This window comes from Acidobacteriota bacterium, from assembly GCA_033549365.1.
Lineage (GTDB): Bacteria > Acidobacteriota > Aminicenantia > Aminicenantales > Saccharicenantaceae > JAWSUF01.
In genome coordinates this window covers 1-57671 of record JAWSUF010000004.1, presented here as the reverse complement: position 1 = coordinate 57671, position 57671 = coordinate 1, and the positions used below count along the sequence as shown (strand labels likewise).

The window sequence follows — 57671 nt, the reverse complement described above, 5'->3', positions numbered from 1 at the left end:
GCGGACATCCAGCACCTGGCGGACCCTGGGCCGGCCGTCCACTTTGGTGATCACGGTCAACGTCTGAAAGTATGACGTGCTGCCCAGCGGAATGATCAGCCGCCCTCCTTCCTTGAGTTGCCGGAGGAGGGGCGGCGGAACATGATTCGCCGCACAAGTCACCATGATTCCGTCGAACGGCGCATATTCCTCCCAGCCGTAATAGCCGTCGGCATGTTTGACACGGACAAAATCGTATCCCAGCTCCTTCAGCGTTTTCTCCGACCGCCGGGCCAGCGTCTCCCGGATTTCCACCGAATAAACCTCGGGGGTGAGTTCGGCCAGGACAGCCGCCTGGTATCCCGAACCCGTGCCGATTTCCAGAATGCGGTCGCCCTCCCGAGCCTCGAGATGCTCGGTCATCAGGGCGACGATGAAGGGCTGGGAAATGGTCTGGCCTTCCTCGATCGGCAGGGGATGGTCGGCATAAGCCTGGCTCTGATAGGCCGAAGGAACAAAGAGATGCCGGGGAATCCGCCCCATGGCATCCAGAATGCGGGGGTCGGAAATCCCCCGGGCCTTGATCTGCATGGCGACCATGGCCCGGCGCGGACGCTCGAACATGTCTTCGTCCGTCTTCGTCAAAACGACGCCGGCCATCGCCAAGGCCAGGGCGAGAATAACGAGCTTTCTCATTGGATTCAGTATATATAAAGACTTGAAACCTGTCCAATCGCCGGTCACCTTCCGCGATGAGATGGGGGACCTTGAAATCACCTCACCTTTCCTCGGCAGGGGTGATTGACGCCGGGGGGCGCCGGAGACATGCTGTTAGACAATGCAGGCCATAACAGGGTGTTTAGGAGAGACGGTTTGAAGATGAAGACATCAGCCATTTACCCCGGATCATTCGATCCCGTCACCAACGGGCACATCGACATCATCGAGCGGGGCTTGAAGGTCTTCGACCGCATTCTGGTGGCTGTTTTGGAAAATCCCAAAAAAAACCCTCTTCTTCCGACTCAAGAGAGAGTGGACATCATCAAGACGGTTTTCGCCGGGCGGGACAACGTGGAGGTCCGTTCCTTTGACGGACTTCTGGTGGATTTCGCCCGCCGGAACGAAATTCCCGTCCTCATCCGCGGACTTCGGGCGATTTCCGATTTCGAATACGAATTCCAAATGGCCCTGATGAACAGAAAACTCGCTCCGGAGATCGAAACGTTCTTCATGACGCCCAGCCTCCGTTATTCCTTCCTGAGTTCGAATCTGGTCAAGGAAGTCCATGCCCTGAACGGCTGCATTTCCGATCTTGTGCCCGAAATCGTGGCCGAGCGGCTCAACGCCCGGCTTCAAAATCCTCTCCGGGAAACCGGCGATTCCCGCGAAAAGGCAGGTTGACATGTTCGGATTGACCCGAAGTAAAAAGCTGGTCGGCCTGGATATCGGAACGTATGCCGTCAAGGCGGTCGAGCTCAACGCCCGGAAGCAAAAAAGCGGCGCCCGTTACGAACTGGTCCGAATCGGCTTCAAGCCGCTGCCCCCCGACTCCATCGTCGAAGGCACGGTGATCGACGCGGCGGCCGTCGCGGACGCCATCCGCCAGCTTTTCGACGAAAACAAGATTTCGACCCGCGACGTCGTCATTTCCATTTCCGGGAATTCCGTCATCATCAAGAAAATCAGTCTTCCAACCATGGACCGCCTGGAACTGGCCGAATCCATCACCTGGGAAGCCAAACACAATATTCCTTATCCTTATGAGGAAACCAACGTCGATTACGTCATCCTGCCTCCGTCCCAGGGTTCGGGCGACGGGAACCTGGACATTCTGCTGGTGGCGGCGAAGAAAGACAAGATTTCCAACTACTACAATGTCATCAACCAGGCACGGAAAAATCTCGAGGCCATCGAGGTCGACGTTTTCGCCCTTCACAACGCGCTGGAAATCAACTATCCCGAAATATTCGAGGCCAAAACCGCGGCGCTTGTCAACATCGGCGCGAATATCACCAACGTGATCATCACCGAGCGGGGCCGGCCCCAGCTTTTCCGCGATCTGGCCATCGGCGGCTACTTCTTCACGGAAAACATCCGCAAGGAACTCAACGTGAGTTTCGATGAGTCCGAACGGCTGCTCAAAGGCCTCCCGGGAACGAGTGTCACCCCGGACCAGTTCGCTTCGGCCCTGGCCCTGAACATCCGCGACCTGCTGGATGAAATGGAAAAAACCATGGCCTTTTTCGAGGCCACTGAAAAAACGGCTGATCAGGTCGAGCAGATTCTCCTCAGCGGCGGATTGGCCAACATCCCGGATATCGCCGAAGCTTTTGAAAACAAGTTCCAGATCAAAACCGAACTCTTCAATCCCTTCCGCATGATCCATTACGACGAAAAAAAATTCGATCCCATCTTTTTCAGCGAGATGGCTCCCATCTTCGGGGTGGCCGTCGGACTTTCCACCCGTCAAGCGGAGAAATAGGCCATGATCCGAATCAATCTCCTCAAACCGGAAGCCAAGGACGCCCGGGACATTCGTCCCGCCGGGCCGCCCGAACGGGCCGCCAAGAAGCCGCCGGCGATCGGCAACCTTCTGCTTCTCCTGGTCATCGTCGGGCTGGCAGGCTGGTTCTATTTCCAGAAAAAAGCCATCGATGAGGAAAGGGAGCTCTTGGAAGCCGCTCAGGCGGAAAAAGCCAAGCTTCAGTACGTCATCACCCGATTGAACGAGTTGGAGGCCCGGAAGCAGACACTCCAAAGGCAGATCGGGCTGATCAACGATCTCAAGTCCACTCAGGATCTCGTCGTCAGGATCGTGGATGAAATCAGCCGCCACCTTCCGGAGTGGGTCTGGCTGACGGAAGCCGGTTATGACACCCGCACCCTTCAGCTCAAAGGCAAGGCGCTGTCCAACAACCTCATCGCCGATTACGCCGCCAATTTGGAAAGCAGCGAACAGCTGTCCAACGTCGAGATTGTCTCGACGGCCCAGAGGAAATCCGGAAACGACGTGATTCTCGAGTTCTCCATGAACGCCCAGATCGTCCGGCCCCAGGAGGAATCGCCGCCGGCGGCCAAGCCTGAGGCCAAAACCGGGAAAAGGGGGACGCCATGAAGAACTTGCCCTGGTACGGATACATCATCCTGGCCGGATTTATCGTCGCTCTGGCCTTTTTCGCCTACTTCAAGCCCAAAAATCAGGAGCTTGAGAATTTGAGGGAGAACCGGACCAAGGTGGAACGCGAAGTCCGGGATCTGCGTGAAAAAAAGAAAGAACTCGATCTCATCGAAATGGAAATCGCCGAATTGAACAAGAGCCTGGAAGAGCTCGAAGCCTTCATCCCCCGGAAAAAGGAAGTCGCGGACATTCTCCGAAGAATCGAACAATTGGCCACGGATGCCCGCTTGACCATGGTCCGCTACACGCCGCGGCCGGAAATCCCGAGGGAGTTTTACAACGAATGGCCGATCCCGATCGAAATCACGGGCAATTATCACAGCCTGGGAGTCTTTTTCGACCGGCTCAGCCGTTTCCCCAGGATTTTCACCGTCGAGAACTTTTCCATCAAGACCCTGTCGAAACAGGTCGGCGACGCCACCATCACGGCCAATTGGACCGCCAAAACCTACATTTTCCGCGATGACGAGCCGGTGCCGGCGAAACCCGCCGCCAAGACGACAAGGAAGTAGTGATGAGAAAAACAGCCTGGATCTTAGCCGCCGTCATGCTGGCCGGCCTGGCGGGCTTCTCCTTTCAGGAGACCGAAGCCGGCGAAGTCCGTGAGGAAACCCTTCCCGTCCTCAAGACCCGCGAAGACGGATTCGTCTATGTCCCGGGAAATCGCCGGGATCCCTTCCGCGATCTTCTGGCCGGCCGCGATATTCCCGACAAATCCGCCGGGACCGGCATCGGCCAGATATCCGTCGCCGAGGTGTCCTTGATCGGCATCGTCAAACACGGCAATCGCCTGACGGCCATCATCACGGTGCCCCACGGTTTCCCCTATTTCATCAAGGGCGGGGACAAGTTTGCCGACGGCCACGTCCTCTCCATCAACATCGACCGGGTTGTTTTCCGGCAGACCCGCGAACGCGGCATCCCTTTGCTGCGGCCGAAGGACATCGTCAAAGAAATCAATCCGGAGGAGCGTTAACATGAAACGGAAAATCCCTTTGTCCTGTCTGATTCTTTCGTGTTTCCTTGTCGCGCTCGCCGCATCCGGGACAACCGAAACATCCGAAGAGACGGCACGGGCCCGCGTCCAACCCGGCGTCCTGTCGGCCCGGCTTCTGATTGAATCCGCCGAGCCGATATCGATTGCCGGGGCCTATTATGCCCCCGAGTCACCCCGGACGCTGGTCATCGATGTCCCCGAAGTCCGGGCCGTCGATCTTCAACCGGTGCCGGCTTCGGAATCCGGATTCATCAAATCCGTCCGGGTCGAAGAAAACGGCGGGCCGGGCTTGCAGTTCCGGATCGATCTCAGCGAAAAGGTTCCCTATCGGATCATCACCGACGGAAAGACCAACGCCGTCGAGCTGAACAAGATTCTGAGAACCGGCGAGAGATACGTGGTCACTCCGGAAACACGGAATCTTCTTGAAGGAAAAAGCCCCGTCCCGGGCCGGCTGACCGGAATCCGCGTCGATAAATCCGGCGGAGAAACGACCGTCCACGCCGATCTGACGGGACAATGGGTCGCCCAGGTTTTCGCCCTCGAGGCTCCCCAGCGCCTTGTCGTCGATCTTTTCGACACCGAATACAAGGGCCGTCCGGCGGTTCACCGCATCTCGGACGACGGGGTCAGCCAGCTGCGCGTGAACCAATTCGCACTCAATGACCCGCACACGATCACCCGTCTGGTCTTCGACCTCGACGAGACGGTGGCCTACACCATGGATTCCCATCCGAGCGGCATGGCCATCGGTTTTAACCGGGCAAAGCCGGCCGACATTCCGATCGCCGCACCGACCCTTCCCGCAACGGCCTTCGAAATCCGCCCGGAACCGACCAAAACGATCGATACGTCGACGGCTCCGCCGGCCCCGGTTCCCGCCAGGACCCTTGAAGCCGATACCCCGCCTCCTGCAGAAGCCCGGACGGTCGTTCATCCGATCCAGGAAACGCAGTTTCAACCCCGGATCATCGCCGCCGAGGAAGAAAAATACTCGGGTGAAGTTCTCAGCCTCAAGTTCAAGGATGCGGATCTCCGCGACGTCGTTCTTTACCTCGCCGAATTCGCCGGATTGAATGTCGTCTTCGATCCCGACGTCCGCGGCACCGTGACGACGAGTCTCGAAGCCGTGCCCTGGGATCAGGCGCTCGACGTCGTTCTCCGGTTCAACAAGATGGGCAAAACCATCGAGGGCAATGTTCTGCGCATCGCCCCGATCAGCGTTCTCACCCGCGAGGATGAAGAGCAGAGACGGCTCAAGGAAAGCAAGGAACTGGCGGGTCCCCTCCATGTCAAGACCGTCACCCTTTCCTATTCCAAGGCCCGCGATGTGGCCGGACTTCTCCGATCAAGAATTTCCAACCGCGGAGAACTCGTCATCGACGAGCGAACCAACACCATCATCATCTCCGAGGTCCGGGACCGGATGGATCTCCTGACCACGCTCATCGACGTCCTGGATACGCCCACGCCCCAGGTCTCGATCGAAGCCCGGATCGTCGAGGCGACTTCGACATTCGTCCGCAACCTCGGCATTCAGTGGGGCTATCGGGGAATCGCCGACCCGTTTTACGGGAACCAGACGGCCATCCAGTTTCCGAACAAGGCCTTTGCGGACGGAGCCCTGATTCCCCAGGGCATCGTCACCAAGGGCATCGGCGGCCCTCTCGGCGGTTATGCCGTCAACCTGCCGGCCCCGGCCTTCAACACGGCCGTCGGCTTTTCGTTCGCCAACGTGCTCGACACCTTCCGGCTGGATATCGCCCTCTCCGCCCTGGAGACCTCGGGCAACGGCCGGATTATCTCCTCGCCCAAGGTCACCACGCAGAACAATCAGGCCGCGGAAATCGTCCAGGGCCGCCAGATTCCCGTCCAGACCGTGGCCAACTTCACGGTGACGACCCGTTATGTCAACGCCGCCCTGGAGCTCAAGGCGACACCGCAGATCACGGCCGAGGGAACGGTCATCATGTTCATCGAAATCCAGAACAACGCGGCCGATTTCGCCAACCTGGTCAACGGCATCCCTCCCATCACCACGCAGAGCGCCAAGACCACCGTCATGATCCCGGACGGCGGGACGACGGTCATCGGCGGGATTTACCGGACCGAGGATTCGGTCACCCGGGAACGCGTCCCGGTACTGCATTCCATTCCTCTCCTGGGCAACCTCTTCCGCAATTTCGCCCGGACCAAGCAGAACCGGGAACTGCTGATTTTCATCACGCCCAGGATCATCAAGTGAGGAGAGAAGGATGAAGACCATGAGAAAAAACAAACACCTCGCCATCGGGCTGGCCGCCGGCCTGCTGGTTCTGGCCTTCACGTCCTGCAATCCCCTGGAAAACGAATCCCGATCGAACACCTTCATCATCGTGGAAAACATCCTGGGGCAGGATCTGGGAGGGCAAGCCGCAAATTTCACGCAATCCGACGTCGTCAGGCAGGGCATCGTCTATGCCGACATCGCCCAGGCGACGCTGCGGGCCAGTCTTCTCGACCCGGCACCCCTTCTTCCCCCGTCCCAGTACAACGACATCACTCTGACCCGCTATGTCGTCTCCTACTCACGGACCGACGGCATGAATCGTCCCGGCGTGGACGTTCCCTATTCTTTCGAGGCCTCGCTGTCCCTCCTTCTCCGGGTTGGAGCCAGCACGACCTTTTCCTTCGTCATTGTCCGCGAAGCGGCCAAGGTCGAGCCGCCGCTGTCCAACCTCTGGAACCGGGGCTGGGAGGACGTTCTCCAGGTCACGGCCCGGATCGATTTCTACGGGCAGGACATCACCCGGCGCGAAGTCAAGGCGACGGGTTACCTGCCGATCTTTTTCGCCAATTATGCGGATAACGGGAGTGGCGGCGGTGGCGGAGATGAGGACTAAAGGTGGGGGGAATACAATGAAAATCATTAAACATATCGCCATTTCGGGGCTGGTCCTCGCCCTGGTTCTGGGAACGCTGCCGGCCTGCAAACGCAAGATTTCCGGACAGCCCGATCCCCTGGGCCCATCGTCCGTGGGCGTCGTTCTGAACATCACCTCGACTCTCAACGCCATTTTTGCGGGAAACCAGCGGCAGAGCACGACCATATCGGCCGTCCTGAAAAAATTCGACGGCACTCCCATCGCAGGCAAGACCGTCTATTTTCAGGTCGGAGACGAACTGGGGAACCGGCTTTCCGTCGGTTTTTTTGACAGCAATGTCGCCGTCGCCTCGAAAGTCACGGACGGTGGGGGCAATGTTTCCGTCACCTATTATGGCCCACTTTCACAGGAAATCGCAGATAATGTTTCCGTAAAAGAAGATATCTACATCTGGGCTTCGGTCTCGTGGGAAGGGGCTCAGTCCATTCTGGCCTCGACTCCCATTCAGATCGTCCGAGACTTCACACAACTCAACCTTATGGTATCGGCAAATCCGAATGTCATTTTCGCCGGTCGCAACCGGGAAATGAGCACAATCACGGCCGTCCTCCTGTCTCCCCATCATACCCCCATGGGAAGAAAAACCATCTACTTCGAGATCGTGGACGCCGAGGGGGCAAGACAAGACATCGGATTTTTTGAGAATAATAAAGCCGTGGCCGAGAAAGTGACCGGAAATGACGGGACCGTGAGAATTCATTATTACGGACCGTTGGCCGCAGAGCTTATGGGGGTCAATCAAACAATTAACATTTTGGCAACCGTCGCCTGGGAGGGCAAGGTTATTGCTCAAGAGACCACCACGATTCACATCATCGCCGATGCCACAAATTTGAGCATCTCGATCGGAGCCTATCCCCAAGTCCTCTACGCCACGAATACACGTCCTCAGTCCGAAATCAAAGTGACCGCAAGATACGAAGGGGCGCCTATCGCCAATCGGCGAGTCTACTTCACGATTCTTTCCGGGCCGGGATTCTTTGCGGGTAATAAACAAGTGGCCTATGTCCAAACCGGACCGGACGGTGTCGCCTCCATCGTTTACTATGGACCCACAAAAGACGAAATTGCCTTTGATCAGATGGTCACGATCCGAGGCCATCTCGAAACATCCTATCCCGATCCCTATGAAAGTGGACAGACTTACGCCGAAATCGATCTCCGGATTATCAGGGAACAATAAGATTTGAAACGAAAAAGCCCCCGGCTTCGGCCGGGGGCTTTTTTTTATGTCATCGCAATGTGGATCTTGACTCCGCGGAGAGAGGCTAGAATGTCCTCGGCGGCTTCATGGAGAGGCGTCTCGGTGGGAGCCTTCAGCACGATCTGGACGCGGTGCATGCCCCGGACCTTGGCCGCGGCGGCCATGGCGGGGCCGTAGATTTCCATGGTGTCACATCGCCCCTGAAGGCGAGCCGCGGCGGTCCGGGATTGCCCGGCCAGAGTCCTCAGGTTTTCGGCCTGAAGAGTGATTTCCATCAGGCGTGAAAACGGCGGATCGCCGAGTCTCCGCCGGATCGCAATCTCCGTTTCAAAAAAGCTTTCATAGGTTCCTTCGACCGCTTCCCGAACCGCCGGATGCCCGGGAAGGGATGTCTGGACAACGAACTCGGCCCCCTTCCCGTCAAGAACGAATCCCGCGGCCTTCCGGATAAACCGATAGGCCTTCCATGAGGCCCTGAAATCGGGAGCATAGAGAAGAGACTCGGGATGTAGAACGGCGACGAGGGAGGCCCGGGGAAGAGGCTCATTTCGGGTCAGGAGGGCGGTTCCAACCAGGATGGGTTTTTTTTCCGAGGCGAAGGCTTCGAGAATCCGTCCGGCGGCGGCCCGGCCGCGCACGGTCTCGGCATCGAACGCGGCAGTTCCCGCACCTGGAAAAGTCCTTTCCAGTTCCTCGACGACGGCCTGGAGTCCAGCCGCCTTGCCCTGGATGAGTTTGCCTCCGCAAACCGAACAGGTTCCATCGAAGGGATAATCCCGGCGGCAGGTCCGGCAGATGAGGCGGCCGTCCTTTTTCGAATAAAACAGCGGAATGTCGCACCGGCTGCAAAGCGGACGTTTTCCGCAGGACGCACAGACCAGAAAGGAGGCGTATCCCCTCTGGGTGGCACAGACGACGATGCGCTCCGATCGCTTCAGTCGTTCGGAAATTTTTTCGACAAGGCGGGAATCCAGAAGACGTCCGCGGGGACGGGTTTCGATGAGCGAAGCACGAAACGGTTTCGAATCTTCTTTGAGGGCAATCAGAGTCCCCTCTTCCCGGGCACTGTGATAGGTTTCCACCGACGGCGTCGACGAGCCGTAAACCGCAACGGCGCCGGCCGTCCGGCAACGAATCCGGACCCCGGCACGGGCCTCATAAGCCGGGCTTTCCGCCTGGACATAGGCCTCATCCTCCTCGTCGTCCATAACGGCCAGGCGCAGGTTTTCAAGCGGCGCGAAAAGTGCGGAGCGGGCCCCGATGACGGCCGATGCAGTACCCGACCGGATTCTCTTCCAATGATCTTCGCGCTGTCTTTCGGTCAGACGGCCGTGGAACACGGCTGTCCGGCCGGCCGGAAGGACGGGTTCGAGACTCTCCGCCATTCTCTCGATCCGGGCGACTTCCGGAACGAGGACAAGCAGCGTTCCGCCGCTTCTCAAAGCCGCGCCGGCCAGATCCCGATAGACCGATTCCCTGGACTCCCGGCTTCCAAAGAGACAGAAGGAGGCAAAGGCCCGCCGTCCCACCGCACGGATGACGGAAGATGCAGGATGGTCCGTGCGAACCTCGGAAAAGCCGAGTTCCATCTGAAGAGAGGAGCTTTCGACGGCCGGCCGCCGCCGGCGCACGGGCCGGGGCCGGTCGACCTCAAAGGCGACAAGGCCCCGTTTCTCCATTCGCGACAGAAGGTCGGCGATGTTTCGGAATTCGAGTTTCCGGCCCAGGTGTGCCGGCGCATGAGAACCGGAGGCCAGAAGAACGGCGGCTTGGTAAGGACGGCCCCGGAGTTTTCCATCTTCAAGAAGCCTGAGGCCTTCCGGCGTCAGAACGACACGGCGGTGGGGCCGGTCCGGCAAGGCGGCAAAAACCAGCTCGCCACGGGGCGAATGAAAATGCCGGCTCAGCAGGCGCGTGAACTCCAGGAACTCCCGGGACAGAGGCGGATCATCGTCCCGGATTTCCAGGATGTCCTTGAGTTCGGGAATTCCCGCGGGGATGTCCGTCGTCAACCCGACCAGACACCCCGTCAGAATTCGACGGCCGAAAGGCGCCCGAACCCGTTTTCCGGCCCCGGCCTGAGTTTCCAGGTGCTCCGGAATCCGGTACAGGAACGAACGGCGCAGCGGCAGGGGAAACACGACCTCCGCCGCCGGTTTCATTTTTTCCCCAGAAGAGCCATCACCTTTTGCATATCCTCCCAGACCATGCGCTTGAGTTCCCGGTTCCTCTCATTGCGAACAAGGTAGGCGGGATGGAAGGTCGGCATGACGGGAATGCCGCGGTATTCGCCGAACCGCCCCCGGAGGGCCGTCATGCCCAGGCGGCTGGGAATGAAAAAATCGGTCGGTGTTTTTCCGAGCGTGACGATGACCCGGGGGCGGATCACGTCGATCTGGCGGAGGAGATAAGGCGAGCAGGCTTCGATTTCCTCCCTGTGCGGAACACGGTTTTCAGGCGGCCGGCATTTGACCACGTTCGCGATATAGACGTCTTCGCGCCGGAAGCTCATGGCCACGATGATCTTCGTCAGCAACTGTCCGGCCCGGCCGACGAACGGACGTCCCTGAAGGTCTTCGTCTCGTCCCGGCCCCTCACCGATGAACATGAGTTCGGCCGACCAGTTGCCCTCTCCCGGAACGGCGTTCGTTCTCAGCCGGGAAAGCGGACAGAGACCGCAGCCGAGAACAGCCTGTTCGAGGGCCTTGATATCCTCCGGGGAAGGCGGCCGGCGCGGCTCGGGTTGAGAAGCCGTATTCCCAACCGATGACGGTTCGGGCGCTTGGACCGCCCGGCGGGTGGCGGACCGCATCGTCTTTTTTCGGCCGGGGTCGATCATGAACTGGGCTCCGATGTCATCAAAAAACCGGGCCCTTTCCTTGAGGGCCTCGGCCAGGCGATCCATTTTATTTTTCAAGGATGTCCTCGACGGCATCGAGAATGACACGGCTGATATCGCGTTTGCTCATGCGTCCGGTTTCCCGGATTTCTCCCGAAGGCCACATCATCCGGACGGAGTTTTCGTCCGCTCCGAAACCGATTCCCTCGGCGCCGACATCATTGGCGACAATGAGATCGAGGGCCTTGACTTTCATCTTGCGGACCGCTCGGGCCTCGATATCATCCGTCTCGGCCGCAAATCCAACCAGAACGGCTCGGCCTTTCCGTCGGCCCAATTCCTGAAGGATATCCGGGGTCGGTCGAACGGCCAGGCTGGACGAAAGCGATTTCTTGCCCGCCTTCTGAGACCGAATCTCCTCGAAAGCGAAATCGGCCGGAGCGGCCGCCATGATCACGACATCCGTCCGGGGAAAGGCTTCGTCGACGGCGTTTTTCATGTCTTCCGTGTTTTCGACCCTCAGGACCTCGGCGCCGGCGGGGGGAACAAGATGCGTCGGCCCCGAAACAAGAATAACGCAGGCACCCCGGTCTAACGCTTCTTCGGCCAGGGCATAGCCCATTTTTCCGGTCGAGGGATTGGAGACGAAGCGCACGGGATCCAGAAATTCCCGCGTCGGTCCGGCCGTGATCAGAACGGTTTTTCCCCTCAAGCTTTCCGTACGGCCCATGAGACGCAACCCTTCGCGGACGATTTTATCCGGTTCGGCCAGCCGGCCCCAACCCTCGGTCCCGCAGGCCAAACTCCCCTTCTCCGGCTCGATGAAAGCCACGCCGCGGGCGGCCAGGGTTTTGAGGTTGGCTTGGGTCGCCGGATGGAGATACATGGCCTCGTTCATGGCCGGGGCCACCAGGACGGGACAGCGGACGGCCAGGAAAAAGGTCGACAGGAAATCGTCGGCCAGTCCGGAGGCGAATTTGGCGATCACATTGGCCGTCGCCGGCGCGACGACGAGGAGGGAGATTTCGCGAGCCAGGGAAATATGTCCGATCGAACGGGTCACGCCGGGATCAAACGTCTCCACCACGGCATCCTGACCGCTGAGGGCGCTGAAAAGAAGAGGCGAGACGAGGCGGGTTGCGTTCGGCGTCATGACCACGCGCACGGCGCAGCCTTCCTTTTGCAAACCCCTCAGGACTTCGCAGGCCTTGTAGATGCCGATCGAGGATGACACGCCCAAGGCGACCGTTTTCATGATTTCCTCCCGCGGGGCGATGCGGTCCGGGATCCGCCCGTTTTCGCGGAAAACCCGCGAAGGATGCGGCGGGCCGCATCTTCCCGGACGGCGAGACGGCAGCGCGCCGCAAGGACGACGGATTCGAGTTCACGGGCCGCCCTTTCGATCTCGTCGTTGACGATCAGATAATCGAACTCGGCGAAAGCCGCGATTTCCTCGCCCGCTTTCCGGAGACGCCGGACCACGGCGGCCTCGTCGTCTTGCCCTCTCTGTCGCAGCCTGCGGGCCAGTTCGGCGCGCGAGGGGGGGAGAATAAAAACCAGAACGGCTTCGGGCACGGCTTGACGGATTTGGCGGGCGCCCTGAACATCGATATCGAGAAGAACATCGCTCTTTCCCGATCCGGCGGCCAGCTCTTTTAGGGACGTGCCGTAGAAATGGCCGTGTACTTCGGCCCACTCCGCAAACCGGCCGTCCCGACGCATCCGCTCGAACCGTTTCGGCGCGATGAAGTGATAATCGCGCCCGTCGATTTCCGACGGACGCGGAGACCGGGTTGTATGGGAAACGGAGAAGCGGAGGCCCGGGACACCCCCGAGAGCCCGGCTGATCAGGGTTGTCTTGCCGGCGCCCGACGGTCCGGTCACGACAAAAACCATGGCTCTCCCCTCCTAAACAAGGTTTTGGATTTGCTGGCGGATGCCTTCGATCCGGGCCTTCATATCGAGGCTGTCCTTGATGACGTCGATATCCTGGGCTTTGGCGTTCAAGGTGTTGGCCTCCCGGGATAATTCCTGGGTCAGGAAATCGAGTTTTTTTCCGGCCGGTTCGGAATTTCGATCCCCGAGAATCGTGCGGATCTCGCAGAGATGGCTCTTCAGGCGGGCCAGCTCTTCGGATGAATCCGCGCGTTGGACGAGAAACGCGGTTTCTTCGGCCAGACGTTCCGGCGTCGGGGCGGAATGATTGAGTTCCTGGAGTTTCAGCCGGATCTTTCTCTGCAAAACCACCGGCTGTTTCCGCACCCGGATTTCGATACGGCGGACCAAACGCTCAAGGACGAGGACATGACCCCGGATATCGGCAGCCAAGGCCCGTCCTTCCCGGGTCCGGCCCCGGACGACGTCATCCAGGGTTTTTCTGAATGCCCCCTCAATGAATGATTTCTCCCGGGTATCCAGGTCCTTGCGTGTCAATTCGAAGAGTTGGGGAATCCGCAGAACCTGATCCAAAGACAATGAGAGGGGGACTCCGATCTTTCTCGAGGCACGCTCAAAGGACGACAGGATTCGGGCCAGAAGCGCTTCGTGAATCCGGAATTCCCAGGCCTGAGGATCCCGGGAGTCGATGTCGACGGCGACGTCCATCCGGCCGCGGTGCAGGACCGCCTGGGCGACCTCCCGCAGACGATTTTCCAATTCTCCCAGCGGGGCGCCTTTGTATTGCCAGTCGAAAAATCTGTGATTCAGGGTTTTGATCACAATTTTCAGGCTCAAGGGTCCCCGCGTGAATTTCTTTTCCGCAAAACCCGTCATGCTTCGGATCACGAATGATCCTCCACGTCTCTCAGCAATTGAAGTTCATAGAGTTTTCGATAAAGGCCGTCTTGGGAACTGAGTTCCTCATGAGATCCGGTTTCGACGATTCGTCCGCTTTCGATGACCAGGATGCGGTCGGCACTGCGGACGGTGGACAGCCGATGAGCGATGATCAAGGTGGTGCGGCCTTGTCTCAAGTGGGCAAGCGCCTCCTGGATGAGATGTTCGGACTGGGCGTCCAGTGACGACGTCGCTTCGTCAAGAAGAAGGATGGGGGGATCCTTGAGAAGGGCCCGGGCGATGGACAATCGCTGGCGCTGTCCGGCCGAGAGAAGTCCGCCCTTTTCACCGACAACCGTGTCGTACTGCCGTGGCAGCTCGATGATGAACTCATGCGCCCGGGCGGCGTGGGCCGCGGCCAGGATGCGGTCTTCGGGAATGCCGTCCAGGCCGTAGGCGATATTGTTTTTGACGGTGTCGTTGAACAGAATGACATCCTGGCCGACCAGACCGATCCTGAGGCGGAGAGAAAACAGGGTCACATTCCGGATATCCATGCCGTCCACGAGAATTCTTCCCTGCGTGGGATCGTAAAGCCGGGAGAGAAGACTGATGATCGTCGTTTTTCCCGCTCCGCTCAGCCCGACGAGAGCCACGGTCTCGGCCGGTTTGATCTCAAAATTGAGGTCGGTCAGCACGGGGTGTCCGGTTTGATAAGCGAAAGACACGTTTTCGAACCGGACATGCCCCTGAATGCAGGTCAGCGGAACCGCACCCGGACGATCGCCGATCTCCGGAACGGCCTCCAAAACCTCGCGGATGCGGCCGTGGGAAGCCACGGCCTGCTGGATGATATTGTTGGCCTTGCTCAACCGTTTGATCGGCATGTACATCATGAACACGGCCATGACGAACGCACCGAAATCCCCGGGGCTGATGTGTCCTTCGGCCACCCGGCGCGATCCGACATAAAGAATGAAGGCGCCGACGGCGCCGCCGATGAATTCCATAAACGGCGAAGACAAACTCCCGACGAAAGCCATCCGGACGCTCATCCGGAAATGATCGGCCGTCGCCCGGATGAAGCGTTTGATTTCAAAGCCCTCCGTGGAAAAGGCTTTGACTACGCGGTGTCCGGTGAGGGTCTCATGGAGTTGACTGTAAATGGCGGACATGCGGATCTGGGTGGCCAGACCTTTTTTCTTGAGCTGCCGGCTGAAGACGGCCAGCGGAACGGCCGCCAGCGGTGCAACGACCAGAGACACCAGGGCCAGGCGAAAGTCCCGGATGAAAATGCCGACGAGAAGGGCGGTCAGGATGAACGCTTCCTCCATGAGATCCCCGACGGCTCCGGACAGGGCTTCCCGGACTTTTTCGACATCGTCGGTCATCCGTGACATCATGTCGCCGGTCGATCGGCTGTCGAAGTAGCCTGCCGACTGGTGGATTAGTGAGGTATAGGCGTCGTTCCTCATGGTTTGAACGACGCGAAGGCCGACGTTTTTCATGAAATACGCCGACAGAAACGTGAACAATCCCTTGCCGAAGATCACCACGAGAACGAGAAGCGGGAGAACCCGGATCAAATCGTCCTCCGTCACCCGGAGCAACGCGAAAACCGAATCGATCAGCCGCGGTTTCTCGGGCACGGCGGAAGCCGGCGTGCGCAGGAACATCCGATCCAGGACCGGCTGGACGAGATCGACGAAAAGATAGGTGAACAGGGCAACGAAGATCGAGGAACCGAAGGATAAAAAGAGAAACTTCTTCTGCTGGAAAGCCAGCTTCAGAAGCCGGAAGAGATCGCGCATGGGCCGACTCGGGATATGCCGTTCTTCGCCGTCAGAGCGATTTGCGGCGCTCGGCGATCATGACATACATCCGGTCCTTGAGGGCCAGTTTGGTTTTCTTGATCTCCTTCTCCGCAAGCCTCTCCGTTTCGGTCAGGAAGCCTTTCGCCTTGAACTGCTCCAGCTCCTTCTCGCATGCCTGATGGTCTTCAAAAGCCTTCCGGAAAGCATCGCTCTCATTCAGAAGGAGCTCCTTGATGTCATGTTCTTCCATTCGATAAGAACCTCCCGGGAAAGGATAGCACATCCGCCGATCAATGAACAGCCCGCGCACAGCCCCGGAGCCGAGGCTGTGCGTCCCCAAAATCCCGGAGCTGAGGTTGACTTGATAAAGGGAAAATGACTATAATTCCCGCTCGAACGATGGCGAGGTAGCTCAGTCGGTAGAGCGAGAGACTGAAAATCTCTGCGTCGGCGGTTCGATTCCGTCCCTCGCCATTTCCGAACTCCCCCCAAAGCCGAAACTCACATCTTTCGGTTCCGCGCCGTCAACTCAAAGCCCGGCGGAAAAATCCGTGTGTTCAGAACCGGTATCCGATAGAGACGTTCGGCACCCAGATCCTCATGGTGTACTCGCCGGGCGTGGCCGATGCATATTCGGGGTCCAGGAGCCATTTCAAGACATCAATCTTGCGGTCCTTGCCCTTTAAATATTCGAGGCCGAAATCCAATTGAATCTCACCGAGCCGGTAGCCGAAACCCAGGGTGATCACGTTGAAATCATAGCCCGGAATCAGGAAGTTCATGGTCGTATCCGGCGTCGGCGTCGGGTCGAAATAATATCCTCCGCGAACGGCAAAGTCCGGACTCCATTGATACTCCAGGCCGAAACGATACTGGGTGGTATTCTGCCAGGCCATCTTCATGACATCCTTTCCGCCGGCGGCCAGCAGGGACGCCCATAAGGGATCCTTGTATGTCGTGGCGATCTCATCGATCACCGACCACTTTGAAAACTGGACATCTCCGGTCAACAGCAGTTTTGGAACAGGACGAAAGGCGGCTCCGGCCGCAATCCACAGAGGAAAGGTAATATCCCGTTCGGCCTCCGATGTTGTAGAAAAACCGAGCAGTCCCAGGTGGGAGATCATGGCTTCTCCGGTGAATCTCACCTTCGAGGCCGTCCGCAGGGTCAGACCGAAGCTCAGTGTTTCGGCCGGCTTGAACAAAAAACCCAGCGTCGCGCCGTACCCCCAGCCGCTCATGCTTTCATCGTACTGCCCGAGGTCGAAAAGATAGGGGGGCACGGGGATCTCCGCCTGACCGGCGTGCATGGCCGCATTGAAGATCCCGGAGTTGATGTTGACGGCTGCTCCCACGGAGATTTTTTCACTGATCCGGTAGGAGACGAGAGGCGATATCGAGACGACTCCGATTTGACTCGACCATTCGTAGGTCCGTCCCAGGGTCAGGATGGAAAAATCTCCGCCGTTCCATTTCGAACCCAGGCCGGACGGCGTGTAGACTCCAAGACCGACGACAAGACCGTCGCTTACGGGATGATAATAAGCCGCCAGACCGCCCAGATAGTGGGCGCTGCGGGACTTGGCATCGACGAGCGTCACATCTCCAATGAGAGTCGGCAAAACATACTGATAGGTGGCTTTCGGGTAAAGATCGACGCCATAGAACCCGAACACCCGGGATTCAAAGAACGCGGCGCCGGCGGGATTCCAGAACACGGCGCTGAAGTCGTCGGCCAACCCGACAAAGGCTCCGCCCATGGTCAGGGCCCGCGAGCCGAGGCTGTTGAGATTGAGGCCGTTCCCAGCGGCCGGAAGGCAGAGAGCCGCCGAAAGACAGGCCGCCAGCAAGTATTTCTTGATTGGATTCATGACTATTCTCCTCTCCGATCACTTTCTCCGGAGACTTTCTTATTATCCCCTTCTTTGCGGGAAAACACAAAACCGCCGGCCGCATCCCGGTCGATTTCGATCGTGTCCCCTTCCCGATAATCTCCGGCCAGGATCTTCGAGGCCAGGGGATTCTGAATCTCGCGCTGAATCGCCCGTTTGAGCGGCCGGGCGCCATAAACAGGATCGTAGCCCTTTTCGAGAATCAGGGCGGCGGCCTCCACACTGACGGAAATCCCGATTTTTCGTTCCGCCAGTCGTTTTCTCAGTTCTTCGAGCTGCAGGTCGACGATCTGCAACAAAACGTCGCGAGTGAGCGGCCGAAAGATGATGACCTCGTCGATCCGGTTCAGAAATTCGGGCTTGAAATGCTCTTCGAGAATATTCCGGACCTCTTTTTCCATGGCCTCGTAGTCGCCGCTCAATTCCTTGATGACGGGGCTGCCGAGATTCGAAGTCATGATGATCAGCGTGTTCTTGAAATCCACCGTCCGGCCCTTGCCGTCCGTGAGCCGCCCGTCGTCCAGAATCTGAAGGAGAACGTTAAACACGTCGGCATGGGCTTTTTCGATCTCATCGAGAAGAACAAGTGAATAGGGGCGCCGCTTGACGGCCTCGGTCAGCTGACCGCCTTCCTCGTGGCCCACGTATCCCGGGGGCGCGCCGATCAGCCGGGACACGGTGTGCTTCTCCATATATTCCGACATATCGAGACGGACCATGGCTTTGGGATCGTTGAAGAGGAATTCGGCCAGGGCCCGGGCCAGTTCGGTTTTCCCGACGCCGGTCGGCCCGAGAAAGATGAAAGACCCCGTCGGGCGCGAGGCATCCTGGATTCCGGCCCGCGACCTCCGCACGGTGTCGGAAACCGCCCGAAGAGCCTGGTCCTGACCGATCACACGGCGGGACAGAACCTCCTCCATTCGGATCAGCCTTTCCACATCCCCCTCCAGCATTTTGGCCACCGGAATGCCCGTCCACTTGGAGACGACCTGGGCGATGTCCTCCTCGTCGACTTCCTCCTTGATCATCTGTCCGGTTTTCTGAAGAGCCGCGAGCTCTTCGGATCGGGCCTCGATTTCCCGGGCCGTTTCGGTCAACCGCCCATAGCGGATTTCCGCCACCTTTTCAAGCTCCCCGCGCCTTTCGGCGTTCTGCTCTTCGATCTTGAGAGCATCGCGCCGTTCCTTGAGCTTCTGAATGGCCTCGATGATATCCTTTTCCCGGCTCCATCTTGTCTTCAGGGCACCGCTTTTTTCCTTGAGATCGGCCAATTCGGCTTCCAGCTTTTCCAGCCTGTCCCTGGAGCTGCGGTCCTTTTCTTTCTTGAGGGCCTGTTTTTCGATCTCGAGCTGCATGATCCGTCTTTCGAGTTCGTCGATTTCCTCGGGCAGGCTGTCGATCTGGACGCGGATGCGCGCGGCGGCTTCGTCGACCAAATCGATGGCCTTATCGGGCAGGTATCGGCTGGTGATATAACGATCGGACAGGGCGGCCGCAGCGACAAGGGCGGAGTCCTTGATCTTGACGCCGTGGTGGACCTCATATTTTTCCTTGAGCCCCCGAAGGATGGAGACCGTTTCCTCAACCTGGGGCTGGCCGACATAGACCTGCTGGAATCGGCGCTCCAGAGCCGCATCCTTCTCGATGTATTTTTTGTATTCGTTGAGCGTGGTGGCGCCGACACACCGGATCTCCCCCCGGGCCAGGGCGGGTTTCAGCATGTTCGAGGCGTCCACGGCTCCTTCCGCGGCGCCGGCTCCGATGATGGTGTGGAGCTCGTCGATGAAGAGAACGACGGCTCCCGCGGCTTCCCGGATCTCCTTGAGAACGGCCTTCAGCCTGTCTTCGAATTCCCCCCGGTATTTGGTTCCGGCCACAAGAGACCCGATGTCGAGAGCCAGGAGTTTCTTGTCCTTGAGCGAGTGGGGAACGTCTCCGTTGGCGATGCGCTGGGCCAGGCCCTCGACGATGGCTGTCTTGCCCACCCCGGCCTCGCCGATTAAAACCGGGTTATTTTTCGTTCTTCGCGACAGGACCTGAATGACCCTCCGGATTTCCTCCTCCCGACCGATGACGGGATCGAGTTTGCCCTGCCGGGCCAGGGCGGTCAGATCGCGGGCGTATTTCTCCAGAACCTGGTATTTGCCCTCGGGTTGCGGATCGGAAACGCGCTGGGTGCCCCGAACCGATGCCAGGGCTTTCATGAACGCCTCTTCCGAGACCCCGCTTTCCAGAAGCAACCGGCCGGCATCGGATCCCTTGTCCTTGAGCAGGGCGAGAAAGATGTGCTCCGTCGAGATGTAATCGTCCTTGAGCGCATCGGCTTCTTTGCGGGACGCATCCAGGACGCGTCGCAGGGAAAGCGAAAACTGGATGTCCCCTCCCGCCGCTTTGGGCATGTTCAGGAGAGCCTTGTCCAGACGTTCCGATATCCGGGCGGGATCGACGCCGGTCCCGGCCAGCACGGCCTTGACGATGTTCTCTTCCTGCCGCAAAAAACTCCAGAGCAGGTGTTCCGGACGGACTTCGGGATGGCCGAGTTCCTCGGCCCGTTTTCGGGCCATTTCCAGGGCTTCCTGAGACATGACGGTGAGTTTATCCCAGATCATGACCTTCTCCTCGATATCGGAATCTATTCCTGTCGCTTCTTTTTTTATTAAATCCGGCCGCAGGGTTCCTGTCAAGGCGTGACGGGTCGATTCATTTGATATTGGCACTTGACAATTCGAAAAAAATTGATATTTTCTCCATTGGAGACCACAATGGAAGAAATGGAAATTTCCAGTTGGCTCACGCTCGATGCCATCAGGAAAGCCGCGAAAACCATCGAGACGGTCGGCAACCTTCAGGGCGGCCATTCGATGTCGGTTTTCTGCATCATCGAGGACGATTTTCTCGAACTCTGTTACAGCGACTCCACGGCGAACACCCTCCGGCGCTATGAAGACCGGGACGAGTTCACCGATGCCCTCGAAGAACGCAAGGAAGAGGTCGGCGACGCTCCTTACGAAGAGGACCCGGATCTCCAGGATGATTTCGACGACGATGACAAGGAACCCGAAGAGGACCTTGACGTCGAAGAAACCGACGACGACTTTTAACCTGAACTAAATGTTCTTTTTGATATCGTTGAGGATGTTCAAAGCCTCGATCGGGGTCAGGGATTCGAGATCCCAGGCCTGAAGCTTTCGTTTCAATTCACGGAACCGGGCGGCGTCCCGATCTTCCTGAAACAGCAGCATCTGGTTTTGATTCGGCCGCGGCTCGGACCGATAGGCGATCCGGGGCTTTCCCGCCGCGTCCAGTTCCTTCTTTTCGAGGTTGAAGAGAATTTCCCGGGCCCGGGCGATGACTTCGACCGGAATCCCCGCCAGCCGGGCGACATGGATCCCATAACTTTGATCGGACGGCCCCGAAACGATTTTTCTGAGAAAGACGACTTCGTCCTTCCATTCCCGAACGGAAACATGGCGGTTCCGGATTCTTTTCAGAGTCAGCGCGAGTTCGGTCAATTCGTGATAATGCGTGGCGAACAGGGTTTTGGCCCTTAAGTTCTCGTTCTCGTGAATGTATTCGGCCACGGCCCAGGCGATGCTCAGACCGTCGAAGGTGCTTGTGCCCCGGCCCACTTCGTCAAGGAGGATCAGGCTTCGCGACGTGGCGCCGCGCAGAATGGCCGCCGTTTCGATCATTTCCACCATGAACGTGGACTGTCCGGAACTCAGAAAATCCATGGCCCCGATCCGAGTGAAAATTCGGTCGACCCATCCGATTTCGGCTTTGCGGGCTGGAACGAACGATCCCATTTGGGCCAGGATGCAGATCAGGGCCGTCTGCCGCAGATAGGTCGATTTTCCCCCCATATTCGGCCCGGTGATGATCAGGATCTGTTCCTGGGCGGTGCTGAGGTGGGTGTCGTTGGGAATGAAGGCTTCTTCCTGAAAGGCCTCGATGACGGGATGCCGTCCGTCCTCGATGACGATGGCATCGCCGTCGTTGACCTCGGGCCGGTTGAAATTGCGGCGGGCCGCCGTCTCCGCCAGAGCCTGCAGAACATCCAGGGCGGCCAAGTCACGGGCGATTCTCTGAAGCCTGGGAACTTCCCCGGCCACACGCCGCCTCACATCGAGAAAAAGACGATGCTCGAGTTCCCGGATGCGCTCTTCGGCGTGGAGAACCTTGTCTTCGTAGGATTTCAGTTCCGGCGTCAGGAAGCGTTCGGCGTTCACCAGGGTTTGCCGGCGGACATAGTCGGAAGGCACAAGATGCAGATTGGACTGGGTGACCTCGATGAAATAACCGAAGACCTTGTTGTATCGGACTTTGAGAGACGAAATTCCGGTTCTCTCCCTTTCCCGTTTTTCCATTTCAGCGATGAAGGTCTTCCCGGACCGGCTGACCGTTCGGAGATCATCGAGTTCGGCATGATGCCCTTCGCGGATGATTCCGCCTTCCGTGAGGAGAACGGACGGCTCATCCAGGACGGCCTGATCGATGCAAGCGGCCACATCTCCGGCATCGTCCCATCGGGACAGAATGTCCCGAAAAAGTCCGGCGGAAAACGCTTCGAGTTTTAGGCGGATACCGGGCATCGGCACAAGCGATTTTTTCAGGGCGACCAAGTCCCTGGGATGGGCGACGTCCAGCGAGATTTTTCCCGCCAGACGTTCCATGTCGAGAACGCCCTTTAAAAGCTTGCGGATTTCCTGCCGATCGATGGTCAAACGCAGGGCTTCCCCGACGGCATCCAATCGGGCGTTGATGTCCCGGACATCGCGGAGAGGCTCAAGAAGCCATGATCGGAGAAGCCGCGCTCCGGCCGGCGTGACCGTCTCGTCGATCAGATGAAACAGCGATCCCCCGGGCCGGCCGTCCCGCAGATTGCGGACGAGTTCCAGGTTGCGCACGCTCACGGCGTCCAGAACGAGGCGGGTTTCCGGACGGTGGAAAACAAGCTCGCGGATCAGGGCCGCAGAATCTTTTCTCACTTTTTTGACATAGTGAAGAAGCGCGCCCGCAGCGGACAGCGCCTGCGGCCGGTCGGCGACGCCGAAAGGCGCCAAAGACACCGTTTGGAAATGCTCGCGGAGAAGCCGGCCGGCGACGGCCGGATCGAAGGCCCATTCTTCAATCGGGCTGACGGATACGGAATCGAGACCGCTCAAAACAAGAGCCCGGCGCACGGCCGTGTCCCCGCCCTCGGGACAGACGATTTCGCGGGGCTCGAGACGAAACAGCCCGTCGGCCAGAGTTTTGGTTTCGGCGGCGCTTCCGTCGGAAACCTCCAGGCGGCCTGAAGAGATGTCCACGGCGGCCATGCCCCAGGACTCTTCCCCGACAACGACGGAGGCGATGTAGATATTTTTTTTATCTTCCTCCGATTCGATCTCGACGGCGGTCCCCGGAGTCAAAACCTTGACCACCTCGCGGCGAACCACACCCTTCGCCGATCGGGGATCCTCGACCTGCTCGCAGACCGCGACCTTATAACCGCGCTGGAGAAGTTTGCGGAGATAGCCCTGGGCGGAATGATACGGAACCCCGCACATCGGAACCTTTTGCCGGGACGTCAGGGCGATATCCAGGACGGGCGCCGCGGTTTGGGCGTCCTCGTAAAACATCTCGTAGAAATCCCCCAGACGGAAAAACAGCAGAGCATCGCCGTGGGCCCGCTTGATGCGGAAATACTGCTCCATCATCGGAGTCAGGGCTTGATCTTTGGCCATGGCCGGTGTCCCAATATATCGCAGAGGAGGCTTCGGTTTCAAGGCGAGGGCCCGCCTCCGGACATTTTATCGTTTGACACCTCCGGAACGGCTGTTGTATATCAACAGGGATGAATATCGCCAACACCCTGACCCTGTTCCGCATTCTGGCCATCCCCGTTCTGGTCGTCATCCTGCTTTCGGATTTCCGGGGGCGGGAAATCATCGGCACTGCCGTATTTGTTCTGGCCGCCCTGACCGATTTTTTCGACGGATATCTGGCCCGGTTGAAAAACCAGACGACCGTCATCGGACAGCTTCTCGATCCGACGGCGGACAAGCTGCTGATCGCATCCTCGCTCATCTGTCTCGTCGATCGGGGCGTCCTGCCGGCCTGGATAGCCATTGTCATCATCGGCCGGGAGATCGCCGTGACCGGATTCCGATCGATCGCATCATCCCTCGGCGTCTCCATCCCCGCGGAATGGCCGGGAAAGGTCAAAATGCAGCTGGAAACATGGTCGATCGCACTTCTCATTCTGGGACCGAAAATCCTGGGCGGGCTCTATATCGTGGCTGAGATCGGCATCTGGCTGGCCATGACGGCCGCCATTCTCTCGGCCGTCCATTACGGCATCCGCTTCGGCCGGATTGTCTTATCCCGGGACGTCCCGCAATAAGTCAGTCGGAAAAAAGGGATCGGGCTTTTTCGAGGCCGTCCCAATCCTCGACGGCATAAATATCCGGGGAGGCCGGCCAGGCCCGACCGATTCTTTTCCAAAGGCCCGAGAGCACTTTCCCGATCCCGGGCTCGATGCAGAATTCGACATCAAAACTCCTCAGGGTTTCCATGCCGCCGATCCAGAGAACCGGACGGCTGACCTGCCGGCGGAGGGCTTCACGGGCCTCGTCTCCCGTTCGGACAACGGAGGCATCCACATTGGCGATCACGGGGAACTGGAGGTCGGAAAACCCGGTCGCGTCCAAATCCTCTGACAGCCTGTCCTCGGCGGGTTTCATGAGACTTGTATGAAAAGGCGCCGAGACGGGAAGCGGAATTCCCCGGCAGGGGGCAAGAAGACGCAAGGCCTCGGCCACGGCCTCCTTGTGGCCGGAGATGACGGTTTGCTCCCGGCTGTTCCAATTGGCGATCTCCACAACTCCCGAGCTCACTCCGGAAAGCGTCTCTCTGAGTTTGTCCGGATCGGCGCCCAGAACGGCCGCCATGGCGCCTGTTCCCGCGAGAACGGCTTCCTGCATGTAACAACCCCGTTTATGGACCAGGCGGACGGCATCCTCGAAGCGAAGCGCCCCGGCGGCGGTGAGGGCGGAATATTCGCCGAGACTGTGTCCTGCGGCCACGGCCGGAACCCGGTCCAGAAGAGTATAGGCAATGACGCTGACCACCAGAAGGGCCGGCTGGGTGTTGCGCGTCAACCGCAGGTCTTCTTCAGGGCCTTCAAAACAGAGCCGGGACAGCGGGAATTCCAAGGCGTCATCGGCCTTCCGGAACAACTCGCGGGCGATCTCCGAACGCTCGAAGAAGGCTTGTCCCATGCCGACAGCCTGGGAGCCCTGTCCCGGAAACAGACAGGCGAATTTTTTCATGGCGCTTTCTCCTGGAATTCGTTGTCAAGACAATCCGGCAGAATACGGATTTCCGCCTGGCTGCGGATATGGGCGATCCACTCCTCGATCATCACGGCCTTCTTGGTCGTCTTGATTTCAGCCTCGATGTCATCCAGCACCTGAAGAAACGGCTCGGGATCGCGGCCGGCCTCCCTCATGGCCGGGAGATAGACATTCTGATAGTGGGCTTCAATTTCCCTCAGGGACACCGTGACGCCTTGTTCGAAACGGGCGGCCAAGACTCTGCGGAAAAGAAGTGTCTCTCCCAGATAGGCCGCAAGGTCATCCCTGTCGAAGTCAAACTCCCGGAGTGACGCGACGAACTCTTCCGAACCGAGGCGGGAGATAATCCCACTCACGGCAGCCGCCAATTCACTTTCATCCGGAACCGCGGGTTCCCGGACAAGATCCAGGACGACTTTCTGGTCGATCAGTTTTTCAAGAATCAGACGCCGGCGAACGCCCGGACGGTCCCGAATCTCCTCGTCAAAGATGCCGAATGTCTCGGCAACACGGACATCCACCAAGGTGATGGATCGGTTGTTGACGACGGCCGCAAGGCAATCCAAAACTTGCGGCGCGGCGGAAAGCCCGCCGGCCAAGAGGATGAGGGCGACCAGTTTTTTCATGAACTTTCAATCCTCAAAATGAGGAGGATAGAAATGATAGCCGTCTTTTCCAGAATAGTCCAGACCGCTGCGCAGCCGGAATGGTGAGATCGGCACGCCCGTATGGGAAAAAGCGCCATAAAAAAAGAAGAAAAACTTGGCGCTTTTTCCGCACAGTCTCGGCTAGAAGACGTTGCCGATGGTGATGAAGGCAATCGGCCTCCCCCTCCTCTCCGATTCGTCCAGGTTCCAACCCAGATCGAAACGGATCGGACCAAGAGGCGTCCGGTATCGAAGACCCACCCCGACGGCGCTTTTGAAACCCAGAAGATCGAAATCCGATCTTTTGGAAAAGACATTGCCGATATCAAGGAAAACCGCCCCGCCCAGGTCCGGCAGGGAGGCCAGCATGGGAAACTTCAATTCGAAATTGAGGAGAAAAACGGCTTTGCCTCCGACCGGCATCCCGGATTCCGGATCCTTGGGACCGAGACCGTCGAAGGTCTCGCCGCGAAACGAGTTGCTGCCGCCGCCGAAAAATCTTTCCGGAATGGGCATTCGCCCGCGGCCCAGTCCGAGACGCGTCGTAAAACTGAAATTGAGCTGTGTCCAGACCGGCCGGTATATCTGAAATTTCAGGAAAGTCTTGATGTAGTCGGATTCGGCTCTGAAAAGCGGATAGGCCCACTCGCCCACAACGCTGAAAAACGTGCCCTTTTCGGGGTTGAAGGAATCGTCCCGGCGGTCCCAAATCATGGTTGAGGAAAGAAGCGTCGTCGAATAGGGAAAAAGCCTGCGATCGACCTCGGATTCTTCGATTTCCAGGAAAGTGAGGCGCGTCCGGGACCAGCTCAAGGTGGTCATAAACAGGCGGCCCTGCCCCAAAGGTTTGATGGTGTTCAGGGAGGCTCCGCGACGGTCGAAGCCGAAGCTGCGGCGGTCTTCGGTCTCCAGCCAGGCATTCATATAGGTCCGCATGGCCATCCGAAAAAAGTAGGGTTGATCCCAGGAGACGACGGCCCGCTTTTCGATCAAACTGAACTGCGTGACAAGACTGACCTGGGCGGCCATGCCGAAGACATTGCTGCGGATGTATTCCGCCGTTCCCCTCGGCCGGACGGCGTTTTCCCAAATGGCGAGCGACCGGGGTTCCCCCCGGGTTTCCAATCCGATGCCCAGGCCCGCATAGCTGCGTTCCGCCTCGCGCACCGTGATGACCAGGTTGACCACGCCCGCCGAAACAGGGATTTCATCGATCCGGACATCGGCAAAAATCCCCAGGCTTTCCAGACGCCGTCTCGATTCCTGAATCCGGCCGGCGGAGGCCGGCTCGTCTTCCAGGACACGAAGTTCCCTCCGGATGACGCCCGGTTTCGTGATTCGGTTTCCCGTGATGATCACGGCGCCGATTTTGACGTCCCGTCCTTCGTTGACGGTCAACACCAGATTGGCGACGTTGTCGTCCAAGGGCAAGGTTTCCGCCGCAACCCGGGTGTCGCGGATCCCCCGGTCCAGATAAAAGGCCTCGATTTTTTCGATATCCCTCTGGATGTTGGGAGGGAAATACGGACCGCCCTCGACACTCACCATTTCGGCCTTCAGGAGGTCCGGGGACACGGCATGCACTCCCCGGAAATCGATGCGGCCCACCGTCTTGCGATGTCCTTCCTCGATCGCAATGTTGGCCCGGATCCGCCCTCGAGTTTCCTGGAAATGGATTTCGATGCGCGGTTCGGGAAAACCCTGGGATTGCAGAAAAATCTCAATGTCTCTCGGCAATTCGAAGAGACGCCGTCCGTCGATCGCCTGAAAAAAAAGGATCCGGTCGCCGAGTTCAAGTTCCTGTTTGAGCCTTGCGGGAGGGAAAGCCGTCAGGCCGGTAAACTCCACGTCCTCGATGCGATACTTTTTCCCCGGCTCGACCTGATAAAGAACGCGGATCTCGTTGTCCTGCCTGTCCAGGGTTCCGGTCAGGGTCGCGAAAACATATCCCCTCTCGCGGAGATAATCCAGGATACGGGCTTCACCTTCGGCCAATCCCCAATCCTCGAATATTCTCTCCTCCCAAATGGGAGCCAGAAGGGACGTCGGGACATCGGCGCCCTTGATCTGAATGGAGATTCTTTCCCAGGGATCGATTCTCAACTCCAGGAATACGGTTCCGTCCGATGGATCGAATTCTTTGCGCACGACTTCCACCGAAACTCTTCGATAACCTTTGGCATCATAGAAGGCTTCGAGACGGCGGATGTCCTCTTCCAGGCGCTTCGGGATGAATTCCCGTCCGGGGCGGGTGGCCATTTTCCCGATCAAATCTTCGGCGGCGACGCCTTCAGGAAAAAGAAACGCCACATCCGCCACCTCGTATCTCCGCCAGGATAGAATTCGGAAAACGACATCCACGGCGGGATCTCCGGGGGAATGCGCGACGTCAACCTCGATGTCCGGATCAAAGAATCCGTCCCGGATGAGCACGGCTTCGATTTCAGCAAGGGCCCGGGCGAGTTTTTCCTCTTCGAAATAGGCCCCCTGGCGGAGCGCGGTCACTTCGCGGCGAAGCACGCGGTCCCGGATTTCCTTGTCGGCGACATAGCGAATGGACCGGGTCAACCGCTTGCGGTTCAAACGGAAGATGACCGCGGACCCGTCCTCTCCCCCCCGTTCGACCCGGATATCGGAAAACATTCCGGTGCGGAAAATCTGGCGGACCGTGACATGGATATCCTTCAGCGAGAACGGATCCCCTTCCTTCAGCGGAACCAGAGACGTTGTTTGGGGATCGGCCGGCGCACCGTCGACGTGCACTTCGACACGACTGATTATTTCCGCCCTTTCCGCGGCCGGGAGCGCCGCCGCAGCCGCAAGACAGAAAACGACGGACGCCGCCGCCGGACCGAAGCGAAAACGCCGGCCGCCTTCAGAACCTTTTCCGAACCTTGACATCAAAACTGATCCGGCCCCATTCGTTTCGAATTCCGACAATCGAGAAATCGTTGCCGATTTCCCATTCCATCCTCACGATTTCCTCCCGCTGGGTGTTCAGGTTTGTCGAATACAAAATGAACAGGCTGCGGGAAACCTGCTTTCCCACCGTGAGCCGTGCGGTCATCTCCGCCGAAGTCCCCATGATGAAAGGGTCGATGCGGAATCTGTCCAGGCTGAACAGGCTTTCGGCCCGCTTCTTGGCTTCCTCGGTCAGCTGGAAGGACAGAAGAGAGGTCGTTCCCAACTGGGAGCTGACGTCATACTGATAGGTTCTCTTGAACGCCTCGCCCATGGCCAGAAGAGCCAGAACATCCTCGGGCGGAAGCGGAGGCGAGGAGGTGAACTCCGGCCTCAAATTGGACACCAGTCCCGAGACGGCCATGGTGACACGGTAATCCTTGACATAGGATTCGGCGCGGAATTCCAGGAACGGCTCAATGGCGGCGGGATTGAAAAAATTGAGCCGGCCCTGGAGGAGCTTGAACTTCCTGTCCTGAAAAAAGATTTCACCGCCGAGGGTTTCGATTTCACCGAGGACCAGGGGATCGAGAATATTTCCGGAAACCGTCAGATCAAATCGTCCATGGACCCGGCCCAGGGCGTTTTCCATCCAGGCATTGCCGTCGGAGCGGAAGCGCAGATTCAGGTTGAGGTCGTCAAAGAAACCGGCTTCCCTCTTGACCGAGGGATACGGAGCCGAAGAAAAGGCGATCCTTTCCAAAGCCTCTCTCCGCCAGGAGAGCTTCTTCACCGTGAACCCTCCCTCAAGGACGAATCTCCGGTCATCCTTGAGAAGCCGGACCGTTCCGTCCGCCAGGGCCCGGGTTCTTTCCAGGGGAGACAAGAGCATGTCGCCGCCGTCGGCCGTCAGGTCGATTCTTTCGATTCCGCCGGAACCGATGGCGATGTTGCCCGAAGCCCGCACTTCCCCTCCCCCGAGATAACCCTGAAACGACCGGACCGAAATGTTCCCTTTCTGCACGAAGACCAATCCCGTGTAATCCGTCACCGCATGGGCGAATCCCGGAAAAGGGATCAAGGCGCCTTTGAAATCCACAACGCCGTCCACAACCGGTGCGGCGCGCAACCCGTGGACTTCAAAAATATGGTTCAGGCGCCCCTTGGCCCCGGGCCAGGGAAGAAGAAGATCGAGGTTTTCATAATGGCCCCGGATATCGGCTTGAATCGTCGATTCGTCCAGGGGAATCCGTATCGTGGATCGAATCGCGTTTGAACCCGGCAGAAATCCTCCGTCAATTTCGATGAGCAGCCCATTTTCGATGATGTCCAGGATCACCGATCCTTCCGCCTGAGCGGGCTGGAGGGGTTCGACGTGAAGATCGGAAATATCGAATCGCCCGGTCAGGCCTTCCCGCCCGAATCGGCCGACTCCCTGCAAACGGATTTGTCCCCTCCCGTGAAGGTCTGAGGAAAACCCCGAAAGATCGACGCTTTCCGCTCGGAGATCCACATCATAGGACAGGTCGTCCAGACCGACCGCGGCATGGCCGCGGACGGGACCCTCATGAAGCGTCAGGTTGATGGAAGGGAAAGCCAGGCGTCCGTCTTTCCATTGAAGACCCGAAGACACATCCCGAATCTCCTGTCCCAGAACAGACAAACTTCGGGAGGAAAAAACGCCCGACACCTGTTCCTCATCGCCCTGTTGCATATAGAAAAACCTCCCGGCCGCACGCCCTTCGACCGGGGCATCGATGGCCAGCGACGGCAGGATGACCTCGGCCCGGCCTTCGTCCAAACGGATATCGGTCTCCAGGCGATCACCGCGAACCGTCAGGGCCAGGAGGCCCTTCATATCCGGATCATCCATCCGGAATGACCCGTCAAGATGATCGCCGGCGATGACGACCCGGCCCGAAACCGAAGCGGCATTGAAGAGATCGAACCCGGCGGGAGACAGGTCAAACGTCATTTGGATCCGCGGATTCTTGTAATCTCCAAGGATTTCGACGTCCGCCGTTCCCCGGCCTCGAATCTCCGGGATCGGAAAACTCTGATCAAGCAGGAGAGAGACAAATTGCCGGGTTTGAGCCACATCCGCCACCTCACCGCGGATCTCGATGTCCAGGGTTTCATCAATGCGGACTCGGGCCTCGGCTTCAACACGGGCAAAGCTTGAAATCAGATCGCGGGAATCGGCTTCCAGGTTGTTGGTGTCGAAATCATAGCGGAACCGCACCCGGCCCATGAAAGGATAGCCGTTTCCGTCGGGACCGGTCGAGGTATCACGAAACTCCGCGGAAACATCGAGAACGCGGTTTTGCAGCAGGAATGTCCCCCAAGCCGGAGAACGGACCGGCCAAGGCACTCGGGCGTAATTCATGATCGTGTTGAGGGGAACACTGCGGGCCGATCCGCGCACCCCTTCGTCTGAAAATTCCAGGGAAACGAATCCCGGAGGATCGCCGGTCTTCCGGGTGCGGAGCTCGACTTTCGCTCCGTCCGTCGAGTCCCAATCCACACGCCCGTCGACATCTCCCATGGCGACATCATTCAGAACAAGATTGTTGCTGCGGACGGCTGTTGTGAAACGGACTCGCCCTTCGGCCCGTTCGATCCGGCCTTCTCCCCGAGCCCGCCCTTCCCACTCAAACGGCATGTCGAGGAGTTCGGCCAGGAGGATGGTATCGGCGTTGAAGAACGTACTCAATTCAATCCGGGGGTCACCCGGGTTCGTGACGCGGCCGTCGGCCTTGAATATGAATCCATTGGTTTCCGCGAGAATCCGATGGACGAGAATTTCCTGTCCCTTTCCCGAAACGGCGAGAAGAATGCGTCCTTCCAGGGTTTCCACCGCGGAGGACGGATGAAAGGTGTTCGTCGAAGCATCGACTTTCAAGGAGAAGGCGTCCTCTTTTTGGGTGAACAGCAGCTGGATGTTCCGCGATTGGAGATAGCCGCTTTCGGACCAGATGAAGGCCTCGCCGTTCCGAATGAGACCTTTTTCAATATCGAAGGGCAGCGGCAGGAGAGACAGGGAACGTCCCGGCCCGTCGGATGGCCGGGCGGGCCATGTCAACCGCAAAACGGGATTATCAACAACAATGCGCAGCGGTTTGTCGCGCCGGAAGAGGGACAGGGAAGACATGCTGACCACGATTTTCCGGATGGAATAAAAAGGCGCCGTGGACAGGGATCGGACGTCCTCGACGATGATCGACGGGGGCAGAACCGTCATGCGCAGCGTATCATAGTGAAAGACGGTCTGAAGCTGCACACGCACCCGGTTGAGAAAGATGCCTTTCCCAACCAGAAGCGCGCCGTAGAGGAAGAGCGCAACGGCGGCGATGACGATCCAGCGTTTACGTTTTTTCCAGAATGTCATGTCTTGCGACCGGACCGCAGGTTATCCGGAAAACGCGTCCGAGTCGTTTCGCGGATCAAAGCCCCTGTTTCCCGGATTTTTCCCAATCCTTGAGGAATGCGTCCAAACCGATATCGGTCAGCGGATGGCGTACCAGCTTCCCCATGACCGCGTAAGGCAGGGTGACGATATCCGCGCCGATCAGCGCGGCATCCACAACCTGGCGCGGCTGGCGGATGCTGGCCACGATGACTTCGGTCTCGAAGGCATAATGTCCGAACATCTCGACGATCTGTTCGACAAGAAACATGCCCTGCTCGGAAATGTCGTCCAGGCGGCCGATGAACGGGCTGACATAGCGGGAGCCGGCCTTGGCCGCAAGAAGAGCCTGTGCCGGGGAAAAGACCAGCGTCATGTTGACGGCCAACCCCTCCTCCGAGAGTTTACGCGCGGCCTTGAGGCCTTCGATTCCCACGGGGATCTTGATGACGACATTAGGAGCCAGCGCGGCCAGTTTGCGTCCTTCCGCGACCATGGACTCCGCTTCCGTCGAGACACATTCCAGGCTGACGGGACCGGGAACGATCCGGCAGATCTCGGCGGCGATTTCCTGGAAGGGCCGGTCTTCCCTGGCCATAAGCGACGGATTCGTCGTGACTCCGTCCAGGATGCCCCAAGACGCGATCTCCCGAATCTCTTTGAGACTGGCCGTGTCAAGAAAAAACTTCATGAATCCTCCAAATTACCGGGTATTCGCGATGACATCATTCGATAATGTCCCGATGCCTTCGATGCGGATGTCCACCCTGTCGCCGGGAACCATGGGGCCGACGCCGGCGGGAGTTCCGGTGGCCACGACGTCGCCGGGATGGAGGGTCATGATCCGCGAAATGAACGACACCAGAAAAGCCGGCGAAAAAATGAGTTGGCGGCCGTGTCCCGACTGTTTCAGCCGGCCGTTCAGAAAAGTTTTGATTTCGGCTTCAGCCGGGTCGAAATCCGTCCGGATACAGGGACCGAGAGCGGCGAACGTGTCGAAGGACTTGCCCCGGGTGAATTGACCGTCCTTTTTCTGAAGATCCCGGGCCGTGACATCATTGAAACAGGAAAAGCCTAAAACAGCGGACATGGCTTCCTCTTCTCTCAAATGGGACGCCGTTTTACCCATGACCATTGCCAATTCCCCTTCATAATCGACGCGTTGCGACATCTCCGGATAGACAATCGAATCGAAAGGGCCGATCAGAGCGGACGGCGGCTTGAGAAAGAGCAGGGGTTCTTCGGGAATCGGCCGCGACATTTCCGCGGCGTGATCCCGGTAATTGGCCCCGACACAGACGATTTTTGTCGGATGGACCGGAGGGAGCAGTTTGACCTCTCCAATGGGAATCGGATCGGCGTCAAGGGTGAAGTCGGAAAAAATCGATCCCTTGACGGGAAACAGGTGCTCTTCCCGCAAAACGCCCATGCGGATTTCCGTATCTCGGCGAAACCGATAGATCTTCATCGCGGCCCATCCTTGTCGCTTTCCACGGCGAGTTCCGTTCGGGGACTCGTGTTGCCGGCGTTGTCGACGGCCGCTACGGCATACACATAGGCCCGGCCCGGCTTGACCTCTTCGTCCATGAAAACGGCTTGGGGGATCGGATCGGAGGTCAGAAGCCGGAAATCGGTTTCTTTTGCCGCCCTTCTCCAGACCCGGTATCCCTTGAGGTCTTTTTCCCGATTGGGACGCCAACTGATGGAGATGAATCCCCGTCCCGAAACCGAAGTCAGACCCTCCGGCGCCGCCGGAGGGAAAACATCCTCAGGGATCAACTCAAGAATTTCGGAATCGTCGCTTTCGAGAAAGCGCTGGGGAACTTGAGGAACGGGCAGGACGGCCCGCACGATATACCGGACGGGACGCCCGAAAACGGGAGGCCCGTCGCCGTATTGAAGGGCGGACGCCGGTTTATCCGTCAAACGTCGCCAAACACCGGCCTCGTCCATTTTATAGACATTGTAGCCCGAAACATTGACCGGTTTTTTGCCGCCGATCGTGGATTCGGAAACCTGCCACGTGATTTCGACCCGATCCTCGAAAACCTTCGCGGCCGGTTTTCGCGGCGGCAAAGGCAGATCGCGGGCTTCGAAAGGGAGGGGTTTGGAAAATGCGGAAGGTCGTCGTCTTTGGTCACGGGCCCGCAACGCATAGGCTTTGGCGGGGGCCCCGATTTCTCCCTCGCCGAGAGGGCGGACATAACGATACACAGGGACTTCTTGACCGGGGCTTTCCGGCCGCTTCAGATTTTCCATGTCCTCTGCGGAAAGACGTTTTTCCAACCGGCCCCGCTTGGACATCTCACGCGGGGACGGCGGATCCGACGCCGTTTCCTCCCCCGCAGGCGGCTCCCAAACCCAGATTTCCATCTCCTCGACGGGACCGAGCGGATTTCCGTCAACATAACTTTGCGGATTCGTCCATTCGATCATCAATTGCGCCCCCTGTTGATAAATCCGGATGTTCTCCGGGGCTTGAGGCACCCGGGAAACGGGCGGAAGAAGCGGCCCCTTTTTTCCACAGGCGCCCAAGACAAGGGCAAGGCCGAGAAGGATGGGCAGGGCGGGACGACGCGTCATGATCATCAGAGAATGAAGCGTTTCAGATCCTGATCGGTGAGGATGTCTTTCAGTTGATCGCGGACGTAATCCCGCGTGATGGGGATGTCCCGCTCTCCGATTTCCGGAGCGGCGAAGGAGATCTCCTCCATGACTTTCTCGAGAATGGTGTGGAGACGCCGGGCGCCGATGTTTTCCGTATCCGCATTGACCGCAACGGCCGTGTCGGCGATCTCCTCGATCGATTCCGGGGAAAAACGGACGCGGACGCCTTCCGTGGCCATCAGGGCTTCGTACTGCTTGATGAGGGCGTTTTCGGGTTCCGTCAGAATGCGCAGAAAATCACCCTTCTCCAAAGACCGCAATTCCACGCGGATCGGGAATCGGCCTTGAAGTTCGGGGATGAGATCGGACGGCTTCGAAACATGGAAGGCCCCGGCGCCGATAAACAGAATATGATCGGTGCGAACCAGGCCGTATCGGGTGTTGACCGTCGTTCCTTCAATGATCGGCAGAAGATCCCTCTGGACGCCTTCCCGGCTCACCTCGGGGCCGTGGCCGCTTTCCCGTCCGGCGATCTTGTCCACCTCGTCGAGAAAAATGATCCCGGAATGCTCCACCCTTTCGACGGCCAGACGGGCGACCTGGTCCATGTCAACGAGCCGGCGTTCCTCATCCTCAAGAATGATTTCGCGCGCCTCCTGGATGCGAACCTTGCGTTTTTTGGTCTTGCCCCCGAAGATGCCGGGAAGCATATCCTGGATCTGGACGCCGATTTCCTCGACGCCCGATCCCGAAAACACCTCGAAGGACGGCGAGGCTTTCTCCCGGACATCGACTTCGACAAACCGTTGATCCAGAAGTCCGGCCCGGAGCTGCTGTCTCAGTTTCTCCCGTGTTTCCTGATATCCCTTGAGATCCTCGTCCTGGGCAACAGCGTCCCGCCTCCGAGGAGGCGGCAGCAGAAGATCGAGGATTTTTTCTTCCGCAAGACCTTCGGCCTTGGCTCGGACTTCCTCGATCTTTTCCATCTTGACCATGTCCACGGCCATGCGGACAAGATCGCGGATCATGGATTCGACATCCCTCCCGACGTAGCCCACCTCGGTGAATTTGCTGGCCTCGATCTTGAGAAAGGGCGAAGCCGTGAGCTTGGCCAGCCTTCGGGATATCTCGGTTTTCCCGACTCCGGTCGGGCCGATCATGAGGATATTCTTCGGCGCAATTTCATCGGCCATCTCCGGAGGGAGGCGGCGCCTTCGGTATCGGTTCCGAAGGGCGACGGCCACGGCCTTCTTGGCCGCATTCTGGCCGATGATGTATTTGTCCAGTTCGGCGACGATTTCGCGGGGTGTGAGTTCGATCCCCCGCGGATCGTTCGTGCCGCTCTCAGTGGTTTCCTGCAAGACAAAGGCCATCAGAGTTCCTCGACGGTGATGTCTTGATTGGTATACACACAGATCTCCGCACTGATCCGAAGCGCCTCCAGAGCGATATCGCGGGCCCCAAGTTCGGTATGCCGGATCAGAGCCCGGGCGGCGGCCAGAGCGTAGGGCCCTCCCGACCCGATGGCCACAATGCCGTCGTCGGGCTCGACGACATCCCCCGTCCCCGATATCAGAAAGGCGCTTTCCCGGTCGGCCACAATGAGCAGGGCGTCGAGTTGACGGAGGGATTTGTCCAAACGCCAATCCTTGGCCAACTCGATGGCCGCCCGGGAGAGGTTCCCCCGATGCTCTTCGAGTTTTTTTTCGAAGCGGGCAAAGAGGGCAAAGGCGTCCGACGTGGCCCCGGCGAATCCGGCCAGGACATCGCCCTTGTGCAGACGGCGGACCTTGCGGGCTGTTTTCTTGAGGATCGTTTGCCCCAGAGAAACCTGTCCGTCCCCGGCCAGAGCCGTACGGCCTTTATGCCGGACGCAAATCACGGTGGTGGATCGAATCATTGTGATTATTATGATAGCCGACAGCCCTCCGCAAGTAAAGGGCGCCGGCCCTTTCTCATCGGAAGGAATATGATAGAATGATGATATCGGATCGAAGGAGTTTCCATATGTCCTCAATGACGCTGGTCGTGATGGCCGCCGGCATCGGCAGCCGTTACGGCGGACTCAAACAGGTCGATCCCGTCGGACCGTCGGGGGAAATCGTCATCGATTATTCCGTCTTCGACGCATTGAAAGCGGGTTTCGACAAGGTCGTCTTCATCATCCGCAAGGACATCGAGGCGGTCTTCAGGGAAAAAATCGGGAGAAACGTCGAAAAACGCGTCGACACGGCTTATGTGTTCCAGTCGCTGGATCAGCTGCCGCCCGGCTTTGAAATCCCGGCCGGCCGGGTCAAACCCTGGGGCACCGCCCAGGCTATTCTTGCCGCCCGGGATGAAGTTCCGGGCCCCTTCGCCGCCGTGAACGCCGACGATTTTTACGGACGAACGGCCTTTTCGACTCTGGCCGCCTACATGAAAACACCGAAGCCGGCCGGACCGAAGGCCGAATACGCCATGATCGGCTACATCCTGGACAACACCCTTTCCGATCACGGCCATGTCGCCCGGGGGATCTGCGAAGCCGACCCGGACGGTTGTCTCATGTCCATCGCCGAGCGTCTCCGGGTCCAACGTTTTCCGGAAGGTCCCCGATACGCGGAATCGGGCGAGGATTGGATCGCTCTGGATCCGGATTGCCTGGTTTCGATGAACATGTGGGGATTCACGCCCGACCTCTTTCGGGAACTGGAAATCCGTTTTCCTCTTTTTCTTGAATCCCGGGGCGCAGCCTCCCTCAAGGCGGAATTCCTGATCCCGGAAGTCGTGGGGGATCTCGTCCGGGAAGGCCAAGCCCGGGTCAAAATCCTGCCCACCCGGGAGAAATGGTTCGGCGTGACCTATCCTGAAGACATGCCGTTCGTTCGCCGGGCCGTCCGCCGTCTCGTCGACGAGGGGCTCTACCCGGAAAAGCTTTGGGCCCAAACCTGAATCCGTCCCGGCCGCTGTTTTCGGCAACCAAACAGGGTGTTTTTGCGTAGATTATTGTGACAATTGACAACAGGAGCCGCCGGATATAGGCTCTGGAGATATCGAGGGATTAACCATCATGATATGCCGGTTTTGCAGTTTTGAAAACGCCGAAAATGCGCGTTTTTGCGGCCATTGCGGCCGGGAGCTTCCGGAAACGGGAAAATCCCGTCTTTCCATAACACGCACCCTCCAGACACCGACAAAAGGCCTGACCCGGGGGGCAACCCTGGCGGGGCGTTACGAAATCATTGAACCCATCGGCCGGGGCGGAATGGGATCGGTCTACAAGGTTTTCGACACCCGGATCCAGGACACGATCGCCCTCAAGCTCCTGAAACCCGAAATCGCTCAGGATGAAGAAACCGTGACCCGGTTCCGCGACGAACTCAAACTGGCCCGGACGATCTCCCATCGCTATGTCGGCCGGATGTTCGACATCGGCGAGGAGGGTTTCTCCATCTACATCACCATGGAATTCGTTGCGGGCGAGGATCTCAAGAGCTTCATCCGGCGTTCCGGTCATCTGACGGAGTCCAAGGCCGTCGACCTGGCCCGCCGGATCGCCGAAGGGATGGCCGAAGCCCACCGCCTGGGCGTGATCCACCGCGACTTGAAACCTCAAAACATCATGATCGACCGGGAAGGCAATCCCCGCATTATGGACTTCGGCATCGCCCGTTCCGTTCACACCAAGAGCCGGACCGGAACGGGCGTCATCATCGGGACGCCGGAATACATGTCCCCTGAACAGGCGGACGGCAAGGACGCCGACGCCCGCTCGGACATTTATTCCCTGGGCATCATCCTCTATGAAATGGCGACCGGACATGTCCCCTTCGATGGAGAAACCCCTCTCAGCATCGCGATCAAACACAAAAGCGAGCCGCCTCAGAATCCCCGGGAACTGAACTCCCAGGTTTCCGAGTCCTTGAGCCGTATCATCATGAAATGCCTTGAGAAGGACAGGACCCGCAGGTATGCAAACGCCGAAGATCTTCTAGAAGATCTTGAAGCCGCGGCTCAGGGGGTCGCCCCCCGATTCCGACCCCTATCCGGGAAAACCGCAACGACACGGGAGTATACGATCCGGCTCACGCCAAGAAAACTCCTGATCCCGGTCCTGGCTGCCGGCGCCGTGATTGTGATTCTCGCCGCCGTCCTTTTTTTCCGCCCCAAAGCCATGCTTGTCGAGAAGCCGGGCCCGGGCATCCGGGAGCCGCGGCCGCCCGCCTCCGACCGATTTTCGCCACGACAACCCGGCGGATCAAAAAAAGCCGAGGACCACAGCCCAACCGTTGTCCGCGCAGGCCGAGCTTTCCAGGCCCTGGCTCCCTTTCTCAGTGATGCCACAAAATTGAGCGGGAAAGACCGTGGGGATTTCGAGAAGAATATCGGAGAAATCCGAAAAAATCTTCCCGACGATCCGGATATTCTCTCTCTCTGGAAGGATATCGAATCCCAACTGCTGGAGGGCATCAAAAAACACGATGCGGGCGATCTTGCGGGTTTCCGGAGAAACGCCACGCGGGGTGAATCCCAGATGCAAAAGCTCCTGACGCTTGTCAGCGACAGGGAGGGCGCGGATCGGAGCCGCATCCAGATGAAAGAGGCCAGAGAAAAGGCCCGGCCTCTTATGGAAAGACGGGGATTGAATCTTCTTTTCTGGATCGCTTCCGAAAAGGAGAAAGACGCGGCCGAGGCTTATCAAAAAGGCGATTTTTCCGGAGCGCGGACTTTATACGGCATCCTCGCCCGGGTTTACAGCCTCAGTCTCGAGGGAGGGGATGAGGAGGCCTGTCTTGGGGCTTTGCGAAAGATGGTCGCAGATTCGCGGACCGCAGCCCGCGACGCCGGAGCTCCGGAGAAAGACGCCTGGCTGTTCAACCGAGCCGAAGAGGAAGAACACAGAGCCCTGGCCATGGCCCGCGACAATTTCTACGCCGAGGCCGCGGAATTCAACATCCTGGCGGCGTTTCTCTACGAAAAAGCCCGCGATGTGGCCCTGGAAAGCGCTCAGACCTCGGAGTCATGAATACCGGCGGGCTGGTCGACAGGGAGTTTTGGGAAAATCGGCACCGTGCCGAAAGCCGGGGAGAAATTTATCCCCGACCCTTTTGGAATCTCCTGGACCATGATCTCGACCGGATTTTCCGTCGGCACCTCAGCGGCTGGAAGGGGCGAAGCCTGTTCGAAGCCGGATGCGGCGCTTCGGTCTGGCTTCCCTACTTCGCCGGGGAATTCGGCCTCCGTGTCAGCGGCATGGACTATTCACGGACGGGGCTGGAGATCAGCCGGCGGATTCTCGAGAAAAACAAAGTTCGCGGACGTCTGATTGAGGGTGATTTTCTGACCGAATCCCCATCCTTGTCGGGTTCTTTCGACTGCGTTTTTTCTCTCGGCGTCGTCGAGCATTTCGAAAACCCGCTGCCGGTTTTGAAAACGCTCTGCGGTTTTCTCAAACCGGAGGGATTGATCATCACCTGGATCCCGAACCTCTCCGGCCTGATTCTCCGCCTCAGCCACGTTTTGAATAAAGAGATGAAGGATTTCTATGGGGATCTCGATGCGGGAACACTCCGGAGATTCCACGAAAGACTCGGCTGCGAGATTCTTGAAGCCCGTCCCATCCAGTTTCTCGATCTCATGCTTGTCAATCTGAACAGGATTCCGGCGATTCCACGGAAAATCCTGGCCCTCGTTTTCCGGGCAACCGGATTGGTCGGGATATTTCTGAGCGAATCCCTGGGACTGGACATCCGGTCCAAGGCCTTATGCGCCGGATTTGTCGTCGTCGCCCGAAAACCGGGGGAATCTACTCATCCTTGACGGCCACAACAGTAAAGATGGAGCCGAGCCGTCTCAAGCCGGGCAGCCGGGATGCTGCGTTCTGCCAAGCCTGTAGAAACCGGAAAGCGTTTCCGCCGGACAGCCAGACGGAGGGGAGAAACGAAGATCCCATGAATCCGGACATCTCCGCCTCCCGGATTCTGAATCCCGCCGCGCGCAGGCGCCGGGCGATCGAAAAAACCGTGAAGGTCAACTCCTGACCGTAGTCGACGGGCTCGCCGGTCTCGGGGTCATGAAACCGCGTGTGTGTCGAGGGCCGGACCGATCCCCGGATCCGCACCGACCGCAGCCAGGCCAGGGGATTCAGGTTGTTGGGATCGGAAATGATGAGTTTCCCCCCGGGTCGCAGTTTTTCGTAAGCCAGACGGAGAAATTTCTCCTCCGGATAGATGTGGGAGACGGCCTCCATGGCCCAAATCAGCGAGAACGGTTCGGATTTCTCAAGAAATCTGAGGATATTGGCATTGCGAAACCGCACCCTGAGAGGAAAACGGCAAACCGAAGCAAAGTACGGAATCCGGGAAAGGGCGAGAGCGGTCCTTTCCGGAACAAGTTCAATGCCCGTGACATTGTGGCCGAACAGGGAAAAAAACAGACTCTCTGTTCCGTACCCGCTGCCGGCATCCAGAATCTCCAGGGGCGGCTCGGACCGGATCAGTTCATGGATCACGGGATCCAATCTTCGGCCGTAGCCGAAAACGCCGGTCGGGATCGGCCGGCCTTCGGCGTCCAACAGGTTCCCGTAATAGGACTTGAGGGATACGACATCGAGCCCGCGATCTTTTCGAAAAGACACCTCGCCCTGAAGAAGAGAACAAAATTCTTCAACAATCCTTTCATGGGACAGGCCGCACCGAGTCCCGAATTGTTCCTTCAGAACGGCCGCCGGAGAAGACCGCATGTCAGACGGTCCTCCGCCGCGGGATCAGAAGATCATTGAGGATTTTCAGGATGTCTCTCTCCGCTTCAATCCTGTTGAATGTATTGGGCGGACAGGAGGCGCATTTTCCGCGGAACAGCACCTTGTCCCTCATTTCGAGATTCTCCTTTCCGTAGTAGAGAGATGATGCGGAAGCCTCGAGACAATTCCCGAGGGACGGACTGTCCTTGCAGTAGAACAGGGAGCCGTCCGATCCCAGAATCAAACCAGCCATCCGGTAATGACAGGAAAGAGCTCTGGGCCGGCCGTGTTCAATCATATCGGCAAGATGCCGGTAACGCAAGGCATGCTGGAGAAAGCGTTTCTTCGATCGTCCCAGAGTTCTGAGGAAACGGACCAGGGCCTCGCGGTCCGGGACGTCGACCAGGACATTGTCCGCCAGATTCGTATTGTGAAAGCGGTTTCGAACCTCGCCGAGAGTGAAATTGACGGGGATGTTTTCCCTTTCGCCCCACTCGAGAATCTCCGGCAGCCGGGAGATGTTCAGACGCGAAATGACGCAATTTGCGGAAAGATGAAAGCCTGCGGTTATTCTGAGACGCTTGAGTTCCGCAAAGGTCTTCATGACTCGATGGAACGTGCCGGGCCGGCCGGCGATGTCATCGCAAAGACGACCCATGGCGTGAAAAGATACGGACACGGAAAAGGACACGTTTGCCGGCCGCAACAACGAGTTCATCCGCTTCACGTTTTGGATGGTCCGCTCGTGGGGAAGGCCGTTGGTGTTCAACGTCAGGATTTCCAGCCGGGGGAAACTTCTCAGGCAAAGATCGACAATTTCCGGGAGATCCGCCCTCAAGTTGGGTTCCCCGCCGTTGATATTGACGAATTCCAGACGGTGGAAAAGAGGGTCGGAAAAGATCCTTTTCATGTCGTCCAGGGAAAGGTCCTCTCCGGTATCCTGTTGAAACGCCTCAGTCCAGATTCCGCAAATCCGGCATCTTAAATTGCATTTTTTCGTGACATACAAACACATGGCCCGGGGGGAAGGCGAGGCTTCTCCCATCAAGCGGACGGCGGCGCTCCGAAGACAGCGGAGGGCAAACTGCGGAAGGCGGGACAACGTCCCGGTCATTCCCGAACCTTCGACGTCACGGTCCGAAATTTGGATCCGGGATCGATGGGGAGGTTCTCCCGGAGGAGAATGTGAACCCTCAAATTCCCTTCCGTCAATGTGCGGAGATTGTCCAGAATCAGCCGTTCGGATTCGGGATCGAAGGCGGCGCCCGGCTCGATTTCCAGGACGAGACAATCCCGGCTTTCCTGAGTCAGCTTCCAACGGTTGATTCCGGGAACCGGGTCAATGGCATGGTAGACGGGATGGGGCGAGAGTTTCCGCCCGTTTTCAAGGGTGATGAAATCGTCGATCCGGCCTTCGATCATTTCAATCAGAGGAAAACGGCGCCCGCAGACCGGGCGGCGGGAGGCAAGCGTGACCATGTCGTTTTGACGATATCGGATGAACGGCATGGCAAAAGAATGAAGGTTGGTGACGACGACTTCGCCGCTTTCTCCCGGGGCGACGGGTCTTCCGTTTTTCAGGACTTCCACAACGAGCATATCCGCGCTGATGTGGTAACCCCGGCAAACACGGCATTCCCAGGCAATGCAACCGGCTTCGTCCGAACCATAAATGTCGATGATTGTGCCGCCCAAACGCTCCTCCAGAAAGTTTCTTGAGAGGGAGTCCAGGACCGCGGAACTATGGAAGATCAGCTTCGGCCGAACCCCGGCATGGCCGTTTCGCCCCATGTGATCGGCCAGCACCTTTAAGGTCATGACATAGCCCAGAAGGACCTGGGGCTGCCAAATGCGGAGAGCCTCGATCCAGCAGGACGGCGGGGACCAAGTCGAGATCTCGCATCTTCTCCAGAGACCCAGGAATTCATACCAGGACCGGCCGGACTTCACATTCCTGGATCCCATGAACGCCGCCGCCTTGTGCCAGGGCTTCATTCCGGAGTTAAGAAAAACACGAATCCAGGCCAGGTTTTTCAACATCGAGTCGCGCCGGTCGAAAAAGGACCGGAGAGGCACTCCCGTCGCTCCACTGGTCGAAAACTGCTCGCAACGCCTTCTGTCCATGGACGCCGAGGTGACATCTTCGACGGCTCGATCCCGCAGATCCTCTTTCGAAACCAGGGGAAACCGTCCGAGATCCTCCATCGTCTTGAACTCATAAGGATCCGCGCCGGCCGCCTGAAACCGCGATCGGTAAAAAGGCACGGTTTCGAAAGCGTGAATCAGCAGCCGTCTCGTCTTGGCCACACGGATTCTATTGAGGGCTTCAGGGCTTTTCCATTGATTCCTCATCAGGGAAGCCAGAAGAAACCCTGCGGCCGGAGAGCCTGCCATGGGCTATCTCCTCTCTGGAAAATCGCTGCGAAGCATTCCCGACCGGGCTAATGATACAAAGCTTTGGCAACGGATCTCAGCCCGAGGATTTTCATGATCCTGTAGAAAAAATTGGGCACATGATAGTCAAGCGGAAACCTAAAAAACCTGTGTCGCCATCTCCAGCGGGCCAGGAATCGCAGTCCCTTGGCGAAGACGGGCAACCTTAGAGCACTCAATTCTTTACGAAAAGCCAGGATGCGATAATAACCGACGTATCGGGCCCTGCGGTCCGCGGAGGGGACGGACGGCATGCGATGGCCCCAGCCGACCGCCCAGTCTTCCGATCTTTGCGGAGGGCGGAACCCTCCGGCCACCGCCTCTTCGTAGAGAGCCGTTCCCGGCCAAGGGCAATAGAGGCTCGGCCCATTGACGACAACATCCCCGCCCCCGGCTTCGAGCTCATCCATCAGATCAAAGGTGGCACGCATGTCCTTCCAGGTTTCTCCGGGAATTCCGGCCATGAAATTCAGCAGGGCCCGGATTCCATGTCTGAGGCAAAGGTCCACCGAACTCCGGATGTCTTCGACACGAATGTCCTTTTTCATAAGATCGAGAACACGCTGCGATCCGGACTCGGCACCGATCCTCAATTCCACGCAACCCGTCTCTTTGAGTTCCCTCATGAATCCGTCGCCCCAGCGAGAGATATCGCTCGCCCTTAGGGACGAGCTCCACGGCAAACGGATCCCGTGAAGTATTTCCAGGGCCCTGTTTTTGTCTGTAAAAAGGTTGTCGTCCTCAAAAACCACGGCGGTAATTCCATAGCGGGTCTTCCATTGTTCAAGATCGGCAATCACTTTTTGGGCGGAATGGGCTCGAAATGTTCTCTTGTGCACAAACTGATTGTAACAATAGGCACACCGCCAGGGACATCCGCGGCTTGTCAGATACGGCACCAGACGTTCTCCGGGGAGCCGGGAGCCGAAGTCGCTCAGAAAAAACTTCCTGCTGTAGAAATACCTCTCGGCCGGAAGGAGATGCCAGGCGGGACTGTAGGAATCCAGCTCCCGGATGAAAGGGCCGGGAGAATTCATGATGATCCGCCCCTTCTCTCTCAAGGCGATTCCGGGAATCCGTTCAAATCGTTCATTTCCGTGCGATCCGCCCGTAAAAGACTTCGCCAGGGCGACAACAGTCTCCTCGCCTTCCCCGAGAACGGCGATATCCACGCAGGATGAGGCCAGTGTCTGTTCAGGAAGCATTGTGGGGTGGATGCCCCCCCAGACAACAGGGATGTCGATTTTTTTCTTGATTTCCTCGGAGATACGAAGAGAGGGAATCAGGGAGGGGCCCGTAATCGTCGAAATGCCGACGAACAGGGGCCTTTCTGCGGAGATGTGGCCAAGAATTCGATTCAGCGATTCCGGGTTTCCTTTTTCGTGAATCAGGCGGACTGAAAAACCCGCATTTTCCAGAGCGGAGGCGAGATAGAGGATCCCAAATGGAGGGGCCGTCATGTAAGGATCGTCGCCGGCCTCCAACTTCAGAAGGAAAACGTCCGACATGGCCCTTAAGATTCCGGGAAAGCGCCGGGCGAAGATTTCGCCCGACTTTCGCTTCTCAAGAAAGATGTCAACATGCGGCTATCCCAGTCGAAATGAACCGCAAACCCGTCGTTCTCAAGCCGCTTCACGGTGTCGGCAAGCTCCTGGTTGTAGACCGGAAATTGGGCAAGGCTCCGCGGGCGGCGGCGATAGCCCCCGGGGGCCGTGCTGCAGGTCAAGGTCAGGATCACGCCTCCCCCGAAGAGATTGAGCAGCCGGCGGTTGAAATCGAAGGATTCCCGGGTCTGCAGCCAATTGATTCCGTCGAAGAGGATACGGTCCAGGGCGATGTTCAAGATGTAGTCCTCGTCGGAAACTTTGTAACTCCGGATGAGCTCCGATTCCTGGAAACGGCCCTTGATCCGAGGCGTGCCGATGATGGAAAAACCGCGGCTGTGCTTTTTCTTCAGATAATCGTCCAGCCAGTAAAGGAGGACTTCCTCTTTGCGCCAGTCATAAAGCCCCTTGAGAAAAGCCCCGGCCAAATGTTCGATACCCGCTTCGCGAGCCGAATCGAATGAATCCAACCGGTAGGCCTGGACGGCCTTCGGGCCCCGGGGGTCGTGGAGTTTGGCATACTGATCCGGATTGAACGTCTCCAGCCATAGGAGAAAACAATCCAGTCCGACCGTCTTGAGTTGGGCTAAGCATGCAACATCGACGGGGGGAATGTTGCATGTGAGCATTCCCCCTCCGCGTTCTCGAATCCGTGCGGCCGCAGTTTCAAAATAGTGAATGACGCCGTCGATGTTAAAGCGCTGCCGGTCCGTTGTGAAATCATCCGCTTTGACGTAAAGGGCGGGATCCTGGCTGCTGACGAGTTCGATGCTCCGGTAACCCATATCCAGAAGGGCGGCGACTTCTCCGGCGAACTCTTCGAGAGAGAGGCGGTCTCCCGACACGGAAAAATTACAGTAGAGGCATTTGTTTTCACAGATGCTGGCAAAGTACAGCGGCGGGAGGAGAAGAATCTCCCGGTCACGGGGCCGCTTCAATCCGGCCGCATAGTCGAGGACCATGCGCCGATTCAGCGGGTCTCTCGTGCCGTTGACGAGTTCCACGATTTCCCCGAGGGCGAGTTCGGATCCGGAGCCGGCTTTTTCCAGCAAGGTTCGAAATCCGGCCTTGCCGATCACCGGCGTAACGCCGATCGTTTCGGCCTGTTCCAGAGCTTCCTTGTGGTGTTTGGAGAATGACATCTCATTTTCCTTTTATTTTGCGCAATACCCGGGCTATCACAAGCCTGTCTTCATCGGCAATCCCCAACCCGATGATCACAAGAGGATAAAGTCCGATCAAGACACAGGCGGAAACAACAACATGCCAAGCATTATTTCCGATAACGAGCCGGGTTGTCAACAAATGGACGAGTGCCGCGGAAAAAATTCCGGCGGCCAGAGGTTTCCAGATGTCCGTTCGGAACGGGGACATCCGGAAAAGAATGCGGACCTCGGCCACGGTCAGGATATCGACAAGAACGATCGTCAAAGCCGTGGCCAGCGCGGCGCCGAGGATACCGAACCGGGGGATGAGGATCCCGTTCAAAACGATATTTCCGAAAAAGAGACATGCAAAATTCAACAAATGAAGCTTGGACCGGCCGCTCATGGTCAACAGCGTTCCCGCACATCCCAACAGGGAATGGAAGAGCCATCCGGCGGCGAGGACGGACAGGGCCAGAGACGCAGGTTCGAAATCCGCACCGAAGACGCGTGTGATCGGCCGGGGGGAAACCATCAAGAGAAGGCTCAGAGGGACAGTCAGAGAAAATGACCATTTGGAGACAAGCTTGTAGAGGATTTGCGTTTCCTCCCGATTCTTTCGGTTGATGTGGTCCGCCATAACCGGGGCAAAGACCGCCAGGAAGGCGTTAAGGACCATGCCGCAAAGCAGGGCGGTTTTCTGGGCCGCCCCGTAGATTCCGACATCCTCGGGAGAGCGCAACAGCCCCAGCATGAAGGTGTCCGTGGCGAGAAGAAGATGGCCGATGATCTGAACAAAGATCATCGGCCAGGAAAAACGAAAGAGTTTCCGGGCTTCATAAATCGGTTCGGTCTCGCCGCTGAAAAGACCGGATTCGAGACGTTTCAAGCAAAGGCGAGCCAGAATCACAGCCGTCACGCCGGCCGCCAAATAGGAAAGAAGAATGCCCTTGAGTTTCCCATCGACCAGGACGACCAGCCCGATCAAAACGATTTTCAGGGAAGAATCAAAGAGATCCTTGATGAAGACCTTTTCAACGAGGGCCTTGAGGCCCTGTAAAATATAAGCGAAAACCGAAGTCAGCGTCAGAAAAGGGAGAACGCCACATAAGACTCTCAGCACCGGAATCAGCTCCGGGGCCTTGAAAACCCGAACAGCGAGAGTCGGAGCCGCCCAGAATAAAATCGCGGCCGCAACGAGACCGGATATCAACCCAATCCCGGATCCAAGCCGCATCGTTCCCTTCAGTCTCCGCACATCACCCATGCCGCGGTAGAGCGAAACGTATCGGACCATCCCGCTGGAGAATCCGAGCTCGGCAATAACGGCCGATGCCGACATGATCGTCAATCCGAGCACCAGGAGTCCGAAAATCTCAGGACCGAGATACCGGCCCGCCAAAACATGTCCCGCATATCTCAGCATGTTTCCGGCGGCCGCCCCGAAAAGAACGATGCCCGCACCCCTGGCAATGACAAGGGCATCCTGATCACACGAATTTCGTGTCGACTTTTCCATGGATCACACTCTCGCGGACAGTTCCCTAACTCAGCCCGGATTCGAACCGGACGGCAAACACCTGTTTCACCGATTTTTCAGGTGAAGCTCCCGATAGAGAGTGTCCTGATCCATGACCGAAGCATAAGCCGTGTAATCCAGTCCGGCTTCGATCACATACTGGGTCAGAAACCGCTTGACGACGGCGATCAGGCCCTCCCGTGTCCAGGGTTTCTCGATGTAATAGTCGATCCGCGCCCTGTTGATTGCGGCGATGGTATCCTGATGGGACGCCAAGCCGGTCAGAAGGATCTTTTTCGTCCGGGTGAATCTCAAGTCGCTGCTGATCCGGGCCAGGAAATCGACGCCGTTCGTCCCGGGCATGACATGGTCGCAGATTAAAAGCGCCGCCTCTTTCCCGTGGCGGGACAGGTCTTCCAGAACATCCATGGTCTCGTCGGCCGATTCGCAGGACACGACCTCACCGACTCCCCGGAATTCTTCCAGATCTTTTCGCAGGGCGGCCAGAACATCCCTCTGGTCGTCCACACAAATGATGCTAAGTTTGGACATGGTTTTCTCCTCCCGGCCAAATCACGGCAAACACGGTTTCTCCCGGGCGGCTGCGGACTTGGATTTTTCCGCCGTTGGTATGGACAATGCGCTCGACGATGCTCAGGCCCAAACCGAGCCCGAAATCCAAACCTTTTTCCTTGGTGCTGAAATCCGGTTGAAAGATTTTGGGCAGATCCGCCGCGGCAATGCCCGGACCGTTGTCGCGGATTTCAACGCGGACGGCATTTCTCCCGGGACGGGTGATAATCTCCAGACGGCCGTTGTCCATGCCGGCGCCGGCCATGCTTTCCAGGGCGTTCTGGATGAGATTTGTCCAGACCTGGACGCATTCGCTCCGGTTTGCGGCTAAAGGCGGAAGTTCGGCAAGATCCAGGACCACAGAGACCTTCCGCAGCGGACTTTGCAGAAGAGTCAAGGCTTCCCGGATGGTCTCGTTAATGTTCAATCCCACGGTGTATTCGCCGCCGCGGGCGGCCAGAGCCCGTACCGAGCGGACGACTTCGGTGGCCAGTTCCGCCGCGGCCGCGATTTCGTGAAACGTCGCCCCGATTTCCCACTGGTCATGAAGACGGTCGATCGCCGGATCCGGACCGGATCGACCGGCCGGCACCTCATCCGGAGTCCACCCCATTTCGGCGAGCTTTTCGGCCGCTTCGGGCGACAGCTTGTATTTGGCGATCAATTCACGGGTCTTGGCTCTCAGCTGCCGGGTCGACAACGGCCGGCCCTTGTCCAATCCCCTGACAAACGCTTCGGATTCGGGCCTTCCCGAAGACAAAAGCCGGGTCGCATACTTCTCCCGGAGCCACTGGGAATGCCGGGCCATGACGGCGACGGCGTTGTTCAGTTCATGGGCGATGCCGGCGGCCATCTGGCCCAGGGAGGCCAGCTTTTCCGATTGGGCGAGTTTCCGGAGCATCTCTTCCTTTTCCAGGAACAGCTCCTGCTCCCGCTGATGGCGCTGGGCCAGATTGGCCACGACAAGCGGCATGAATTGCTCCGCCAGAGAATTTCCCTTGACACCGGGAAGGGCGGGCTGATGCTGGTCGATGAACGCAACTTCGCTGTCTTCGCTCGCCACGACCGTGGCCATGCTGACAAACGTCCGGGAGAAAAAGCTGTAGACGCCGACGAACATCTTCTCCTCGGCTCCAAACAATTCATATTGGCGTTCGTCGGGTTTTTGGACATATCCCATGAACCCGCCCTTGAGAACAAGATAGAGCCGGTCGTTATAGACCCCCTGTTCCAGAAGCTTCTCCCCCTTCTTCACGGTCAACGTCTTGTTCGGATCGGAAAAATAAGCCTCGATGAGCCGGGCCAGTTCCGGAACCCGAAAAATCCGGCTCATCCCAGGAATCCCACCTTACGGAGGACGGCCATCATGAGATAAAGGGCCGCCAAACCCACGACGCCGACGAGAGCGCCGGTCTTGAACATCTCCTTGGTTTGAATGCCTCCGGCGGCATAAGCGATGGCATTGGGAGGCGTACTGACCGGCAGGGACATGGCCAGCGACGATGAGAACGCGACGGCCAAAACGATCATCCGGACTCCGCCCAAGCCGGCCAGGCTGGACACGGAGGTTCCCAAGATCGCCATCAGGGGCAAAAGGAGGTTGGCCGTTGCCGTGTTGGACATGAACGTGGCCATGAGCACGGTGATCAGGGTGGCCAGAAAGACGATGAACACAGGAGAATAGCTGGAGAACTCAATGCCGCCGATGATATGGGCGGCCAGCCCGGTCCGTTCGATGCCCATGCCGAGAGCAATCCCGCCGGCCATGAGCCAGAGCACGTCCCAGCTGATATCCCGGAGATCGACCGCCGTGATGATCCGCGTCAGTGAAAACACGACGACGGGGATCAAAGCCACAATATACGAATTCATTCCATGCCAGAAATCCAGAAGCCACAGGAGGATGGTGATGAGAAACGTCGCGGCGGCGGTCAGGGATTTCCAGTTTTTCTGAAAGCCGCCCTCGATTCGAACCTTAATTTCCGCGGTTTGAGGTTTGTAAGAGATAAGGAGCATGCCCCAAAGAAATGCCAGGAGCAGGATGACATAAGGGACGGCGAAGGACATCCAGGTGCTGAAGCCGACGGCATCCGCGCCGGCCAGATACTTCAGGGAGATGGCGTTCGGGGGCGTTCCGATCGGGGTTCCCATTCCACCGATGTTGGCGGCGAACGGAACGGCCAGCACAAAGGCCGTCCGGATCCGATCTCCCGGATGAAGAGACCGGAGGACGGGAGCCAGGACCGCCAGCATCATGGCCGTCGTCGCCGTGTTGCTCATGAACATCGAGAACACCGCCGTGACGATCATAAGGCCGAGAAGCACATGAGCCGGTTTTGTGCCGAACGGCCGGAGAAGCGTTTTGGCCAGACTGATGTCCATCTGAAACTTGGTCGCGGCCAGGGCCAGGAAAAAGCCCCCCAGAAAAAGGATGATGATCGGCGAGGCGAAGGTCGCCAGAATATCCTGGTATGGAAGAAGCGGCCCCATGGCTTCTTTGTCCACGCCTCTCATGAACAGATAGAACCCTTTGTCGGAGATCAAAACGAGCTCGAGGAAGATGATCAGAAGCGATGTGGCATAAAGGGGAATGGGTTCCAAAATCCAAAACACAAGCGCCATTACGAATATCGCGATCAGCCGGTGCTCGACAACGGTCAATCCGTCGATCCCCAGCCGGGAGGTCGGGATCGCCCAGACAAGGAGAGGCAGAGCGATACAAAACACCAACTTGAGTTTCGGTTTCATGGCGTTCACGAAAAATCGTAAAGAACTTTGCGGAGCATGTCCAGTTCATCGCCGGACCGTTCCGGGGCGAAAGGCTGCGCCTGGCGTTCGAGGCGCTCCTCCAGCGTGGGTTTTTCGGTCCGGAAAAAAATTCCCGTAAAGACCGGGCTTGTGGAATACCCCCGAACGATGGCCGCCATTTTGTCCTTGCGATCATGGTCTTCAGGCAGGGGCTGAAGGGCGGCCTTGAGAGTCCGGGCGTCGAAGACCGGATATGTGACACACGGCGTCAGGATGTGGAGGATGGAAAACCCCTTGTGAAGAATCGCGGCCTTGAGAAGTTCCGTCAGCTCAGCGACATGGACGGTGCTCGATCGGGCGACAAACGTCGCGTCATAGACGATAAACGCCGGCAGGGCGTCCATCGGGAGCTCATCGACGCCGAAGGGCGATGTTTTCGTTTTGTGGCCGAAGTCGGTCGTGGGCGAGGCCTGCCCCTTGGTCAATCCGTAGATCCTGTTGTCCAGAAGCAGATAGGTGATGTCGGTGTTCTTTCGCGCCGCATGAGAGATATGGCCGCCGCCGATGCTCAAGCCGTCTCCGTCGCCGCCGACGGCCAGAACGGTCAAATCCGGACGGGCGGCCTTGACGCCCAGAGCCGTCGGAACGGCCCGGCCATGGGTTCCATGAAGGGAGTACGTGTTGAAAAAATGCGACATTCGTCCGGAACAGCCGATCCCGGAGACCAGGGCGATGGACTCCGGCGCAATGTCGAGATCCAGAAAGGCCTGAGTGAGAGCCTTCATGGCGCCGTAGTTTCCGCAGCCGGGGCACCAGATGGGCTTGACGGCGCTCTTATAATCTTGTGATGCTCTGCTCATCGGAGATCCTCGCAACATTCAGAATGGCGGCCAGAATTTCCCGGGGCGTGATCGGCAGACCCTGGCATTTATGAACTTCGATGGGCCGGATACCGAACCGGGCCCTGATGAAATGGGCGAATTGTCCGGTGTAGTTTTCCTCGACGACGATGACGTGCTTGAGTTCGGCCAGGAAGTAGCGGATCCTGCGGTCGGCCATGGGCAGGACGATCTTGGGATGAAGGTGCCGGACAAGAACCCCCTCCTGTTCGGCCAGATACCGGGCCTCGCGGATGGCGCCTTCGGTCGATCCCCAGCCGATGATCCCGATCCGCGCCTCGGGCGATCCGTAATATTCCCGGGGATTCTTCTCCAGGAGATTGGACAGAACTTCGATTTTCCGGAAACGCTTGGAGGTCATCGCCTGGTGGTTTTCCGGCGTGTAATCAGGATGTCCCTTTTCGGTGTGCTCAAGACCGGTGGCCAGGTACTGCCCTCCCGGCGTACCCGGCCGGGAGATGGGAGAAATCCCCGAATCGGTGATGCGGAATCTCTTGTAGTCGGCAAGTTCTTCGGAGGTCGGTTCAAGACGGGAAACGACATCGATGTGGGCCGGGTTGGGAATGACCGGGTTGTCTTCGATCAGATCATGGAAGGGCATGAAATGGAAACGTTCGAAATCGGGGATGCGGACCGTGGCTTTGCGATAGCCGATGGACTGGTCGGTCAGGACGACGACGGGGACCTGGAAGATCTCGGCGATGTTGAAGGCGCGGATGGTCTGGTAAAAACAATCCTCGACCGTCGAAGGCGCGAGAACGACGCGGGGCGATTCGCCGGCCGTTCCGTATATCGCGAACTTGAGGTCGGACTGCTCGGTCTTGGTCGGCAGGCCCGTGCTCGGGCCGCCCCGCTGGACATTGACGATGACTACGGGCAATTCGAGCATGGAGGCCAGATTGATCTGTTCCCCCATGAGCTGCAGCCCGGGTCCCGATGTCGGTGTCAGGACCTTTTCTCCGGCGAAGGCGGCTCCGACGATGGCCGAAATCGAGGCGATCTCGTCCTCCATCTGGACGGCTTTTCCCCCGACCTTGGGCATCAGCCGGCACAGCGTCTCGAAGATGGGCGTCGCCGGCGTGATGGGATATCCGGCCACAAAACGGCAGCCGGCGGCGATGGCGCCCAGGGCCACGGCCTCATTCCCGGAGAGCATCATGTAGGAGGCTTTAGCGTCCGGATCGGCCTTGAGCCGGAACCGCTGGCCCCAACCACAGGCCTTCCCGGCTTCGTAACCGGTTTCCACGGCCTTGATGTTTCTTTCAACAACGGCATCGCCTTTGTGCCGGAAGCGGTCCCGGATGAGTTTCTTCAGGACGACCGGATCGATATCGAAGAGATGACCCAGAGCACCCAGGGCGATCACATTTTTCCCCGGTCCGCTGATGCCGCTTTCACGAGCGAGTTTCGTCAGGGGCACGGCAAAAAACCGGGTTGTCTCCGAAGGCTCAGGCGTCACGGTATCGGGATCGTAAATCACCATCCCGCCCTCACGAAGACCGGAGATCGTCTTGTCATAAGACTCCTGATTGAAGACGACAAGATAGTCCACGCGGCTTCCCATGGAGTAGATCGTCCAGTCGCGGATGCGGATCTGAACCATGGAAAAGCCGCCGCGGATTTCCGAAGGATAGGTGATGTAGGTGAAGACATGATACTCGGTGCGGGCCGCGGCCTGAGCGAAAAGCTCCCCGCAGCTGATCACGCCGTCACCCGCCTCCCCGCCGATGCGGACGACGAAATTGACGTCGGAACGAAAAGGCCGACTGCTCATGAGATGAAACATTTCTCCTTATTTGTCCATCATGACATCGAGAAATGCCAGGGACGGAATATTGCCGAAAGCGATTTTGAAACTGGCCAGGACGGGAACGGCGATGACCATGCCCGGGAGGCCCCACAGCCACCCGCCGAAAAAGAGAGTGAAAATAACAAGCAGCGGACTGATGCCGAGCTCGCGGCCCATAAGCCGGGGTTCGATAAAATTTCCCAGAGTCATCTGGATGCTGATCAGAACGACGAGAACCCAGAAAGCGGGCCAGAAGCGGCCGAAGTGAAACAAAGCCAGGAGCGCGGGAAAGGAGGTGGCGATGAAGGAGCCGATATTGGGAATGAAATTGAGAAGAAAGGCGATAAAGCCGAAAACGACGGCAAAGGGAAGTCCGAAAATGAGAAGAGCCACGGTCACGAGAATCCCCGTCACGGCGCTGATCAGGGTTTTGAGGGCTAGATATTTCTGGATCTGCCTGTCGATTTTCTGAATGGTCTCGGCCACGCGGGTCGCATCGCCGGCTTCGAAAGCCCGGGGGATCTTTCTTTTCAGGCGGCCCCGGCCGGCCAGAATGAAAATGAGGAAAAGGAAAATCAGAAACAGATCCCCGACGAACCCGAAAAAGGGGCCCAGCGACGCGAAAAAGATCGTCCCGATCCGGGCGATTTCGATCTCTCGGAGCCAGCCGAGAGGATCCCCCTTGAAGTGGTCGAGGCGGAACATTCTTTCGATATCGTCCACGAGCGTTTTGAGCTTTTGCCCGTAGGCGGGAAGCTCGACGGCGAAGTTTTTTCCGCTGGCATAGAACATGACGCCGAGAAGATACAAAAGAGCGAAGGTCAGAAGAAGCAAAATGACGACGGCCAGGGGACGGGGAATCCTGCGCCGCGTCAGAAAGTCCAGAATCGGCGAAATGACGAAAGAGAGGAAAAGAGCCAGCGAAAAGGGAACCAGGATGGGTTTGGCCAGCCGCAGAAAAATGCCGGCGATGAACAGGACGATGACCGCCATTCCGAATTTCAGAAACTTATCGTTCTTCACGGTAAAATGCCCCGGCGGATATCATATCCAAAACCCCGGAAAAAGAAAAGCCGGAGCCGGCAAAGTTGAATCCTCCTTGATCTTCCCTTATACTGAATATCCTTATATCGATCCATCAATTCATACAAGGAGTCATTCATGAGCCGCACTTTCATCCAGGACATCCGCGCCAAGGCTGCAGCAAAAAACCTGATCGTCGCCTTTCCCGACGCGGAAGACATCCGAACGCTCCAGGCCGCGCGCATCCTGGCGGACGCCGGGATCGCCCGGCCCGTTCTCGTCGGGAATCCGAGCGCCATCGCCGAAATCGCCGCCGGAAACGGCCTGTCCACAGTGGATATCGCCGTCGTTGATCCCGCCTCGGACAAAGACAAGGATCTCCTGGTCGATCGGCTTTTCGAAAAAAGAAAAGCCAAAGGCTGGTCGCGGGATCAGGCCGCCGAGGCCGCCCGCACCCCGCTTTACTTTGCCGGAATGATGCTCGAAACCGGCCGGGTGAATGCCGTTGTCGGAGGCAATCTCTCCTCGACGGGAGACGTCATCCGGGCGGCCATTCACACCGTGGGCACCGCTCCGGGGATTTCGACCGTGTCCAGCTATTTTCTCATGGTTCTCCCGGACCGGCTTCTGTCTTATGCCGACGGAGCCGTTGTACCGAATCCGACGGATGTCCAGCTCGCCGACATCGCCGTCACGACGGCGAAAAATTACAAGGCTGTGACCGGGAGAGACCCGCTCGTGGCCATGCTGTCCTTCTCGACAAAGGGCTCGGCGTCCCACCCCGACGTGGACAAGGTCGTCAGTGCGGTGAAGATCGCCCGGGACAAGGCGCCTGACCTGCTTCTCGACGGAGAGCTTCAGGCCGACGCCGCCCTGATTCCTTCGATCGGGGAAAGGAAATCAAAAGGCAGTCCGGTCGCCGGAAAAGCCAATGTCCTGATCTTCCCCGATCTCGATGCGGGCAACATCGCCTACAAGTTGACCGAACGCCTGGCCGGCGCCGAAGCCATCGGTCCCATCGTCCAGGGTCTCAACAAGCCTTATTGCGACCTGTCGCGGGGCTGCTCGGCCGACGACATGGTCAATGTCGCCGCCATTTGCAGTCTGATGGCCTGAGGAACTGAGGGGATTTCGGCCCCCGAATCTTCGCGCGGCGGCAGAGAGGATTGCGCCGATGATCGCGGATACCGGAAACGTCTTTGCGGCCCTGGCCATGACCGCCGCGGCCGGACTTTCGACCGGACTCGGCAGCCTGTCCGTATTTTTCAGCCGCCGGACGGATCCACGCTTTCTTTCCGTCTCTCTCGGTTTTTCAGCCGGAGTCATGATCTATATTTCCTTCGTCGAGATCCTCTTCAAGGGCCGGGCGGCGCTCGTCGAAGCGATGGGGATTCGGGAGGGAGCCTGGGCCGCTGCGGCCGGTTTTTTCGGAGGGATCCTTCTGATAGCCTTGATCGACGGACTCATTCCGGAATCGAGAAATCCGCACGAACGGTCTCCCCTGGCCGGGCTCTTCGGCCGAAACCCGGGCGGAAGGCCCCTTGAAGGATTGGGAGGCGAGGCGGAGGCGAGGCTTCTTCGGACCGGCCTCCTCACGGCGCTGGCCGTGACGATTCACAATTTTCCCGAAGGCATGGCCACATTCTTCATCGCGCTGAAGGATCCGGCCCTGGGGATTCCCGTCATGGTGGCCGTCGCCCTCCACAACATCCCGGAGGGAATCGCCGTGGCGACCCCGGTTTATCTGGCAAGCGGAAGCCGGAAAAAAGCCGCGACGTGGGCGTTTCTCTCAGGCTTGGCCGAGCCTGTCGGCGCCATGACGGGATTTCTCCTTCTTCGGCCGTTCATGAACGAAGCCGTCCTTGGGGTGTTATTCGCCGCCGTGGCCGGAATCATGGTGTTCATCTCCCTCGACCAGCTCCTGCCCACGGCCGAAAAATTCGGCGAGCATCACCTGGCCGTCTACGGACTCGTCGGCGGCATGGGTGTTATGGCCCTCAGCCTCATCCTCCTCGGCTGAAACGGCGTCGGCTTTATGACGCACAGCCCCGGTTCCCGGGTCTCGCTCTCCTCGACCTGCGGTCTCGGATCCGTGCCCGCTCGACCCTCCGACGGCTTGCTCAGGGATCCCCCCTGCGCCCCGCGAAAGCCTCCTTGCGGGAGATAATAAGGTGCAACGAAGCCGGAATGGCGAGATCGGCACGCCCGAAGGGTCATAAAGCCGGATTGATAAAGAACAAAAAACCGGCTTTATGACGCACAACTCCGGAAGAGGGGTTGTGCGCGGGTCGAGATTGCCGTTCCGGCTAGCCTGAGTTTACGCTTTATAGAATAATCTTTCGAAAAAACTTCGTTATCCTCCTGATAACATTCGAGTTGGGCAGCACAGGTCATGTATTACCCTTCATAATAAAATCGAACAATTAACTATTATCCCATATAATGTGACTTTTCTCTTGACAAAGCACATATATTGTATTACCCTACTATTGTTATGGCGTCACTTATCAAGAAAATCAAAAAAGGTCACGCATACTATTACGCGGTCGAATCCGGCCGGGTCGATGGAAAACCCCGCATCGTCTGGCAAAAGTATCTCGGCACACTGGATGCCATCATCAAGAGAAGCGAGGCGGCCAGGCCCGCCGCCCCGAAAGAAGCCGTGCTTTTTGAGGCCGGCGGCGTGGCCGCGCTGCTTCGTATTACCCAACGATTGG

Annotated in this window: 49 protein-coding genes and 1 tRNA gene (2 of these 50 only partly in view); 18 read left to right on the top strand and 32 right to left on the bottom strand. The window is 58.2% G+C overall.

The features are described from left to right. Positions 1-75 carry the 3' portion of a hypothetical protein gene (locus SCM96_07635; GenBank protein MDW7760493.1) on the top strand. It extends 2418 nt beyond the left edge of the window, so 75 of the gene's 2493 nt are visible here — the last part of the coding sequence; its start codon lies off the left edge, out of view; it ends in the stop codon at positions 73-75. On the opposite strand, the gene SCM96_07630 is transcribed toward SCM96_07635, so the two are convergent. After that, positions 1-675, bottom strand: partial view of a protein-L-isoaspartate(D-aspartate) O-methyltransferase gene (locus tag SCM96_07630; protein ID MDW7760492.1) — the 5' portion only. 45 nt of this gene lie to the left of the window's left edge; only the first 675 of its 720 coding nucleotides appear in the window; its start codon is at positions 673-675; its stop codon lies off the left edge, out of view. The two genes, SCM96_07635 and SCM96_07630, sit on opposite strands and share 120 nt — an antisense overlap. A 183-nt stretch (positions 676-858) precedes the next feature. On the opposite strand from SCM96_07630, the gene coaD reads away from it, so the two are divergent. Genes coaD through SCM96_07590 form a run of 8 tightly spaced genes read left to right on the top strand, consistent with a single transcriptional unit; the run spans position 859 to position 8261 of the window. Next, on the top strand, positions 859-1380 hold the full coding sequence (gene coaD / locus SCM96_07625; GenBank protein MDW7760491.1) for a pantetheine-phosphate adenylyltransferase: 522 nt from the start codon (positions 859-861) through the stop codon (positions 1378-1380). A gap of 1 nt (position 1381) precedes the next feature. Then, entirely contained in the window at positions 1382-2461 is a 1080-nt protein-coding gene (gene pilM, locus SCM96_07620) for a type IV pilus assembly protein PilM (GenBank protein ID MDW7760490.1), read from the top strand. A gap of 3 nt (positions 2462-2464) precedes the next feature. Then, positions 2465-3094, top strand: coding sequence for a PilN domain-containing protein (locus tag SCM96_07615; protein ID MDW7760489.1), 630 nt, complete (start codon positions 2465-2467; stop codon positions 3092-3094). Then, positions 3091-3669, top strand: a complete 579-nt coding sequence (pilO, locus tag SCM96_07610) for a type 4a pilus biogenesis protein PilO (protein ID MDW7760488.1) — start codon at positions 3091-3093, stop codon at positions 3667-3669. The genes SCM96_07615 and pilO overlap by 4 nt, the downstream gene beginning before the upstream one ends. A gap of 2 nt (positions 3670-3671) precedes the next feature. Beyond that, entirely contained in the window at positions 3672-4133 is a 462-nt protein-coding gene (locus SCM96_07605; protein ID MDW7760487.1) for a hypothetical protein, read from the top strand. 1 nt (position 4134) lies between these two features. Next, positions 4135-6399 (top strand): type IV pilus secretin PilQ, encoded by a 2265-nt coding sequence (gene pilQ / locus SCM96_07600; protein MDW7760486.1) that lies wholly within the window; start codon positions 4135-4137, stop codon positions 6397-6399. Between the two features lie 19 nt (positions 6400-6418). Beyond that, entirely contained in the window at positions 6419-7036 is a 618-nt protein-coding gene (locus SCM96_07595) for a hypothetical protein (GenBank protein ID MDW7760485.1), read from the top strand. 16 nt (positions 7037-7052) lie between these two features. After that, positions 7053-8261 (top strand): hypothetical protein, encoded by a 1209-nt coding sequence (locus tag SCM96_07590; GenBank protein ID MDW7760484.1) that lies wholly within the window; start codon positions 7053-7055, stop codon positions 8259-8261. Positions 8262-8305: 44 nt separating this feature from the next. On the opposite strand, the gene priA is transcribed toward SCM96_07590, so the two are convergent. Genes priA through SCM96_07555 form a run of 7 tightly spaced genes read right to left on the bottom strand, consistent with a single transcriptional unit; the run spans position 8306 to position 15960 of the window. Continuing rightward, positions 8306-10444, bottom strand: coding sequence for a primosomal protein N' (gene priA, locus SCM96_07585; GenBank protein MDW7760483.1), 2139 nt, complete (start codon positions 10442-10444; stop codon positions 8306-8308). Then, a complete protein-coding gene (locus tag SCM96_07580) occupies positions 10441-11199 on the bottom strand; it encodes a uracil-DNA glycosylase (protein ID MDW7760482.1) in 759 nt (252 codons plus the stop codon). Before SCM96_07580 ends, priA begins: the two co-directional genes overlap by 4 nt. After that, positions 11189-12376, bottom strand: a complete 1188-nt coding sequence (coaBC, locus tag SCM96_07575; protein MDW7760481.1) for a bifunctional phosphopantothenoylcysteine decarboxylase/phosphopantothenate--cysteine ligase CoaBC — start codon at positions 12374-12376, stop codon at positions 11189-11191. The genes SCM96_07580 and coaBC overlap by 11 nt, the downstream gene beginning before the upstream one ends. Further along, positions 12373-13017, bottom strand: coding sequence for a guanylate kinase (gene gmk, locus SCM96_07570; protein MDW7760480.1), 645 nt, complete (start codon positions 13015-13017; stop codon positions 12373-12375). Before gmk ends, coaBC begins: the two co-directional genes overlap by 4 nt. A gap of 12 nt (positions 13018-13029) precedes the next feature. Beyond that, positions 13030-13905 carry a YicC/YloC family endoribonuclease gene (locus tag SCM96_07565; protein MDW7760479.1) on the bottom strand — a complete coding sequence of 292 codons (876 nt, stop codon included), beginning with the start codon at positions 13903-13905 and terminating at the stop codon, positions 13030-13032. Then, a complete protein-coding gene (locus SCM96_07560; protein MDW7760478.1) occupies positions 13902-15707 on the bottom strand; it encodes an ABC transporter ATP-binding protein in 1806 nt (601 codons plus the stop codon). The genes SCM96_07565 and SCM96_07560 overlap by 4 nt, the downstream gene beginning before the upstream one ends. Positions 15708-15738: 31 nt before the next feature. After that, positions 15739-15960: a hypothetical protein gene (locus tag SCM96_07555; protein MDW7760477.1), complete on the bottom strand. Its 222-nt coding sequence runs from the start codon at positions 15958-15960 to the stop codon at positions 15739-15741. Between the two features lie 151 nt (positions 15961-16111). Here SCM96_07555 and SCM96_07550 point away from each other — a divergent pair. Further along, positions 16112-16184: transfer RNA gene (locus SCM96_07550), tRNA-Phe, on the top strand. An 83-nt stretch (positions 16185-16267) separates the two neighbouring features. On the opposite strand, the gene SCM96_07545 is transcribed toward SCM96_07550, so the two are convergent. Beyond that, positions 16268-17581, bottom strand: a complete 1314-nt coding sequence (locus SCM96_07545; GenBank protein MDW7760476.1) for an outer membrane protein transport protein — start codon at positions 17579-17581, stop codon at positions 16268-16270. Positions 17582-17583: 2 nt separating this feature from the next. Next, positions 17584-20211, bottom strand: coding sequence for an ATP-dependent chaperone ClpB (gene clpB, locus SCM96_07540; GenBank protein ID MDW7760475.1), 2628 nt, complete (start codon positions 20209-20211; stop codon positions 17584-17586). 153 nt (positions 20212-20364) lie between these two features. On the opposite strand from clpB, the gene SCM96_07535 reads away from it, so the two are divergent. Continuing rightward, positions 20365-20703, top strand: a complete 339-nt coding sequence (locus SCM96_07535) for a hypothetical protein (GenBank protein ID MDW7760474.1) — start codon at positions 20365-20367, stop codon at positions 20701-20703. A gap of 6 nt (positions 20704-20709) precedes the next feature. On the opposite strand, the gene mutS is transcribed toward SCM96_07535, so the two are convergent. Further along, positions 20710-23328 (bottom strand): DNA mismatch repair protein MutS, encoded by a 2619-nt coding sequence (gene mutS, locus SCM96_07530; GenBank protein MDW7760473.1) that lies wholly within the window; start codon positions 23326-23328, stop codon positions 20710-20712. 110 nt (positions 23329-23438) lie between these two features. Between mutS and pgsA the strand changes: the two genes are divergently transcribed. Next, positions 23439-23987 (top strand): CDP-diacylglycerol--glycerol-3-phosphate 3-phosphatidyltransferase, encoded by a 549-nt coding sequence (gene pgsA / locus SCM96_07525; protein ID MDW7760472.1) that lies wholly within the window; start codon positions 23439-23441, stop codon positions 23985-23987. A 1-nt stretch (position 23988) separates the two neighbouring features. Here the strand turns inward: pgsA and fabD are convergent, their stop codons facing one another. The 9 genes from fabD to hslV form a co-directional block, all read right to left on the bottom strand. Then, positions 23989-24915 carry an ACP S-malonyltransferase gene (gene fabD / locus SCM96_07520; protein ID MDW7760471.1) on the bottom strand — a complete coding sequence of 309 codons (927 nt, stop codon included), beginning with the start codon at positions 24913-24915 and terminating at the stop codon, positions 23989-23991. After that, positions 24912-25565: a hypothetical protein gene (locus tag SCM96_07515; protein MDW7760470.1), complete on the bottom strand. Its 654-nt coding sequence runs from the start codon at positions 25563-25565 to the stop codon at positions 24912-24914. The genes fabD and SCM96_07515 overlap by 4 nt, the downstream gene beginning before the upstream one ends. Before the next feature lie 162 nt (positions 25566-25727). Beyond that, complete coding sequence (locus SCM96_07510; GenBank protein ID MDW7760469.1) at positions 25728-28487, bottom strand: POTRA domain-containing protein; 2760 nt, start codon at positions 28485-28487, stop codon at positions 25728-25730. Continuing rightward, positions 28462-31875 (bottom strand): translocation/assembly module TamB domain-containing protein, encoded by a 3414-nt coding sequence (locus SCM96_07505; GenBank protein ID MDW7760468.1) that lies wholly within the window; start codon positions 31873-31875, stop codon positions 28462-28464. Before SCM96_07505 ends, SCM96_07510 begins: the two co-directional genes overlap by 26 nt. A gap of 55 nt (positions 31876-31930) precedes the next feature. Continuing rightward, the gene (fsa, locus tag SCM96_07500; protein MDW7760467.1) at positions 31931-32584 is read right to left on the bottom strand and encodes a fructose-6-phosphate aldolase; all 654 of its coding nucleotides are present in this window, start codon (positions 32582-32584) and stop codon (positions 31931-31933) included. Positions 32585-32596: 12 nt separating this feature from the next. Beyond that, complete coding sequence (locus SCM96_07495; protein ID MDW7760466.1) at positions 32597-33361, bottom strand: fumarylacetoacetate hydrolase family protein; 765 nt, start codon at positions 33359-33361, stop codon at positions 32597-32599. Continuing rightward, positions 33358-34476 carry a fibronectin type III domain-containing protein gene (locus SCM96_07490; GenBank protein MDW7760465.1) on the bottom strand — a complete coding sequence of 373 codons (1119 nt, stop codon included), beginning with the start codon at positions 34474-34476 and terminating at the stop codon, positions 33358-33360. The genes SCM96_07495 and SCM96_07490 overlap by 4 nt, the downstream gene beginning before the upstream one ends. 5 nt (positions 34477-34481) lie before the next feature. Beyond that, on the bottom strand, positions 34482-35873 hold the full coding sequence (gene hslU / locus SCM96_07485; GenBank protein MDW7760464.1) for an ATP-dependent protease ATPase subunit HslU: 1392 nt from the start codon (positions 35871-35873) through the stop codon (positions 34482-34484). Then, entirely contained in the window at positions 35873-36400 is a 528-nt protein-coding gene (hslV, locus tag SCM96_07480) for an ATP-dependent protease subunit HslV (protein ID MDW7760463.1), read from the bottom strand. Before hslV ends, hslU begins: the two co-directional genes overlap by 1 nt. Before the next feature lie 107 nt (positions 36401-36507). Here hslV and SCM96_07475 point away from each other — a divergent pair, with 107 nt between their 5' ends. The 3 genes from SCM96_07475 to SCM96_07465 all read left to right on the top strand — a co-directional run bounded on the left by SCM96_07475 (position 36508) and on the right by SCM96_07465 (position 40299). Next, positions 36508-37431 carry a sugar phosphate nucleotidyltransferase gene (locus SCM96_07475; protein ID MDW7760462.1) on the top strand — a complete coding sequence of 308 codons (924 nt, stop codon included), beginning with the start codon at positions 36508-36510 and terminating at the stop codon, positions 37429-37431. Positions 37432-37549: 118 nt separating this feature from the next. Beyond that, positions 37550-39505: a protein kinase gene (locus SCM96_07470; GenBank protein ID MDW7760461.1), complete on the top strand. Its 1956-nt coding sequence runs from the start codon at positions 37550-37552 to the stop codon at positions 39503-39505. Continuing rightward, positions 39502-40299 carry a methyltransferase domain-containing protein gene (locus SCM96_07465; GenBank protein MDW7760460.1) on the top strand — a complete coding sequence of 266 codons (798 nt, stop codon included), beginning with the start codon at positions 39502-39504 and terminating at the stop codon, positions 40297-40299. Before SCM96_07470 ends, SCM96_07465 begins: the two co-directional genes overlap by 4 nt. Here the strand turns inward: SCM96_07465 and SCM96_07460 are convergent. From SCM96_07460 to SCM96_07405, 12 genes are all read right to left on the bottom strand, one after another. Then, positions 40286-41221 (bottom strand): class I SAM-dependent methyltransferase, encoded by a 936-nt coding sequence (locus SCM96_07460; protein MDW7760459.1) that lies wholly within the window; start codon positions 41219-41221, stop codon positions 40286-40288. The genes SCM96_07465 and SCM96_07460 overlap by 14 nt on opposite strands. A 1-nt stretch (position 41222) precedes the next feature. Beyond that, positions 41223-42335: a radical SAM protein gene (locus tag SCM96_07455; GenBank protein MDW7760458.1), complete on the bottom strand. Its 1113-nt coding sequence runs from the start codon at positions 42333-42335 to the stop codon at positions 41223-41225. Beyond that, positions 42332-43615 (bottom strand): hypothetical protein, encoded by a 1284-nt coding sequence (locus SCM96_07450; protein MDW7760457.1) that lies wholly within the window; start codon positions 43613-43615, stop codon positions 42332-42334. The genes SCM96_07455 and SCM96_07450 overlap by 4 nt, the downstream gene beginning before the upstream one ends. Before the next feature lie 47 nt (positions 43616-43662). Next, positions 43663-45162, bottom strand: coding sequence for a radical SAM protein (locus SCM96_07445; GenBank protein ID MDW7760456.1), 1500 nt, complete (start codon positions 45160-45162; stop codon positions 43663-43665). Positions 45163-45167: 5 nt separating this feature from the next. Then, positions 45168-46400, bottom strand: a complete 1233-nt coding sequence (locus SCM96_07440) for a radical SAM protein (GenBank protein MDW7760455.1) — start codon at positions 46398-46400, stop codon at positions 45168-45170. Between the two features lies 1 nt (position 46401). Then, entirely contained in the window at positions 46402-47922 is a 1521-nt protein-coding gene (locus SCM96_07435; GenBank protein ID MDW7760454.1) for a flippase, read from the bottom strand. A gap of 66 nt (positions 47923-47988) precedes the next feature. Next, positions 47989-48474 carry a response regulator gene (locus tag SCM96_07430; GenBank protein MDW7760453.1) on the bottom strand — a complete coding sequence of 162 codons (486 nt, stop codon included), beginning with the start codon at positions 48472-48474 and terminating at the stop codon, positions 47989-47991. After that, positions 48461-49828, bottom strand: coding sequence for an ATP-binding protein (locus tag SCM96_07425; GenBank protein MDW7760452.1), 1368 nt, complete (start codon positions 49826-49828; stop codon positions 48461-48463). The genes SCM96_07430 and SCM96_07425 overlap by 14 nt, the downstream gene beginning before the upstream one ends. Further along, entirely contained in the window at positions 49825-51243 is a 1419-nt protein-coding gene (locus SCM96_07420; GenBank protein MDW7760451.1) for a DASS family sodium-coupled anion symporter, read from the bottom strand. Before SCM96_07420 ends, SCM96_07425 begins: the two co-directional genes overlap by 4 nt. Positions 51244-51248: 5 nt before the next feature. Next, positions 51249-52103 (bottom strand): thiamine pyrophosphate-dependent enzyme, encoded by an 855-nt coding sequence (locus SCM96_07415; GenBank protein MDW7760450.1) that lies wholly within the window; start codon positions 52101-52103, stop codon positions 51249-51251. Further along, positions 52078-53916, bottom strand: coding sequence for a 2-oxoacid:acceptor oxidoreductase subunit alpha (locus SCM96_07410; protein MDW7760449.1), 1839 nt, complete (start codon positions 53914-53916; stop codon positions 52078-52080). The genes SCM96_07415 and SCM96_07410 overlap by 26 nt, the downstream gene beginning before the upstream one ends. 18 nt (positions 53917-53934) lie before the next feature. After that, entirely contained in the window at positions 53935-54954 is a 1020-nt protein-coding gene (locus SCM96_07405; GenBank protein ID MDW7760448.1) for an AI-2E family transporter, read from the bottom strand. A 138-nt stretch (positions 54955-55092) separates the two neighbouring features. On the opposite strand from SCM96_07405, the gene pta reads away from it, so the two are divergent. The 3 genes from pta to SCM96_07390 all read left to right on the top strand — a co-directional run. Further along, positions 55093-56070 carry a phosphate acetyltransferase gene (pta, locus tag SCM96_07400; GenBank protein ID MDW7760447.1) on the top strand — a complete coding sequence of 326 codons (978 nt, stop codon included), beginning with the start codon at positions 55093-55095 and terminating at the stop codon, positions 56068-56070. A 58-nt stretch (positions 56071-56128) separates the two neighbouring features. Beyond that, positions 56129-56974 carry a zinc transporter ZupT gene (gene zupT / locus SCM96_07395; protein ID MDW7760446.1) on the top strand — a complete coding sequence of 282 codons (846 nt, stop codon included), beginning with the start codon at positions 56129-56131 and terminating at the stop codon, positions 56972-56974. A gap of 474 nt (positions 56975-57448) precedes the next feature. Further along, the coding region (locus SCM96_07390) for a transposase (protein ID MDW7760445.1) at positions 57449-57671 on the top strand (223 nt) is incomplete at its 3' end.

What these genes read in the sequence shown, in the direction of transcription:
- SCM96_07560 (MDW7760478.1), bottom strand. Translation starts at nt 15,707, where the DNA reads ATGCGCGATCTCTTCCGGCTTCTGAAGCTGGCTTTCCAGCAGAAGAAG.
- SCM96_07475 (MDW7760462.1), top strand. Translation starts at nt 36,508, where the DNA reads ATGTCCTCAATGACGCTGGTCGTGATGGCCGCCGGCATCGGCAGCCGT.
- zupT (MDW7760446.1), top strand. Translation starts at nt 56,129, where the DNA reads ATGATCGCGGATACCGGAAACGTCTTTGCGGCCCTGGCCATGACCGCC.
- SCM96_07495 (MDW7760466.1), bottom strand. Translation starts at nt 33,361, where the DNA reads ATGAAGATCTATCGGTTTCGCCGAGATACGGAAATCCGCATGGGCGTT.
- coaD (MDW7760491.1), top strand. Translation starts at nt 859, where the DNA reads ATGAAGACATCAGCCATTTACCCCGGATCATTCGATCCCGTCACCAAC.
- priA (MDW7760483.1), bottom strand. Translation starts at nt 10,444, where the DNA reads ATGAAACCGGCGGCGGAGGTCGTGTTTCCCCTGCCGCTGCGCCGTTCG.
- pilO (MDW7760488.1), top strand. Translation starts at nt 3,091, where the DNA reads ATGAAGAACTTGCCCTGGTACGGATACATCATCCTGGCCGGATTTATC.
- SCM96_07470 (MDW7760461.1), top strand. Translation starts at nt 37,550, where the DNA reads ATGATATGCCGGTTTTGCAGTTTTGAAAACGCCGAAAATGCGCGTTTT.
- SCM96_07555 (MDW7760477.1), bottom strand. Translation starts at nt 15,960, where the DNA reads ATGGAAGAACATGACATCAAGGAGCTCCTTCTGAATGAGAGCGATGCT.
- SCM96_07505 (MDW7760468.1), bottom strand. Translation starts at nt 31,875, where the DNA reads ATGACATTCTGGAAAAAACGTAAACGCTGGATCGTCATCGCCGCCGTT.
- SCM96_07440 (MDW7760455.1), bottom strand. Translation starts at nt 46,400, where the DNA reads ATGTCATTCTCCAAACACCACAAGGAAGCTCTGGAACAGGCCGAAACG.
- fsa (MDW7760467.1), bottom strand. Translation starts at nt 32,584, where the DNA reads ATGAAGTTTTTTCTTGACACGGCCAGTCTCAAAGAGATTCGGGAGATC.
- SCM96_07460 (MDW7760459.1), bottom strand. Translation starts at nt 41,221, where the DNA reads ATGCGGTCTTCTCCGGCGGCCGTTCTGAAGGAACAATTCGGGACTCGG.
- SCM96_07465 (MDW7760460.1), top strand. Translation starts at nt 39,502, where the DNA reads ATGAATACCGGCGGGCTGGTCGACAGGGAGTTTTGGGAAAATCGGCAC.
- coaBC (MDW7760481.1), bottom strand. Translation starts at nt 12,376, where the DNA reads ATGAAAACGGTCGCCTTGGGCGTGTCATCCTCGATCGGCATCTACAAG.
- pgsA (MDW7760472.1), top strand. Translation starts at nt 23,439, where the DNA reads ATGAATATCGCCAACACCCTGACCCTGTTCCGCATTCTGGCCATCCCC.
- SCM96_07590 (MDW7760484.1), top strand. Translation starts at nt 7,053, where the DNA reads ATGAAAATCATTAAACATATCGCCATTTCGGGGCTGGTCCTCGCCCTG.
- SCM96_07430 (MDW7760453.1), bottom strand. Translation starts at nt 48,474, where the DNA reads ATGTCCAAACTTAGCATCATTTGTGTGGACGACCAGAGGGATGTTCTG.
- pta (MDW7760447.1), top strand. Translation starts at nt 55,093, where the DNA reads ATGAGCCGCACTTTCATCCAGGACATCCGCGCCAAGGCTGCAGCAAAA.
- SCM96_07490 (MDW7760465.1), bottom strand. Translation starts at nt 34,476, where the DNA reads ATGACGCGTCGTCCCGCCCTGCCCATCCTTCTCGGCCTTGCCCTTGTC.
- SCM96_07510 (MDW7760469.1), bottom strand. Translation starts at nt 28,487, where the DNA reads ATGTCAAGGTTCGGAAAAGGTTCTGAAGGCGGCCGGCGTTTTCGCTTC.
- SCM96_07445 (MDW7760456.1), bottom strand. Translation starts at nt 45,162, where the DNA reads ATGTCGGACGTTTTCCTTCTGAAGTTGGAGGCCGGCGACGATCCTTAC.
- SCM96_07535 (MDW7760474.1), top strand. Translation starts at nt 20,365, where the DNA reads ATGGAAGAAATGGAAATTTCCAGTTGGCTCACGCTCGATGCCATCAGG.
- SCM96_07515 (MDW7760470.1), bottom strand. Translation starts at nt 25,565, where the DNA reads ATGAAAAAACTGGTCGCCCTCATCCTCTTGGCCGGCGGGCTTTCCGCC.
- clpB (MDW7760475.1), bottom strand. Translation starts at nt 20,211, where the DNA reads ATGATCTGGGATAAACTCACCGTCATGTCTCAGGAAGCCCTGGAAATG.
- SCM96_07615 (MDW7760489.1), top strand. Translation starts at nt 2,465, where the DNA reads ATGATCCGAATCAATCTCCTCAAACCGGAAGCCAAGGACGCCCGGGAC.
- hslU (MDW7760464.1), bottom strand. Translation starts at nt 35,873, where the DNA reads ATGGCCTTTGTCTTGCAGGAAACCACTGAGAGCGGCACGAACGATCCG.
- gmk (MDW7760480.1), bottom strand. Translation starts at nt 13,017, where the DNA reads ATGGTTTTTGTCGTGACCGGACCGTCGGGCGCCGGCAAGACAACCCTG.
- pilM (MDW7760490.1), top strand. Translation starts at nt 1,382, where the DNA reads ATGTTCGGATTGACCCGAAGTAAAAAGCTGGTCGGCCTGGATATCGGA.
- SCM96_07415 (MDW7760450.1), bottom strand. Translation starts at nt 52,103, where the DNA reads ATGAGCAGAGCATCACAAGATTATAAGAGCGCCGTCAAGCCCATCTGG.
- hslV (MDW7760463.1), bottom strand. Translation starts at nt 36,400, where the DNA reads ATGATTCGATCCACCACCGTGATTTGCGTCCGGCATAAAGGCCGTACG.
- fabD (MDW7760471.1), bottom strand. Translation starts at nt 24,915, where the DNA reads ATGAAAAAATTCGCCTGTCTGTTTCCGGGACAGGGCTCCCAGGCTGTC.
- SCM96_07425 (MDW7760452.1), bottom strand. Translation starts at nt 49,828, where the DNA reads ATGAGCCGGATTTTTCGGGTTCCGGAACTGGCCCGGCTCATCGAGGCT.
- SCM96_07410 (MDW7760449.1), bottom strand. Translation starts at nt 53,916, where the DNA reads ATGAGCAGTCGGCCTTTTCGTTCCGACGTCAATTTCGTCGTCCGCATC.
- SCM96_07595 (MDW7760485.1), top strand. Translation starts at nt 6,419, where the DNA reads ATGAGAAAAAACAAACACCTCGCCATCGGGCTGGCCGCCGGCCTGCTG.
- SCM96_07450 (MDW7760457.1), bottom strand. Translation starts at nt 43,615, where the DNA reads ATGGCAGGCTCTCCGGCCGCAGGGTTTCTTCTGGCTTCCCTGATGAGG.
- SCM96_07545 (MDW7760476.1), bottom strand. Translation starts at nt 17,581, where the DNA reads ATGAATCCAATCAAGAAATACTTGCTGGCGGCCTGTCTTTCGGCGGCT.
- SCM96_07420 (MDW7760451.1), bottom strand. Translation starts at nt 51,243, where the DNA reads ATGAAACCGAAACTCAAGTTGGTGTTTTGTATCGCTCTGCCTCTCCTT.
- SCM96_07605 (MDW7760487.1), top strand. Translation starts at nt 3,672, where the DNA reads ATGAGAAAAACAGCCTGGATCTTAGCCGCCGTCATGCTGGCCGGCCTG.
- SCM96_07455 (MDW7760458.1), bottom strand. Translation starts at nt 42,335, where the DNA reads ATGACCGGGACGTTGTCCCGCCTTCCGCAGTTTGCCCTCCGCTGTCTT.
- mutS (MDW7760473.1), bottom strand. Translation starts at nt 23,328, where the DNA reads ATGGCCAAAGATCAAGCCCTGACTCCGATGATGGAGCAGTATTTCCGC.
- SCM96_07435 (MDW7760454.1), bottom strand. Translation starts at nt 47,922, where the DNA reads ATGGAAAAGTCGACACGAAATTCGTGTGATCAGGATGCCCTTGTCATT.
- pilQ (MDW7760486.1), top strand. Translation starts at nt 4,135, where the DNA reads ATGAAACGGAAAATCCCTTTGTCCTGTCTGATTCTTTCGTGTTTCCTT.